55 protein-coding genes (2 of these 55 running past the window's edge) are annotated in these 53,778 nt (G+C 73.8%); 24 read left to right on the top strand and 31 right to left on the bottom strand.

Annotated elements, in window-relative coordinates; genetic code table 11:
• Window positions 1-175 carry the 3' end of a MarR family winged helix-turn-helix transcriptional regulator gene (locus tag Q8W71_RS03905; RefSeq protein WP_370875335.1) on the top strand. The gene continues 344 nt to the left of window position 1, outside the view, so 175 of the gene's 519 nt are visible here — the last part of the coding sequence; the start codon falls outside the window, past its left edge; its stop codon occupies window positions 173-175.
• Window positions 175-879 (top strand): response regulator, encoded by a 705-nt coding sequence (locus Q8W71_RS03910; RefSeq protein ID WP_305524013.1) that lies wholly within the window; start codon window positions 175-177, stop codon window positions 877-879. Before Q8W71_RS03905 ends, Q8W71_RS03910 begins: the two co-directional genes overlap by 1 nt.
• A gap of 61 nt (window positions 880-940) precedes the next feature.
• On the opposite strand, the gene Q8W71_RS03915 is transcribed toward Q8W71_RS03910, so the two are convergent.
• Window positions 941-1,357 carry a hypothetical protein gene (locus Q8W71_RS03915; RefSeq protein WP_305524014.1) on the bottom strand — a complete coding sequence of 139 codons (417 nt, stop codon included), beginning with the start codon at window positions 1,355-1,357 and terminating at the stop codon, window positions 941-943.
• A 535-nt stretch (window positions 1,358-1,892) separates the two neighbouring features.
• On the opposite strand from Q8W71_RS03915, the gene Q8W71_RS03920 reads away from it, so the two are divergent.
• Window positions 1,893-3,017, top strand: a complete 1,125-nt coding sequence (locus Q8W71_RS03920; RefSeq protein ID WP_305524015.1) for a hypothetical protein — start codon at window positions 1,893-1,895, stop codon at window positions 3,015-3,017.
• 75 nt (window positions 3,018-3,092) lie between these two features.
• On the opposite strand, the gene Q8W71_RS03925 is transcribed toward Q8W71_RS03920, so the two are convergent.
• Window positions 3,093-3,401 carry a hypothetical protein gene (locus tag Q8W71_RS03925; RefSeq protein ID WP_305524016.1) on the bottom strand — a complete coding sequence of 103 codons (309 nt, stop codon included), beginning with the start codon at window positions 3,399-3,401 and terminating at the stop codon, window positions 3,093-3,095.
• Window positions 3,402-3,685: 284 nt separating this feature from the next.
• Between Q8W71_RS03925 and Q8W71_RS03930 the strand changes: the two genes are divergently transcribed.
• From Q8W71_RS03930 to Q8W71_RS03950, 5 genes are all read left to right on the top strand, one after another.
• Window positions 3,686-5,596, top strand: coding sequence for a sensor histidine kinase (locus Q8W71_RS03930; RefSeq protein WP_305524018.1), 1,911 nt, complete (start codon window positions 3,686-3,688; stop codon window positions 5,594-5,596).
• A gap of 39 nt (window positions 5,597-5,635) precedes the next feature.
• Window positions 5,636-6,328 (top strand): peptidoglycan-binding domain-containing protein, encoded by a 693-nt coding sequence (locus Q8W71_RS03935; protein ID WP_305524019.1) that lies wholly within the window; start codon window positions 5,636-5,638, stop codon window positions 6,326-6,328.
• A gap of 27 nt (window positions 6,329-6,355) precedes the next feature.
• A complete protein-coding gene (locus Q8W71_RS03940) occupies window positions 6,356-6,697 on the top strand; it encodes a DUF1491 family protein (protein WP_305524020.1) in 342 nt (113 codons plus the stop codon).
• Window positions 6,698-6,745: 48 nt separating this feature from the next.
• Window positions 6,746-8,167, top strand: coding sequence for a M20 family metallopeptidase (locus Q8W71_RS03945; RefSeq protein WP_305524084.1), 1,422 nt, complete (start codon window positions 6,746-6,748; stop codon window positions 8,165-8,167).
• 377 nt (window positions 8,168-8,544) lie between these two features.
• Entirely contained in the window at window positions 8,545-9,570 is a 1,026-nt protein-coding gene (locus tag Q8W71_RS03950) for a DUF6414 family protein (protein ID WP_305524021.1), read from the top strand.
• Here the strand turns inward: Q8W71_RS03950 and Q8W71_RS03955 are convergent.
• Genes Q8W71_RS03955 through Q8W71_RS03970 form a run of 4 tightly spaced genes read right to left on the bottom strand, consistent with a single transcriptional unit; the run spans window position 9,567 to window position 14,576 of the window.
• Window positions 9,567-10,715 carry a glycosyltransferase family 4 protein gene (locus Q8W71_RS03955; protein ID WP_305524022.1) on the bottom strand — a complete coding sequence of 383 codons (1,149 nt, stop codon included), beginning with the start codon at window positions 10,713-10,715 and terminating at the stop codon, window positions 9,567-9,569. The two genes, Q8W71_RS03950 and Q8W71_RS03955, sit on opposite strands and share 4 nt — an antisense overlap.
• Window positions 10,716-10,768: 53 nt before the next feature.
• Window positions 10,769-12,151 (bottom strand): right-handed parallel beta-helix repeat-containing protein, encoded by a 1,383-nt coding sequence (locus Q8W71_RS03960; protein WP_305524023.1) that lies wholly within the window; start codon window positions 12,149-12,151, stop codon window positions 10,769-10,771.
• Between the two features lie 11 nt (window positions 12,152-12,162).
• Window positions 12,163-13,104 carry a glycosyltransferase family 2 protein gene (locus Q8W71_RS03965; RefSeq protein WP_305524024.1) on the bottom strand — a complete coding sequence of 314 codons (942 nt, stop codon included), beginning with the start codon at window positions 13,102-13,104 and terminating at the stop codon, window positions 12,163-12,165.
• Entirely contained in the window at window positions 13,101-14,576 is a 1,476-nt protein-coding gene (locus tag Q8W71_RS03970) for a lipopolysaccharide biosynthesis protein (RefSeq protein WP_305524025.1), read from the bottom strand. Before Q8W71_RS03970 ends, Q8W71_RS03965 begins: the two co-directional genes overlap by 4 nt.
• Window positions 14,577-14,703: 127 nt before the next feature.
• Between Q8W71_RS03970 and Q8W71_RS03975 the strand changes: the two genes are divergently transcribed.
• Window positions 14,704-15,309 carry a serine acetyltransferase gene (locus Q8W71_RS03975; protein ID WP_305524026.1) on the top strand — a complete coding sequence of 202 codons (606 nt, stop codon included), beginning with the start codon at window positions 14,704-14,706 and terminating at the stop codon, window positions 15,307-15,309.
• Entirely contained in the window at window positions 15,306-15,938 is a 633-nt protein-coding gene (locus Q8W71_RS03980; RefSeq protein ID WP_305524027.1) for a serine acetyltransferase, read from the top strand. The genes Q8W71_RS03975 and Q8W71_RS03980 overlap by 4 nt, the downstream gene beginning before the upstream one ends.
• A gap of 127 nt (window positions 15,939-16,065) precedes the next feature.
• Here the strand turns inward: Q8W71_RS03980 and Q8W71_RS03985 are convergent, their stop codons facing one another.
• Complete coding sequence (locus Q8W71_RS03985) at window positions 16,066-17,184, bottom strand: DUF1972 domain-containing protein (RefSeq protein ID WP_305524028.1); 1,119 nt, start codon at window positions 17,182-17,184, stop codon at window positions 16,066-16,068.
• A gap of 114 nt (window positions 17,185-17,298) precedes the next feature.
• Between Q8W71_RS03985 and Q8W71_RS03990 the strand changes: the two genes are divergently transcribed.
• Window positions 17,299-18,036 carry a class I SAM-dependent methyltransferase gene (locus tag Q8W71_RS03990; RefSeq protein ID WP_305524029.1) on the top strand — a complete coding sequence of 246 codons (738 nt, stop codon included), beginning with the start codon at window positions 17,299-17,301 and terminating at the stop codon, window positions 18,034-18,036.
• Between the two features lie 16 nt (window positions 18,037-18,052).
• Here Q8W71_RS03990 and Q8W71_RS03995 read toward each other — a convergent pair whose 3' ends face one another.
• The 6 genes from Q8W71_RS03995 to Q8W71_RS04020 all read right to left on the bottom strand — a co-directional run bounded on the left by Q8W71_RS03995 (window position 18,053) and on the right by Q8W71_RS04020 (window position 25,397).
• Window positions 18,053-19,009 (bottom strand): glycosyltransferase family 2 protein, encoded by a 957-nt coding sequence (locus tag Q8W71_RS03995; protein WP_305524030.1) that lies wholly within the window; start codon window positions 19,007-19,009, stop codon window positions 18,053-18,055.
• A complete protein-coding gene (locus tag Q8W71_RS04000; protein WP_305524031.1) occupies window positions 19,006-20,634 on the bottom strand; it encodes an O-antigen ligase family protein in 1,629 nt (542 codons plus the stop codon). The genes Q8W71_RS03995 and Q8W71_RS04000 overlap by 4 nt, the downstream gene beginning before the upstream one ends.
• Entirely contained in the window at window positions 20,631-21,281 is a 651-nt protein-coding gene (locus Q8W71_RS04005) for a P-loop NTPase family protein (RefSeq protein WP_305524032.1), read from the bottom strand. The genes Q8W71_RS04000 and Q8W71_RS04005 overlap by 4 nt, the downstream gene beginning before the upstream one ends.
• A complete protein-coding gene (locus Q8W71_RS04010) occupies window positions 21,278-22,849 on the bottom strand; it encodes a GumC family protein (RefSeq protein WP_305524033.1) in 1,572 nt (523 codons plus the stop codon). Before Q8W71_RS04010 ends, Q8W71_RS04005 begins: the two co-directional genes overlap by 4 nt.
• Window positions 22,846-24,027, bottom strand: a complete 1,182-nt coding sequence (locus tag Q8W71_RS04015; RefSeq protein WP_305524034.1) for a polysaccharide biosynthesis/export family protein — start codon at window positions 24,025-24,027, stop codon at window positions 22,846-22,848. The genes Q8W71_RS04010 and Q8W71_RS04015 overlap by 4 nt, the downstream gene beginning before the upstream one ends.
• Before the next feature lie 218 nt (window positions 24,028-24,245).
• On the bottom strand, window positions 24,246-25,397 hold the full coding sequence (locus Q8W71_RS04020; RefSeq protein ID WP_305524035.1) for a glycosyltransferase family 4 protein: 1,152 nt from the start codon (window positions 25,395-25,397) through the stop codon (window positions 24,246-24,248).
• Between the two features lie 532 nt (window positions 25,398-25,929).
• Here Q8W71_RS04020 and Q8W71_RS04025 point away from each other — a divergent pair.
• Window positions 25,930-27,051, top strand: a complete 1,122-nt coding sequence (locus Q8W71_RS04025; RefSeq protein WP_305524036.1) for a glycosyltransferase family 4 protein — start codon at window positions 25,930-25,932, stop codon at window positions 27,049-27,051.
• On the opposite strand, the gene Q8W71_RS04030 is transcribed toward Q8W71_RS04025, so the two are convergent.
• From Q8W71_RS04030 to Q8W71_RS04055, 6 genes are all read right to left on the bottom strand, one after another.
• Complete coding sequence (locus Q8W71_RS04030) at window positions 26,988-28,496, bottom strand: hypothetical protein (RefSeq protein ID WP_305524037.1); 1,509 nt, start codon at window positions 28,494-28,496, stop codon at window positions 26,988-26,990. The two genes, Q8W71_RS04025 and Q8W71_RS04030, sit on opposite strands and share 64 nt — an antisense overlap.
• The gene (locus Q8W71_RS04035; RefSeq protein WP_305524038.1) at window positions 28,493-29,737 is read right to left on the bottom strand and encodes a glycosyltransferase family 4 protein; all 1,245 of its coding nucleotides are present in this window, start codon (window positions 29,735-29,737) and stop codon (window positions 28,493-28,495) included. Before Q8W71_RS04035 ends, Q8W71_RS04030 begins: the two co-directional genes overlap by 4 nt.
• Before the next feature lie 46 nt (window positions 29,738-29,783).
• Complete coding sequence (locus Q8W71_RS04040; protein WP_305524039.1) at window positions 29,784-30,932, bottom strand: acyltransferase family protein; 1,149 nt, start codon at window positions 30,930-30,932, stop codon at window positions 29,784-29,786.
• A complete protein-coding gene (locus Q8W71_RS04045) occupies window positions 30,929-32,269 on the bottom strand; it encodes a hypothetical protein (protein WP_305524040.1) in 1,341 nt (446 codons plus the stop codon). Before Q8W71_RS04045 ends, Q8W71_RS04040 begins: the two co-directional genes overlap by 4 nt.
• Window positions 32,266-33,471, bottom strand: coding sequence for an acyltransferase family protein (locus tag Q8W71_RS04050; protein ID WP_305524041.1), 1,206 nt, complete (start codon window positions 33,469-33,471; stop codon window positions 32,266-32,268). The genes Q8W71_RS04045 and Q8W71_RS04050 overlap by 4 nt, the downstream gene beginning before the upstream one ends.
• 178 nt (window positions 33,472-33,649) lie before the next feature.
• Entirely contained in the window at window positions 33,650-35,092 is a 1,443-nt protein-coding gene (locus Q8W71_RS04055) for a GumC family protein (protein WP_305524042.1), read from the bottom strand.
• A 196-nt stretch (window positions 35,093-35,288) separates the two neighbouring features.
• On the opposite strand from Q8W71_RS04055, the gene Q8W71_RS04060 reads away from it, so the two are divergent.
• The 4 genes from Q8W71_RS04060 to Q8W71_RS04075 all read left to right on the top strand — a co-directional run bounded on the left by Q8W71_RS04060 (window position 35,289) and on the right by Q8W71_RS04075 (window position 37,428).
• Entirely contained in the window at window positions 35,289-35,480 is a 192-nt protein-coding gene (locus Q8W71_RS04060; RefSeq protein ID WP_305524043.1) for a hypothetical protein, read from the top strand.
• Window positions 35,481-35,711: 231 nt separating this feature from the next.
• A complete protein-coding gene (locus tag Q8W71_RS04065; protein ID WP_305524044.1) occupies window positions 35,712-35,921 on the top strand; it encodes a hypothetical protein in 210 nt (69 codons plus the stop codon).
• Window positions 35,922-36,047: 126 nt separating this feature from the next.
• The gene (locus Q8W71_RS04070; RefSeq protein WP_305524045.1) at window positions 36,048-36,578 is read left to right on the top strand and encodes a GNAT family N-acetyltransferase; all 531 of its coding nucleotides are present in this window, start codon (window positions 36,048-36,050) and stop codon (window positions 36,576-36,578) included.
• Between the two features lie 244 nt (window positions 36,579-36,822).
• Complete coding sequence (locus tag Q8W71_RS04075) at window positions 36,823-37,428, top strand: DUF2147 domain-containing protein (protein ID WP_305524046.1); 606 nt, start codon at window positions 36,823-36,825, stop codon at window positions 37,426-37,428.
• An 81-nt stretch (window positions 37,429-37,509) separates the two neighbouring features.
• On the opposite strand, the gene Q8W71_RS04080 is transcribed toward Q8W71_RS04075, so the two are convergent.
• The gene (locus Q8W71_RS04080) at window positions 37,510-38,097 is read right to left on the bottom strand and encodes a histidine phosphatase family protein (protein ID WP_305524047.1); all 588 of its coding nucleotides are present in this window, start codon (window positions 38,095-38,097) and stop codon (window positions 37,510-37,512) included.
• Between the two features lie 93 nt (window positions 38,098-38,190).
• Here Q8W71_RS04080 and Q8W71_RS04085 point away from each other — a divergent pair, with 93 nt between their 5' ends.
• Window positions 38,191-39,183: a polyphosphate kinase 2 family protein gene (locus Q8W71_RS04085; protein WP_305524048.1), complete on the top strand. Its 993-nt coding sequence runs from the start codon at window positions 38,191-38,193 to the stop codon at window positions 39,181-39,183.
• Window positions 39,184-39,190: 7 nt separating this feature from the next.
• A complete protein-coding gene (locus tag Q8W71_RS04090) occupies window positions 39,191-40,342 on the top strand; it encodes an AAA family ATPase (RefSeq protein ID WP_305524049.1) in 1,152 nt (383 codons plus the stop codon).
• A 17-nt stretch (window positions 40,343-40,359) separates the two neighbouring features.
• On the opposite strand, the gene fabI is transcribed toward Q8W71_RS04090, so the two are convergent.
• The gene (fabI, locus tag Q8W71_RS04095; protein WP_305524050.1) at window positions 40,360-41,184 is read right to left on the bottom strand and encodes an enoyl-ACP reductase FabI; all 825 of its coding nucleotides are present in this window, start codon (window positions 41,182-41,184) and stop codon (window positions 40,360-40,362) included.
• Window positions 41,185-41,273: 89 nt separating this feature from the next.
• Entirely contained in the window at window positions 41,274-42,191 is a 918-nt protein-coding gene (locus Q8W71_RS04100; protein WP_305524051.1) for a DnaJ C-terminal domain-containing protein, read from the bottom strand.
• 201 nt (window positions 42,192-42,392) lie between these two features.
• Between Q8W71_RS04100 and Q8W71_RS04105 the strand changes: the two genes are divergently transcribed.
• Window positions 42,393-42,776 carry a VOC family protein gene (locus Q8W71_RS04105; protein ID WP_305524052.1) on the top strand — a complete coding sequence of 128 codons (384 nt, stop codon included), beginning with the start codon at window positions 42,393-42,395 and terminating at the stop codon, window positions 42,774-42,776.
• Between the two features lie 39 nt (window positions 42,777-42,815).
• Complete coding sequence (locus tag Q8W71_RS04110; protein WP_305524053.1) at window positions 42,816-43,004, top strand: hypothetical protein; 189 nt, start codon at window positions 42,816-42,818, stop codon at window positions 43,002-43,004.
• 41 nt (window positions 43,005-43,045) lie between these two features.
• On the opposite strand, the gene Q8W71_RS04115 is transcribed toward Q8W71_RS04110, so the two are convergent.
• Both Q8W71_RS04115 and Q8W71_RS04120 read right to left on the bottom strand, forming a co-directional pair.
• The gene (locus Q8W71_RS04115; protein ID WP_305524054.1) at window positions 43,046-43,855 is read right to left on the bottom strand and encodes a Crp/Fnr family transcriptional regulator; all 810 of its coding nucleotides are present in this window, start codon (window positions 43,853-43,855) and stop codon (window positions 43,046-43,048) included.
• Between the two features lie 151 nt (window positions 43,856-44,006).
• Complete coding sequence (locus tag Q8W71_RS04120) at window positions 44,007-44,864, bottom strand: glycoside hydrolase family 25 protein (RefSeq protein ID WP_305524055.1); 858 nt, start codon at window positions 44,862-44,864, stop codon at window positions 44,007-44,009.
• A gap of 200 nt (window positions 44,865-45,064) precedes the next feature.
• Between Q8W71_RS04120 and Q8W71_RS04125 the strand changes: the two genes are divergently transcribed.
• Window positions 45,065-45,508, top strand: coding sequence for a DUF488 domain-containing protein (locus tag Q8W71_RS04125; RefSeq protein WP_305524057.1), 444 nt, complete (start codon window positions 45,065-45,067; stop codon window positions 45,506-45,508).
• Window positions 45,509-45,516: 8 nt separating this feature from the next.
• Here Q8W71_RS04125 and Q8W71_RS04130 read toward each other — a convergent pair whose 3' ends face one another.
• Both Q8W71_RS04130 and Q8W71_RS04135 read right to left on the bottom strand, forming a co-directional pair.
• A complete protein-coding gene (locus Q8W71_RS04130) occupies window positions 45,517-45,906 on the bottom strand; it encodes a DUF6894 family protein (RefSeq protein ID WP_305524058.1) in 390 nt (129 codons plus the stop codon).
• Window positions 45,907-45,929: 23 nt separating this feature from the next.
• Window positions 45,930-46,142 carry a hypothetical protein gene (locus Q8W71_RS04135; protein WP_370875330.1) on the bottom strand — a complete coding sequence of 71 codons (213 nt, stop codon included), beginning with the start codon at window positions 46,140-46,142 and terminating at the stop codon, window positions 45,930-45,932.
• 198 nt (window positions 46,143-46,340) lie between these two features.
• Here Q8W71_RS04135 and Q8W71_RS04140 point away from each other — a divergent pair, with 198 nt between their 5' ends.
• Both Q8W71_RS04140 and Q8W71_RS04145 read left to right on the top strand, forming a co-directional pair.
• The gene (locus tag Q8W71_RS04140) at window positions 46,341-46,550 is read left to right on the top strand and encodes a hypothetical protein (RefSeq protein WP_305524059.1); all 210 of its coding nucleotides are present in this window, start codon (window positions 46,341-46,343) and stop codon (window positions 46,548-46,550) included.
• 8 nt (window positions 46,551-46,558) lie between these two features.
• On the top strand, window positions 46,559-47,125 hold the full coding sequence (locus Q8W71_RS04145; protein ID WP_305524060.1) for a Clp protease/crotonase-like domain-containing protein: 567 nt from the start codon (window positions 46,559-46,561) through the stop codon (window positions 47,123-47,125).
• Here Q8W71_RS04145 and Q8W71_RS04150 read toward each other — a convergent pair whose 3' ends face one another.
• The 4 genes from Q8W71_RS04150 to Q8W71_RS04165 all read right to left on the bottom strand — a co-directional run bounded on the left by Q8W71_RS04150 (window position 47,126) and on the right by Q8W71_RS04165 (window position 51,484).
• Entirely contained in the window at window positions 47,126-47,971 is an 846-nt protein-coding gene (locus Q8W71_RS04150) for an oxidoreductase (RefSeq protein WP_305524061.1), read from the bottom strand.
• A 52-nt stretch (window positions 47,972-48,023) separates the two neighbouring features.
• Window positions 48,024-50,120 (bottom strand): cytochrome C oxidase Cbb3, encoded by a 2,097-nt coding sequence (locus tag Q8W71_RS04155; RefSeq protein WP_305524062.1) that lies wholly within the window; start codon window positions 50,118-50,120, stop codon window positions 48,024-48,026.
• 94 nt (window positions 50,121-50,214) lie between these two features.
• Window positions 50,215-51,156, bottom strand: coding sequence for a 2-hydroxyacid dehydrogenase (locus Q8W71_RS04160; protein ID WP_305524063.1), 942 nt, complete (start codon window positions 51,154-51,156; stop codon window positions 50,215-50,217).
• Between the two features lie 58 nt (window positions 51,157-51,214).
• On the bottom strand, window positions 51,215-51,484 hold the full coding sequence (locus Q8W71_RS04165; protein ID WP_305524064.1) for a hypothetical protein: 270 nt from the start codon (window positions 51,482-51,484) through the stop codon (window positions 51,215-51,217).
• A gap of 158 nt (window positions 51,485-51,642) precedes the next feature.
• On the opposite strand from Q8W71_RS04165, the gene Q8W71_RS04170 reads away from it, so the two are divergent.
• On the top strand, window positions 51,643-53,115 hold the full coding sequence (locus Q8W71_RS04170; RefSeq protein WP_305524065.1) for an MFS transporter: 1,473 nt from the start codon (window positions 51,643-51,645) through the stop codon (window positions 53,113-53,115).
• A 16-nt stretch (window positions 53,116-53,131) separates the two neighbouring features.
• On the opposite strand, the gene Q8W71_RS04175 is transcribed toward Q8W71_RS04170, so the two are convergent.
• Window positions 53,132-53,778: the 3' portion of a glucokinase gene (locus Q8W71_RS04175; protein WP_305524066.1), read on the bottom strand. It continues 361 nt past the right edge of the window; only the last 647 of its 1,008 coding nucleotides appear in the window; its start codon lies beyond the right edge, outside the window; it ends in the stop codon at window positions 53,132-53,134.

Genomic DNA, 53,778 nt, shown 5'->3' on the forward strand with positions numbered 1-53,778 from the left:
CTCGGGCGCCGCGCTCGCCGCCGACCTCACCCGCGTCCAGGCCCGGCGGCTCGCCCGGGCGCTCGCGACGCCCTCGGTCGCCGGCACCCCGAAGGACTTCCTGATGGCGATGATCGAGCCGGAGGACCGCGCGGCGGTGCGCCGGCTGATGGCGCGCCGGGGGGGCGGGGCCTGATGGCGCCCCCCGCCGAGCTGCCCGACGAGGCGCCCCACGTCCTCGTCGTCGACGACGACCGCCGCCTGCGCGAACTGCTCGCCCGCTACCTCGCCGACCAGGGGTTTCGCGTCACCGCCGCGGCGAGCGCCGCGGAGGCCCGGGCCAAGTCCCAGAGCCTCGTCTTCGACGCCCTGGTGCTCGACGTGATGATGCCGGGCGAGAACGGCTTCGACTACGCCCGCAGCGTGCGCGAGACCTCGCGGGTGCCGATCCTGATGCTCACCGCCCGCTCGAACCCGAACGACCGGGTGCTGGGCCTGGAGATCGGCGCCGACGACTACCTGCCCAAGCCGTTCGAGCCGCGGGAGCTGACCCTGCGGCTGACCAACATCATCAACCGCGGCGGCGGCCGGCGCCGCGAGGCCGGCCCCGAGGCCGTGACCTTCGGGCCGTTCACGTTCCGCATCGACCGCGGCGAGCTGCGCCGCGACGACGAGGTGATCCGCATCACCGAGCGCGAGCGCGAGATCCTGACGGTCCTGGCGAGCGCGGGCGGCGCCAACGTCGAGCGCGAGCAGCTCGCCGGCCCCGGCGGCGCGGCGGCCGAGCGCACCGTCGACGTCCAGATCAACCGCCTGCGCCGCAAGACCGAGGTCGATCCCGCCAACCCGCTCTTCCTCCAGACGGTGCGCGGCGTCGGCTACCGCCTCGCCGTCGATTGATCCCCCGGTCTCCTTCGGCCCGTGACCGAGAGCATGGAGGACCCTCGCCCTCTTGTCGGCGCTACATTCCGGAGATCATTCGCCATCGTTGGCCGTGGGGTGGATCGGAAAATACATTCTGCGTATCGTATTCTGATAAAGATATGACAATCTGATATCCTAATTCATTGATATCTGGATCTATATATACATGTCCTGGCTTATTATATTTAACAAGATTGACAATCTTTTCCATATATTCGTGTGACTGATATGACGAAAGACTGATCTCGACAATGCCATTGCGGAACGCAAGCGAGCTGTTCTGATCTTGGTCTAGAATTTTCACAGCGACGTTGTGCAGCAAAGTCTCCGCGTGCTCGCCGAAGTCGGTCGCCTCCCGCGATCCGATCTTATGGGCCAGCCACAGCAGATCCTTGTGTTTTCCGGCAAACAGAAGTGTCGGATCGGCGAATTCCGCGAAGCCAATATGGAGCATGTTCGACCTCGGATCATGGCTTGACCGGTGGCAGGCCCCCGGCCGGTATGTTCACCCAGGGCGAGTTCGGGCCGTCATGGGCATTGTGGTCCCAATGCGGATTGTGCCACCGGTCACCGGGGTGCCATCGCCACTCACCGCCTTTCGGATCCCAGAGGCTTTGGCCGCCCTTCGCGCGCTCCGACGGCCTGCTCGCCGGCCCCGGACGGCAAGCCCCGGCGGCGGGTGGGCTGGTGCCTGAGGGCGGCAATCCACGCAGCGACGTCTCTCCTGTGAGCCGCTATCGGGGGCGCTCATCATCGGGAAACCCATTTTTCGCGAGCGAGCTTATGGTGCGCGCGCGGAGAACGGAAGTGTTCGGCTCGGCGGTCGTGACGTGCTCCAGGGGCTCCCGAAGTCCCGACAGGACGCGATCCGCATCGGCGCGTCCCGGCTTGGCGCAGGACGGCACGGCCGCAACCCGGGCGGCTTAAAGGTCGATTCACGCAGTCCCGGTTAGGTTCGGCTAACGGTACTCCCGCGTAAACCGATCCGCATGCCCCCTTCCGTCGACGCTCCGCCGGACTTGTCCGGGCTCATCGAACTGTCGCGCATCGAGCATCTCGATCTCAAGCCCGTGATCCTGCGGGTGCAGACCGACCTGTTCCTGCGGGCCGCGAGCCGCGACCGGGCCGAGAGCGAGATCTTCGAGTCGCTGGCCTGCGGCCTGATCCCCACCGTGGACGACGACACCGCCCGCATCGTCGCCGAGAAGCTGGCGCCGTTCCCCGAGACGCCCCCCGCCGTGCTGGAGGCGCTGGCCGCCCGCGGCGGGCAGGCGCGCGCGGCGGTGGTCGCCGGGGCGCCCAACCTCGGCCCGGCCCTGATCGAGGCGGCGCTCGCTGCCGGGGACGGTCTCGCCGCCCGGCTCGCCGCGCGCCCCGGCCTCCACCGCGAGGCCGTGGAGGAGCTGGCCCGGGACGGACTGCCGGAGGTCGACCGGGCGCTCGCCGGCAACCTCGGCATCACCCTGCGCGGGACGGCGCTCGCCCAGCTCGTCGGCCGCGGGCGCGGGGCGGTCGACCTCGCCCGCGCGCTGCTGGTCCGGCCCGATCTCTCGGCCGCCGACCTCGCGCCCCTCTACCTCCACGCCGATCCGATCCGCCGCGAGGCGATCGGCCGGACGGTGGAGGCCACCGCCGCCCTGCGGCCCTGCCCGCCGCCGCCCCGGGGCCTCGGCGAGGCCCTGACCGCCCTGTCGTCCGCCCACGACGTGCCCGGCTTCGTCGCGGCGCTCGCCGACGGGCTCGGGCTGCCCCACGAGTTCCTCGCGGCGATGCCCGACCCCGGCGCCCGCTACGACCTGCTGACGCTCGGCCTGCGCGCCGCCGGCCTGCACGAGGAGGAGGCGGTCTACATCTTCCTCACCCTCAACCAGGGCGTGGCGCGCTCCGCCGAGCGGGTCGCCGGCCTCGTGCGGCTGTTCCGCACCGTGAGCCGGCCCGCCGCCCGGGATCTCGTCGCCGCGATCCTGGACCGGCCCCTCGCCGAGCGGGCGGTCGACGGACACCAGCCCTACCACGGCCCCGAGGCCCGGCTGCGGCAGGGTGCCGAGCGGGCGCTGCCGCAGCGCCCCGCCCAGCCCGTCCGCCCCCGCCGCACCGGCGGTGACGCCGTCTGACCCGTTCCGGCCTCCGCGCCCCGGACGCACCCGCGATCACGCCGCCTCGACCGGGTCGCGGGTCGGCGTCCCGCCTCAGCGCGCCTCCACGCCGCGCCACGCCGGCTGGCGATCGGCCGCGTCCAGGGTGTCGGCGGAGGCGGGCTCGGCCTCGCCGGCCCGGCGGCTCAGCTCGGCCATCAGCCCGCGGGCGAGGACATCGCGCACCACCCGTTCGCGGGTCTCCGGCGGGACCGCCTTCGCCACCGCCGGGATCGCGGCGGCCGGCCCGGGCAGCGCTTCGGCGAGCCGCTTCGCCTCGGCCGCCGGATCGGCGCCGCCCCGCAGCAGCGCGAGGTAGGAGAGGGCGCCGATCACCAGCGCGGCGCGCAGCAGGAACGTCATCGGCGGCTCTCGGTCTGACGGATCACGGTCGGGAGAATCCGGCGGAGTCCGTGAAGCGCGCGTCAACCGCGCCGGGCTTTCGGTCGCGATGGTGAACGCCCGCCCGGGCGATGCGCCGGACGGCGCGGCGGCCCCGGCGGTTACCTTGCGGAAAGCATCCCGGCCGGTCGGCGAAGTCCCGCAACACTCGTTTAAGCGCGCTCTGCGACCGTCCGGAAGTCGTTCGAAGTCGAGCCGAGGGCGCGACGGAGCCTGACAAGCATCCTTCGCGGCGCGTGTGAGTCTTGCGTATTAAGAATATCTTGACCGCTCTGCTCGACGACCGCCTCGCCGGACTCGTTCACGAATCCGTGGCCGACGACGCGGCGGTCCGGTTCCGCCACGAGCGCTTCCTGGTGTCACGGCTCGCCACCGGCGCGGTAATGATGGCGGTCCTGCCGCCCTACCTGCTGTGGCGCGGCGTACCCTCGACGATCGAGGCGCTGGCGATCGCGAGCCTCCTGCTGCCGATCCTCGCGGCGGTGCTGCTGGCGCGCACCGGCTCGCTGTGGGTCGCGCACGCGGTCTCGTCGGCCGGGCTCACCGGCCTCGTCGTCTGCCTCGCCGGGCTCACCGGCGGCGCCTCCTCGCCCGCGGCGGTCTGGCTGGTGGCGATCCCCCTGGAGGCGCTGGTCTCGGGCTCGTGGCGGGCCACCGCCGCCGCCTCGGCGCTGGCCGTGCTCGGCGTACTCGCGGTGATCCTGGGCGGGACCTGGGGCGGGGCCGGGCCGGTCATCGACCTCTCGCACTCGGTCGCGCTGCCCGTCTTCGCGCTCACCGCCATCGGCCACGTCGCCGCCCAGGCCCTGGAGCACATGCGCAACGAGGGCGCGTGGCGCGAGCGGCTGCGCGACAACGAGGCCCGCGACCGCCTCCTGCTCTCGGCGATCGACGACCTCGTGACGTGGCACGACCGCAACGGCCGGGTGCTGGAAGCGTCCGCCTCCGCGGTCAAGCTCGTCGGCGCCGAGGCGCCGGCCCTGCGCGGCCACGGCCTGCTGGAGCGGGTCCACGTCGCCGACCGGCCGGCCTTCCTCAAGGCGGTGAGCGATGTCGCCGCCTCCGGCAAGCCCGCGACCCTGCCGCTGCGGCTCCACGTCGAGCCCGCCGCCGGCCGGGCGGATGGGGCGCGGCTGATCCACGCCGAGATGCGCGCCCACCGCATCGAGCGCGGCCCCAGCGACGCCGGGATGACCGTGGTCGCCGTGACCCGCGACATGACCGAGCACCACCGCCACGCCCAGGAGCTCGAGGCCGCCCGCGCGGAGGCCGAGCGCGCCGACGCGATCAAGGGCCGGTTCCTCGCCAACGTCACGCACGAGCTGCGCACGCCGCTCAACGCGATCATCGGCTTCTCCGAGGTGCTGGCCGGGGAGGGGGCGATCGCCCTCGGGCCGGAGCGGGCCCGGGAATACGCCGTCATCATCGGCCAGTCGGGCCACCACCTGCTCGGCGTCGTGAACACCCTGCTCGACATGAGCCGGATCCAGAGCGGTAACTTCGACTACGAGCCGGAATCCCTCGACGCCGCCGCGCTGGTGCGCACCTGCTGCGACCTGATGACCCTGAAGGCTCAGGCCGCCGGGATCGCCCTGTCCGCGGACGTCCGCGGCCCTGTCGAGATCACCGCCGACCCGCGCGCCTGCCGGCAGGTGCTGATCAACCTGATCTCGAACGCCGTGAAGTTCACCCCCGCGGGCGGCCGGGTCGAGGTCTCCCTGCGCCGCGGCCTCGACGACCTGGAGATCACCGTCGCCGATACCGGGTCGGGCGTCGCCGAGGCCGACCTGCCGCGGCTCGGCACCCCGTTCTTCCAGGCCGGGCTCGGCGGCTACAAGCGGGCCCACGAGGGCACCGGGCTCGGGCTCTCGGTGGTGCAGGGCCTCGTCGGGCTGCACGGCGGCGCGATCCGGATCGAGAGCGCGCCGGGGGCCGGCACCGCGGTGTCCGTGACCCTGCCCCTCGACGGCCGGGCCGGCGCCGCTGCCGATCCCGCGCCCCGCCCCGCCCCGATCCGCACGGCCGTGCGCCACGCGGTGCCGCCGCGCTCCACGGTGGTGCGCCTGCCGCTCGGCCTGTTCGACCCCGAGCCCACCGGGACCGCGCTGGCCGCCTCCGAGCTGGCGGACGCGTCGAGCCTGCGCCGGGCCGGCTGACCCCGCGCATCGAGAACCGGATCCGGAGAAGGAGTGACGATGCCAGGCTACCGCGAGATCACCGTCGCGGGCGAGGGCCGCCCCCGCCGCGCCCGGGCGCAGCGCGGCGCGGCGCCGCGCGACTGGCGCGCGGCGCTCCGCGGCGCCCTGTCCGGCGCGGTGGGCCTGTGCCGCGAGAGCCCCGGGACCGCCGTCGGCGGCGTGGTCGCCGTCGCCGCGGCCGGGCTCGTCTGCGTCAACGCCCTCGGCTACCAGACCGGGCGCCACCCCGCGCCGATCCTGCCCAAGGTCCCGGCCAAGGAGATCGCCGCCCGGGAGCCCGGCAAGGAGGCCGCCGCGCGGGCGGCTCCGTCCGAGCCGGTCCGGGTGATCCCGCAGGCGGAAGCCGCGCCGAAGCCGGCGGCGCGCGACGCGATCGGCGACCTGATCCGCTCCGAGGAGACCACCGCCTCGGTCACCCCCAGGCAGCCGGCCAAACCGCCGGTCCGGGAGGCGGCCAAGCCCGATTCCAAGTCGGCCGCGAAGCCCGACGCCGCTGGGTCGGAGGCTTCGGTGCTGCGGGCGCAGCGGGCGCTGGCCAAGCTCGGCTACGCGGTGAAGGCGGACGGGGCGCTGGGGCCCGGAACCCGAGCGGCGCTCGAACGCTTCGAGCGCGACCGAAAGCTCCCGGTCACCGGCGAGGCCTCGGGCCGGACGCTGCGCGCGTTGATGGTCCGGGCCAGCCAGGGATAAGTAGGGTCTCTCCGGAAGCCCGAACAGATGCAGCGTCTGCGGTCCGATTTCTGGGTCTCGGCCCACCTGAGGCGGCTCGGCGTCGAGGGGATCCCCGCGGTGCTGCGGCGCCGGGGCGCGGCGGAGGCCGGCGCGGTGTTCGTCAAGGTCGACCGGCTCGACGGCACCGCCGACCTCTACGGGCCGGCGCCGCAGGCCCTGATCGAGGCCGAGGATGCGGGCGAGCGCCGGTTCTCGGTCCTGATCGCGGGCGGCACGCCGCTCGATGCCGAGGAGCGGCTGGCCAAGGAGATCCGCTTCGATTCCGACCTCTGGATCGTCGAGATCGACGACCGGCAGGGCCGGCACTACCTGGATCTGGCGGCGTAGCCGGCCGGCGCGCCCACCGGAGATCACGCCATGTCGCGAGATCACGCCATGTCGCGGGACGAGGCCATCGCGCGCGCCGAGGCCGCCTTCGATTCGGGTGCGTTCCTCGCCCTGCTGCGCGCGGCGGTTGCGATGCCGACCGAGAGCCAGGCGCCGGGGCAGGAGGCGGCCCTGCGCGGCTATCTCGACGGCTTCGTCGCACCGCTCCTGGCCCGCCTCGGCTTCGAGTCCCCGGCGATCCACGAGAACCCGGACGGCGTGCACGGCCCGTTCCTGATCGCCGCCCGCCGCGAGGCCGCCGACCTGCCGACCGTGCTGGTCTACGGCCACGGCGACACCGTGCGCGGCTATCCCGAGCAGTGGCGGGCGGGGCTCGGGCCGTGGGAGATCACCGTCGAGGGCGACCGCTGGTACGGGCGCGGCACCGCCGACAACAAGGGCCAGCACGTCCTCAACCTCGCCGCCCTGGAGCAGGTGATCGCCGCCCGCGGCGGCCGGCTCGGCTTCAACGTCAAACTCCTGATCGAGATGGGCGAGGAGGCCGGCTCCCCGGGCCTGCGGGCGCTGTGCCGGGCGCAGGCCGCGGCGCTCGCCGCGGACGTGCTGATCGCCTCGGACGGTCCCCGCCTCAGCGCCGAGCGCCCGACCCTGTTCCTGGGCTCGCGCGGAGCCTACAACTTCGAGCTGGACGTGGACCTGCGCGAGGGCGCCCACCATTCCGGCAACTGGGGCGGCCTGCTGCGCAACCCCGGCACGGTGCTGGCGAGCGCCATCGCCTCCCTCGTCGACGCCCGCGGCGCGATCCGGGCCGAGGCCCTGCGCCCGCCGCCGATCCCCGAGGGCGTGCGCGCGGCCCTGCGCGACATCCGCGTCGGCGCGGACCCGGACGGGCCGGGGATCGACGCGGAGTGGGGCGAGCCGGGGCTCAGCCCGGCCGAGCGGGTGTTCGCCTGGAACGCCCTGGAGGTGCTGGCCTTCACCACCGGCGACCCGGACGGGCCCCTCAACGCCGTGCCGCCCCGCGCCCGAGCGACGCTCCAGCTCCGGTTCGTGGTCGGCACCGACTGGCAGAACCTCGTCGCCAACGTCCGCGCCCATCTCGACGCGCACGGTTTCCCGATGGTGGCGGTGCGCCCGGCCCGCGGCGCGGAGGTCTTCCAGGCGACGCGGCTGCCGGTGGAGGATCCCTGGGTGGACTGGGCGATGGCCTCGATCGCGGCGAGCAGCGGCAAGGTGCCGGCGCTGCTGCCGAACCTCGGCGGCTCGCTGCCGAACGACGCCTTCTCCGAGATCCTCGGCCTGCCGACCCTCTGGGTGCCGCACTCCTATCCCGCCTGCCGCCAGCACGGGCCGGACGAGCACCTGCTCGCCTCCAGCACCCGCGAGGCGATGGCGATCATGGCCGGCCTGTTCTGGGACCTCGGCGCGGACGGCCCGGAGATCCTGCGGCGGCGTCGGGCGGCCGCGTGAGTGCCCCGTCGGCCGCCGATCGACGCGCACATCCGCCGTCCGTCGGCAGACTGTCCTGCCCAACGACCGCCGTCACGCTCGCCCGCCCTGGATGGATTGTCGCCGTTGCATCGGCAGGTCGAGTACCCTCGGAAGGCGAGACACAGTCGGTGCGCGCGCCTGCATCAGGGTGCGGCTCTTAAGGGGGCGTGACGGCGGGAGGCGCGACAAGTCGGGAGGCGGGCACGGCGGGAGCCGTCAGCCATACGAACCACTCGACAACCTTCGGACCATCGTTACCTTCGAGACCACGGCGTATGCCAAGGAGCCCACAATGGCCGACAAGGATAAGACCGGGCCTCCGGCAGATCGCGAGCCGTGGCTTCCGATCACATCCGATGACCTCAGACGAGAATTGGACGACGTTCGGCGCGCGGAAGAGGATGCCCGTAGATATGTCGACGAGAGACGAAAGAGTATCCGAAAGGGAGCAAGACGGGCTCCCCGGACGTTCCGTCTATGATTTTCTCTATAGCGACAACAAGAGAATCGGATCTTTCCTCTCCCAGTTTGATGACAACGGCCTTCTTGAGAAGTTGACGCAGATCGAGGGAGCTTCGAAGAACGTCACTCGAGGCTACAAGTTCAGCATCGGGGGCGGTGCAACGGTCGTAGGTACGGGCGGAACCGGAACGATCGGTATCGAGCGAGGCCCTGGCGAGCAAGGAACGGAAAGCCTTCAGAGGGTCTACGACCCGCTCTGGACCAATGCTCTGACGTTGCTCGATTTCCTGATGCTGGAAGACCTCATAAACAAAGACATAAAAGCTGCGCGAATCGGTCAATTCGTCCTGCTGAGGGGAAGATTGTCGATCTTCGACATGAACGCTTTGAAGGGACTGTGGAATATACCAACCGTAAAGGACAATCTCATAGCCGGGCAAGTTCAGCAACAGGAAGCAGCCCACATCGCGTCCGGTAGGCCCGTCTCCAACGCCGAGCGTCGCCAACTTGCCGCATCGTGGAAGGCGGAAGCGACAAAACAAATGAGCTTCAACCTCGATGTTCTGAATATACTTCCACATTCGATTTTGTGTAGCATCAATGACGACGGGCATTTTGCTTGGTGCAGTTTGATGTCTGACAGCTTGGTCACCACGTCGAGTGACTTGCTCATCAAGTATGGGGTCAATGTCGCCGGTGATTGGGCCATGTTGGCCGTGCTGGACGCCTTGCCCTCGAACGAAGCCGACGCCGCCGGAGACTTGGAAGCGTTGGCGACCGACGCGATGTCGCTCGGTGGGCTGGGAGCGGGCGTCGCCGCGATGGCACCCGTCGTGAGGGCCGTTCTCGGCAGACCGGCGGGTGCGTTCGGCGTGACCCCTCTGATGATTTTCCGACAGGTCGCCAGTCAGGATTCCTAGCCCGACCCCGGGACCTGCGTGCGGACGTTGGCGCGGGACGGCGCATCCTCGCGGGCGGGCGCCGGGTCGCGGGCCGGGACGATCCGGCGCATCAGCGCGACGAAGGCGGCGGCCGGGCCGTCCCAGTCGTGGCGGGCGGCGTGGGCGCGGGCGGCGGCCGCGTCGAAGGGCAGCGTGCCGTCGATCGCCGCGCGCATCAGCGCCGCCAGCCGCTCCACCCGGTCCGGCGCCTCGGGGTCGAAGTAGTGCGCCGCCGGGCCGCCCGCCTCGGGGATCGCCGTGCGGTTCGAGGCGATCACCGGCGTGCCGCGGGCGAGGCTGTCGAGGACCGGGATGCCCCAGCCCTCGCCGCGGCTCGGGAAGACCAGGGCGGCGGCCCCGGCATAGAGGCCGGACAGACCGCGATCGTCGATCGCCGCGACGTGGATCGCGTCCGGCGTGCGGGCGAGCCGGTCGAGGGTCCCGGGCCGCTCGCCGTCGCCCTTGCCGACGACGATCAGCCGGGCGGCCCCCGCGGGCAGCCGCGCGAAGGCGTCGAGGACGAGGCCGAGGTTCTTGCGCGGCTCCAGGCGGCCGACCATCAGCAGGTAGGGCCGCCCGTCCGCGAGCGGCGGCGTCCCGGCGTCCGGCGGCGGCTCGGTGCCGCAGCGGATCTGGGCGATGCGGGCCGGGGGGACCCGGTAGATCTCGGCGATGCGGTCGCGGCTGTAGTCGGAGATGGTCAGCACCAGCCGGGCGCGCTGGGCCGAGAGCCGGGTGAGGATCCGGTTGCGCCAGCGCATCCGCCACGGGAAGAATTCGGGGTGGGTCTCGAACAGGATGTCGTGGACCACCACCACCTGCCGGTGCCCGGGCACCAGCGGCGGGGCGATGTAATTGGTGAGCAGGGTGTCCAGCCGGTCGCGCAGGACGAGCCAGGGCCAGACGGCGAGCAGCCGCACGGCCGCCGGGACCCGCGGCAGGCGGCGGTGCTCGATGTTCGGGCCGGAGATCGTCCGGGCGCAGACCTCCGGATCGCCGGAATAGACCACGTAGGTCGCCTCCGGGTGCCGGGCGGCGGCGCGGCCGACGATGTTGATCAGCCACGTGCGGCTGCCCTGCGGCTTGCCGGTGACGACGTGGGCGTCGATGCCGATGCGGGGCATGTCCCTACGCGCTCCTCATGGTCTTGGCGCTCCCCATGGTTCGGGCACTCCTCTCACGGGCCCCTGTAGGCGCCGAAGGTCGGGGCCTCGCCGGGCCCGTAGGGCCGGCCGGCGATGTCGCGGGTGGCGCCGAGCGGCACGCCGGCCCGGGCGGGGGCGGCGGTGAGGGCGAGCCCGCCGGCCATCGGCCGGGCGGGATCGAGGAAGGCCGGGGCGCCGGTCAGGTCGGGGCCGCGGCCCCCGAGCGGCAGGCTCGCGCCGTCGTCGGTCGCCTTCGCCCCCCACCGGTAGAGCGGGGCGCCGGTGCGCGTCCCGAGGAAGTTCGGGCCGATGGCGTTGCGGTTGTCGACGGTGGTGGCCTCGACGACGATCGCCGACACCCCCGGCCGGGTGGCGTAGGCGATGTTGTTGAGCACCCGGTTCTCCGAGGTGCGGTCGACCCGCTTGGTGTAGTCGGAGGCCAGCACGATCTCGCCGCGGTAGACGTGGCGGCCGCCGGAATCGCGCATGTTGCCGGTCACCGTGTTGTTGACCACGGTGTTGGCGCCCGCGTCGAACAGGTTGATCCCGGCGCCGTCGTTGTCGGCGGCGACGTTGAAGGCCACCGTGTTCCCGTCGCACCACTGGTCGATCTGGATGCCGTTGCCGTCCTGGCCGGTGGTCTCGCGCTGGTCGGTGACGATGTTGTAGCGGATGGTGTTGCGGTCGCCCGCGTCCTGGGCGGCGTCCTTCGCGTAGACGTGGATGCCGGAGGTGCCCGACATCGCCACCCCGTTGCCGGACACCCGGTTGCCCTCGACCACGTAGCCCGAGCCGTTGATCTCCATCCCGTGGATGCCGTTGCCGGTCACGGTGTTGGCGAGGATGTAGCTCGGGTCCTCGGGCGGCGCGTTGATCACGTCGATCGCCACCCCGTGGGTCTTGTTGCGCTCCAGGGTGTTGCCGGTGATCTTGTGCCCGGGCCCGGCCCCGTCGCCGATCCAGATGCCGAGGCCGGAATCCTGCACGGTCGATGCCGTGACGCTGACGTGGTGCGAGCCGCGGCGGATGATGAAGCCGGAATTGACGGCCCCCCGCACGGTGAGGCCGCTCACGGTGACGTAGGCCGCGCCCTCGAACACCACGGAGTTCGACAGGACCGGCGCGGTGCCGGACACCGCCCCGACCTTGACCGGCGCCTGGGCGGTGCCGCGGGCGGCGACGAAGACCGGGTCGGCGTGCGACCCGCCGCGGATCAGCACGCTCGACCCGGGGCCGAGGGCCGCGAACGGCACGTCGGAGAGCCGCGCCACCGTGCGGTAGCCGGGCATCGCGCCCCCGGCGGCGTCCACGAGGATGTTCTGCGGCTCGACGGCGCCCGCCGCGTCGCAGGCGGCGAGCGCCGGCAGCAGCAGCAGGGCCAGCAGGTCGGGGAGGCGGGGCAGGACGTCGCGCATGGGGATCCCTCTCAGGCGGCCAGGGCGCGGGCGATGGCGAGGCGCTTGCGGCGCTGGAACAGCCGCCGCCACACCCGGCGCCCGGCCTCCGGATTGAGCCGCGTGAGCGCCCGGGCCGCAGCCTGCCAGCCGGGCAGCAGCGCGGTCGGCATGGCGAGGTCGGCGAGGCGGTGGCGCACGGCGGTGCCGAGCGGCGGCGGCCCGACGAGGCCGAGGCGGGCGAGTTCGGCGGCGAGGTCGGGCCGTTTGCGATACCAGAGCACCAGGGCCGCGCCCTCGCGCTCGGCGATCCGCAGGTAGGCCGCCTCGTCGAGCAGGTGGTGGTGGTAGCCGAGCGCCCCGGGCTCGTAGAACAGGCGCATGCCCCGGCGGGCGAGGCGCTCGCCGAGCTCGATGTCCTCGTGCCACGTCAGCCTCGGATCGAAGCCGCCGGCCTCCAGCAGGAAGGCGCGGTCGACGCTGACGTTGCAGGTCAGGAAGGCGTCCCAGCCGACCTCCTCCCGCCCGGCCAGCGCGTCGTAGGAGGCGTCGTGGTGGAGGGCGGAGAACGGCGAGAACGGCAGGGCCGGGTCGATCGTCATGCGCCCGAGGATCGCCGTGTGCCGGCCGCCGCGCCGGGCGTGGGCGGCGAGGTGGGCCGCCACGAGGTTCGGCGCCGGGATGGTGTCGTCGTTGACGATCAGCAGGCGCTCCCCCCGCGCCGCGTCGATGGCGCGGTTGCGGGCGACGTTGGCGCCGCTGTTCACCTGGTGCAGGTGCACCACCGGCATCCGCCCGGTGGCGGCGGCCCGGGCGATCACCGCGCCGGTGTGGTCGGCGGAGCCGTCGTCGCAGACCACGATCTCGAACGGGGCGTCGGTCTCCTGCCGGTCGAAGGCGCGCAGGGTCAGGCGCAGCGTGTCGGCGCGGCCGTGGGTGGGGATGATGACGGAGAGGGCGGGGGCGTCGCTCATGACGAGGCTTCCGGGACGGGGAGGGAGAGGACGGGCAGCGGCCGGCGCAGCCGGAGCGCCGCGGCTGCGGCCGCGGCGAGGACGGCGGCGGCGGGCACCGCGACCGGCACGGCCGCGGCCGGGCCGAGGGCCCAGACGGCGGCGGCGAGGAGGCCGGGACCCAGCGCGGGGCCGAGGTCTGCCGCCGCCAGCGGCGGTCCGGCGGCGCGGTGGAAGGCGTGGGCGACCACCGCGAGCATCGCGCACTCGGCGGCCAGCGCGGCGAGCGCCGCCCCGGTCACCGGATCCCACGGGATCAGGAGGGCGCAGCCGGCGGCGTTGACGAGGCAGGCGGCCGCGCCGCCGCGCACCGCGAAGCCGGTGCGGCCGAGCGGCACCAGCCCGGCGAACAGCACGGTGGCGGCGATCAGCACGACGCTCATCGCGGCGGCCACCCGCACCACCGGGACGCTGCCGGCGAAGTCGGGCCCGAACAGCAGCCGCACCAGGGGCTCGGCCAGCGCGCAGGCGGCGACCGCGCCCGCGCCGGAGACGGCGAGGCTCAGGGTGAGGGCGGTGGACACCCGCGCGCGCAGCGGGCCGGTCCCCGCCGCCGGGCGCCCGTCGACGAGCGGACCCGCCGCCCGCCCGAAGACCGGCACCAGCGGGGCGCACAGGGTGATCGCCGCGGCGGCGCCCAGCTCGAACACCCGGAAGCCCGCGGTGAAGCGCCCGAGTTCCGCGGCGGTGGCGGCACCCGCGAGCATCAGCAGGCTGATGCGGCCGTTGAGCGTGCCCAGCGCGTTCGCGACGCCGACCCCGGCCGCGGCGCGCAGCAGCGCCCACCCCTCCCGCGCGGGGGCCGGGCCGAGGGGGACGAGCCGCCCGGCCAGGGCCAGGCCGACGGCGCCGTAGGCGATTCCCGCGGCCACCGCGATAGCGGACAGGACCGCCTCCGGGGCCCCCAGCCGCAGCGCGAGGGCGGTGCCGCCGAGCAGGACGATCGCGTTGGCCAGCGCAGGACCGCTCGACCAAGCCGGCCGCCCGGATACCTGGAACAGGGCGTCGAGGAAGCGCGCGGCGGCCAGCGGCATGAGCAGCGCGGCGAGCAGCAGCGCCGGGCGGATCTCGGCGGGCAGCAGCGGCAGGGCGGCGAGGAGGCCGAGGCCGGCGAGCCCGCCGAGGATCAGCCGGGCGGTGAGCATCCGCGCGACCTCGCCCGGCCGCTCCTCCGGCCGACAGGCCCCGAGCCGGGCGCCGAAGGTGAGGGTGGTGCCGAAATCCGCGGCGATCACCGCCACCGCCAGCACCGCCAGGGCGAGGCCGTAGCGCCCGAGCGCCGCCGGGCCGGCGCCCTGGCCGACCATCACGAACGCCGCGAACCCGGCCCCGAGATAGATCCCGCGCCCCGCCGCCTGGCCGAGCAGGTTGGCCCCGTAGCGGCCCCCGCCCCGGCGCGTCCGGCCCGGCGATCGGTTTACCAAGTCTCGCATCTTCCGGTGATGCCTGTCTGCAAAACACGACCTGCAATTGCATCGTGGCAGGATGCGTATGGCTTGCAACCGAGACTTCAATTTATGGTTGCATACCCGTCTCGATATCGAAACCGGAGGACTGCGTATGCCCGACACGGCCCGCGCGACGGCGGAACCTCGGATCGACCGGGCGCCGATGCCCGGCGCCCGCGAGCGACCCTGGGCGCGCACCCGCGCGGCCCTGCGGGACGACCGGGCGCACTGGCGGCGGCGCGGCTGGCCCCGCGCCCGGTTCGCCCGCGGCTACCACGCGGTCTGGTTGTATCGCCTGTCGCGCTACGCGCACGAGCGCGGCTGGCGGGTGACCGCGTGGCTGCTCTGGCTCGTCAACGGCTGGTGGACGGGGGCGGACATCCCGCCGTCGAGCCGGATCGCCGGCGGCCTGTTCCTGCCCTACCCCTACGGCGCGGTCATCGCCGGGGCGGTCGGCCGCGACGCCGCCTTCGGGGTCCAGGCCTCGATCGGCGGCCTGCTGAAGGAGCCGGACAGCGACGTCGGCGGCGGTCCCGGCCTGCCGGTGCTGGGCGACGGCGTCGTGCTGGAGGCCGGGGCGCTGGTGCTCGGCGCCGTGCGGGTCGGCGACGGCGCCCGCCTGGGGCCACGGGTTGTGGTGCTGAAGGACGTCGCCCGCGCGGAGACGGTGATGCCGCAGCCCTGGCGCGCCCTGCCGGGCCGGGGAGGTGCGGCGTGAGCCCCGTGACGCCCGCGCCGCGCGAGCTCGACCATCACAGCCTCGCCGACCATCACAGTCTCGCCGGCTTGCGCAGTCTGCTGGCGGCGGACTTCGCCCGCGTCCTGCGCCAGACGACGGGCGGGCGGCCGGTGGCGGGCCTGCGGCGGCTGATGCACCTGTCGCTGCCGGCGATGCAGGTCGCCGCCCTGCACCGGGTCGCGCACCTGCTGCACGGCCGCGGGCACCGCCGCGCGGCGGCGCTGGTCGCGGGCGTTTGCCGGACCCTGACCGGCGCGAGCTTCCATCCCGGGGCGCGGATCGGCCCCGGCCTGTTCGTGCCGCACCCGGCGCGCGTCGCGTTCTGCGCCGGCGCCGGGCGCGGGCTGACGGTCCTGCCGAGCGCCCTGGTCGGGCCGGAGGTCTGGCCGGCGCCGGGGCAGCCCTTCCCCGCCGACGCGCCCCGCCTCGGGGACGACGCCGTGGTCGGCGCCCACGCCGCGGTGTGGGGCGACGTCTCGGTCGGCGACGGGGCCTGGATCGGGATCGGCGTCTGCACGCGGCGCGACGTGCCGGCGGGCACGGTGACGATGCTGCCGCAGCGGCTCACGCGGACGCCGCCCGCGGCGGAGGCCGGCGATGGCGCTTAAGCAGGTTTCGCCGAAGTGGTCGCCGGTTCGGCGTCGAAAGCCTGCGATCCGTCAAGGATCTAAGCGGGTGAAGCGTTGGCGTGCCGACGCGAACCTGCTTAGGATGCGCCGGGCCGGACGGCCCGCGTCACGGGGCCGCCCGCACCCGCGCGGCCTGGGCGGCTGGGACGTGGCGGGCCAGCACCGCCTCGTAGGCGTCGAAGATGCCGGTCCAGCCGAAATCCTCGGCGTGGCGCCGCCGGGAGGCCTCGGCCATCGCGTCGAGGCGGGACGGCGCGGCGCGCACCAGCGCGAGGATGCCCCGGCGCAGCTCCGACTCGTCCCCGAAGTACACGGCCCCGTCGCCCGCCACCCAGCGGTTGAACGGGTTGTCGTGGGCGAGGATCGGGCAGCCGGCCCCCAGCGCCTCGACCAGCGACGGGTTGGTGCCGCCCACCGTGTGGCCGTGGATGTGGAACCGGGCGTGGCGGCGCAGGGCGGCGACCCGGCCCGCGTCGTAGATCGCCCCGGCCAGGACCACGTCGGGCCCGGCCGCCGCCCGCACGGCCCGGTGGTAGGGATCGTCCGGATCGACCTTGCCGAGCAGCACCAGCGGCAGGCCCGGGCGGGTCTCGCTCCAGGCGCGCACGATCTGAAGGACGAGGTTCTCCGGCACCACCCGGGCGATGACCAGCCCGTAGCCCCCGGGCTTCACCCCGTACTCGGCGAGCGGGGCGGCCGGCGCGTCGGCGATCGGGTCGGCCCCGTAGGCGATGGTGGTGATCCGCGCGGGGTCGGTGCGCCGGGCGAGGTGGCGGGCGATCTCGGGGTGGTCCGCCACGAGGTGGGTGGAGAACACGCTGCCCAGCCACTCGTTCAGCCAGAACCACGCCTTGGCCGGGCGCGACCAGCGCTCGCGCTTCCACTCGATGCCGTCCATGTTCATCACGCTGCGCTTGCCGCGCAGGCGGTAGAGCAGCGAGAAGGCGGCCGTGTTGTAGCCGAGCACCAGCGGCAGCGCCGGCCGGCCGGCCGCGCGCAGGGTGCATTTCAGGTCGAACACGATCGTCGACAGCGCCCCGTCGCCCCGGGCGGCCACCGGGATCAGCGCGATCCCGCGCCAGGTCGAGGGCGGGGTCGGGGTGCTCACCTGGCAGTAGACCTCGACCCGCCAGCCGCGGGCGACCAGCTCGATCGCGAGGCGCTCGGCCAGGGTCTCGAACCCCCCGTGCGCCGCCGGCACCCCGCGGGTGCCGAGGATCGCCACCGCCGGGCGCGGATCCCCCCCGCCCCGGCGCGCCGCCCCCGTCCGTTTCAACCCGCTCCGCGCGGCCGGCCCGGTGCCCGGTCCGACGACGAGCGTTCCAGAGGAGCCTGAGGGATGATCACCGTCGAGCAGCGCCTGTTCCGGGAAATGGGCGCCGGGGGCTACTCCCGGAACGACCACCGGATGGCCTACATCGTGCGCGTCAACGCGCTCCTGCGCCCCGACATGCGGGTGCTGGAGTTCGGGGCCGGCCGCGGCAAGTGGAGCGACGACCCGGTCCCGCTGCGCCGCCGCCTGGGCGACTTCCGCGGGCGCTGCGCCCACGTCACCGCCTGCGACGTGGACGAAGCGGTCCTCGGGAACAAGTCGGCGGACGCGGTGAAGCTCCTCGGCCACGACGGCCTGCTGCCGTTCCCCGACGCCAGCTTCGACCTGATCTCGGCCTTCTCGGTGCTGGAGCACATCGAGACCCCGGAGGTCACCGCCGCCGAGCTCGGGCGCGTCCTCGCCCCAGGGGGCTGGCTCTGCGCCTGGACGCCCAACCGCTGGGGCTATGTCGGGGTCGGGGCGCGGCTGATCCCCAAGCGCCTGCACGCCCGGGTGCTGCGCCTCGTCGAGCCGCGCCGGGTCGAGATCGACTCCTTCGTCCCACTCTACACGATGAACACGGAGGCGGCGCGGAAGCGGCTTTTCCCAACTGACCGCTTCGAACACTTCACCTACAGTTTCGATGGGCAGCCGTTCTACCATGGCGAAAACATCGTCCTGGGCAAGTTCTGGGACCTGTTGTTCCGGCTGACGCCGGGGCCGTTCAAGGGGTATCACATGGTCTTCATCCGCAAGCGGGCGTGATGTAGTGCGAGTTTACTCATCGAAGACTGCGGAGGTGGCCGGCGAAGCGGCGCATGTCGCCGGCCTTCGCAGTCAGGTCCGGGCGCCGCCGCAGGCGCCCGGCGATCCCGTAGGCGAGCGCGCGCAGGGCGAAGCCGACCCGGAGCGGCGCGGAGAAGAACGCCGGCGATGCGAGCCTGCGGCCGGAATTGCGCAGGCGGTAGACGGCGGCGAGCCCGTCGAGCCAGCGCGCCGAGCGGGTGCTGCCCGAGCCCGCTTGCGAGCCGCCCTGGAGATGGACCACGGCGATCCCCGGCAGGTAGGCGACCCGCCAGCCGGCGTCGCGCAGGCGGCAGCCCCAGTCCACGTCCTCGCCGTAGAGGAACATCGGGCTCGACAGACCGCCGATCGAGTCCACCGCCTCCCGCCGGAGCAGCAGGAACGCGCCGCACAGCCAGTCCACGTCGAGAGGCGCGCCGCCGGCCCTGAGGGCGGCCCGCGCCTGCCGGCCGGAGAGGTAGAGGCCGCGCAGGCCGAAGCGGCCCGACAGGCCGGCGGCGTGGACGAGGACCGTGAGCGGGCGCGGCTCGTAGCCCGCATCCCCCACCTGGTGGGCGCCGTCGGGGAACGTCAGCCGCGGGCCCACGGCGCCGACCTCCGGATGGGCGTCGAGATGGGCGAGCGCCGTCGCCACCGCGTCGGGGTCGCGCAGGAACGCGTCGGGATTGAGCAGCAGGATCGCCGCGCCGCGCGCCAGACCGAGCGCCAGCGCGTTGCCGCCCGCGAAGCCGTGGTTCTCGGCCTCGGCGACGAGGCGCACCCACGGGAACTCCCGCGCCACCCGCTCGGGCGTGCCGTCCCCGGAGGCGTTGTCGACGAGGATCACCTCGTAGGGGCGGTCGATCCGGCTGGCGCGCAGCAGGCGCAGGCAGGTGTCGATGTCGGCACCCGCGTTGTAGGTGACGATCAGGACGCTGAGGCCGATCCCGCTCATCGGGGGCTCGCTCTGCCGGGGAGGGGGGCGTCGTCCCAGGCGCGGGACGGGCGCGGCGGTGCGGGGCGTGGCGGCGCGGCGCTGAGCGGTGTGGGGCTCGGCGGCGCGGGCCGGGGCGCGTGGCGGCGCGCGTCCCGCGCCTGCGCGGCCCTGAGCCGTGCCGCCCGGACCTGCACCGCCCGCACCGCCGCGATCAGCCCGAGGCCGGTGTAGAGCAGCTCGGCGATGCCGAGGTTCAGGCGGAAGCCCGGGTCGACGAGGCCGTGCAGCAGGTGCGCGGTCAGGCCGATCGCGCAGGAAGCGGCGATCGCCGCGAGCGGGTCGCCCACCGGCGCCCGCAGCGCCGCGCGCAGGCCGCGCGCGATCCCGACACCGAATACGGCGGCGAAGGCGGCGTAGCCCACCACCCCGACCTCGGTGAGCACGAGGATGTGGAGGTTGTGCACGACGTGGTTCGAGCGGTCGAACAGGCCCGCGAGCCGCGACAGGCCGGTCCGGTCGAGCACCGCGAACTGGTTGCCGAAGTTGTTCAGGCCAACCCCGAGGACCGGGTGCAGCTCGAACATCGCCAGGGCGGCGGCGTTGAGGGGGCCGCGCTGGGCGGCCGAGCCGCCGTCGTCGGCGGTGAGCCGCTCCCAGATCAGCGGCCCGGCGTAGATCGCCGCGACGCCGCCCGCCACCGCCAGCAGCCCCGCCGCGACCAGGCTCGGGCGGGACATGAGCCGGTCCCGGTAGACCAGGAGCAGCACCAGGGTCGCCGAGAGCGGGAAGGTCAGCCACGCGGCGCGCGAGAGCGTCAGCACCACACCGACCAGGGCCGAGAGCGCGCCGGCCGCGCCGACGAGGCGCAGGAGCGCCGGCCCGCGCGACAGGGCGAGCGCCAGCGCCAGCGGCCAGACGAACTCGTAATAGTAGCCCAGGATGTTCGGGTGGACCTTCAGGCCGCCGGCCCGGCGCTGGGCGGAGAAGTTGATGTTCTCCTCGACGATCTGCTCCTCGCCGAGGATCGACAGGCCGAGTTCGGAGCCCGAGACGTATTGCAGGCCCGCGACCAGGGTCTGGACGAGGCACAGGGCGCAGATCGCCAGCGCCAGGACCCGGATGTCGCTCCCCGACAGGTTCGAGACGGCGACCGAGACGAGCAGCAGCCCGAGGAAGCGCCACGCGTCGAAGCCGAGCAGCGCGGTGTCGGTGGCGTTGGCGAGCGACGCCAAGCCCGCGGCGAGGAAGGCGAGTTGGGTGAGCACCAGCGGCCGGTCGATCCGCAGGACGCGGGTCCGCTCGCCGATCCCGGCCAGCTTGAAGGCGATCAGGCACAGCGCCACGAGCAGCGCCACGCTGATCGTCAGGCCCGCGCCGCCGCCGATGCTCGGCAGGTACTGGCCGACCGCCTCGAAGTGCTGGAAGAAGCTGACGTCGAGCTTGACCGTGAGGCCCACCGCCAGAGCGACGAGGAGGAAGGGCGTCAGGCGCACCCGCTGCCCGAGGATCAGCGCGCCGACCGCCCCGCAGGCGGCCGCGAGCCCGACCGCCGCGAATTTCGGCGGCGCCGCGGCGAGCGCGATCGCCGCGGCGGCGGCGGCGAGCCCGAGGCCGGCGAGCGGCAGCGCGCGGGCGGCGCTCATCCGAGCCACCGGTAGAGCCAGCGCGGGATCGGTCGGCGGGTGCGGTTGAGGACCACGCCGAGCGGCGCGCCCCCCGCCGCCTTGAGGTCGGCGAGCGCCCGCCGCGCCACGGCGCGCCGGGTGCGCTCGGCGCCGATCACCACCACGAACCCGTCGACGAACGGCGCCAGGGCCGCCGCGTCGCCGATCTCGGTGATCGGCTCGCAATCGAGAATCGCGAGGTCGAAGCGCGCATCGACCAGGGCCAGGAAATCCTCGACGCGGCCATCGTCGAGGGTCGCCCGCCGGATCGCCCCGGGGCTGCCCGCCGGCACGACGCTGAGCCGTTCGGCGACCCGGTGGACGCCCCGGCCCGGGGCCACGTCGCCCGCGACGATGTCGGCGAAGCCCGGCCGCTCGCGCAGGCCGTAGGCGGCAGCAAGGGCTGGCCGCGACCAGTTCGCCTCGATCAGGACGACCGCGCGGCCGCGGCGGGCGTAGGCGCCGGCGATCTCGCGGCTGAAGGTGGTCACCCCCTCGCCGGCCTGGACCGCGGTGACGCCGACGCGGCGCAGGCGGCTCTCGTGCCGGGCGAGCTGGACCAGCGCCGGCTCGATCACGCCGGGGTCGATCGCCGGGGTGGCGGGGGCGGCCGGAAATGCGGTCATGCGGCGGCTCGGCGGAGCGGCGCGGCCCGGCCGGGGCCGGGCTCGCGGGGGGCGGGCTGGAGGGGCACGGCGGCGAGCACGGGCACGCGCAGCGAGCGCGCGACCTCGGAGGCGCTGCGGTAGGTCTGCGCCAGGATCTCGGCGAGCGCGGCGTAGGCCAGGGCAGCCAGCAACCCGAGGCCCGCGGCGAGCCCGAGGATCAGCGGCCGGTTCGGCCCGGACGGCATCCGCGGCGGCACCGCGCGGGCGACGAGGGCGGAGGAGGTGACGGTCTGCGCGTCGAGGCCCGAGCCGGTCTTCAGCGCGTCGATGCGCTTGCGCGTCTCGGCGATCTCGTCGGTGAGCAGGCCCTTCTGCTGCACCAGCCTTCCGTAGGCCAAAGCCGCGTCGCTCTGGCCGATCGCGGCCGTGCGGCGGCTCGCCTCGACCGCCGAGATCGCGCGGATCTTCTCGGCGAGCACCGCGAGGCGGGCGGTGTCGGCGGCGATCAGCGCCCCGTACTTCTGGCGCGCGAGCGCCGCGAGGTCGTGCTCCAGCCGCGCGAGTTCGGGGGCGGCCGGGCGGAAGCGGGTGGCGAGCTCCGCGCGCTTGGTGCGCAGCTCGGCCCAGCGCTGGTCGAAGGCCGAGACCGTCGGGTCGGCGTCCGCGGGCGTCGGCTGCCAGCGGTCGGGCCCGAGTTCGCGGGTGCGCCGGAGCCGGGTCTCGATGCCCTCCCGCTCGATCTGCGCCGCCGACTTCTGCCGGGCGAGGTCGGAGAGCGTGCTCAGGTCGTTGCGCTGCTCGATCTCGAAGCTCGCGGTGTTGCTGCCCTTCAGGTAGGTCGCGAGCTGCGCGTCGATCGTCGCGAGGTCGGCGCGGGCCCGGTCCAGCTTCTCCTGGTAGAACGAGGCGGGCGTCTCGTCGGCGTAGACCTCGACGTGGCGGCGCTTGTAGGCGTCGAGCAGGCGGTTGAGGGCCTGGGCCGCGAAGGTCGGGTCGGTCCACGTGAAGCCCGTGAGGATCACGTCCGTCTCCTTGACGAACACGACCTTGAAGGCGGCGCGGTAGGCCTCATAGAGCTTCTCGTCGGGGCTGAGGTGGCGCAGCAGGCCCACCGCCTCGAAGGGCACCCGCACCGTGTCCACCACCCAGGTCTTGACCGCCTTGGCCGCCCGCAGGGCCTGCCGGCCCTGGTAGACCAGCCAGTCGTACCAGTCGGCGGGCGGGGGGCCGAGGTCGCCGGTCGGGGTGATCGCCTTGAGCGCCGCGAACTCGTCGCGCACGATGCTCGGGTCGCGCAGGATCTCGATCTCGTTGTTCACGTTCTGCGCGCGCTCGGAGAACATGTAGTTCTGGTTGGCCCCGCCCACGGCCTGCGCGCCGGACTTCTCGCGCCCGAGACGGACGATCAGCTTGGCGTCGGCGGTGTACTCGGCCGGCGTCACCAGCAGGTAGCCGGCCGCGCCGAGCAGGGCGGCGAGGACGATCAGCAGCATCGCCCGGAGGTGCCGGAACAGGGCCGCGAGCAGATCGCGCAGGTCGAAGGCGGGGGCCGCTTCCGCCTCCTCGGGGGCGTCGGCGGCGGTCACGTGCCGGACCTCACGGTGGCGCTGGTCGGGGTGCTGGCCGAGGGCCCGGTGATGTAGTTCACACCGAAGCCGGTGCCGTTGAACAGCAGGATCTGGCGGACCACGAGGTCGACGGCGCGCGCGGTCTTGGCCAGGAACGAGGGCGGCACGTAGACCGTGGCGTTCGGCGGCACGATGATCGCGTCGGCGAGCCCCGGCCGGCCGATATCGACGGTCTGCACCGTGCCCGCGGCCCCGGTGTCGAAGCGGATGATGCGCACCGCCTCGCCCGCCGCGGTCGGCAGCGTGCCGCCGGCCGAGCCGAGAACCTGCGCCAGGGTGCGCGGCCCGGTGAGGGTGACGGGGCCCGGGGCGCGGACCTCGCCAAACACCATCGTGTTGGCGGGCACGAGGCTCGCGAGCCGGACGCTCGTCGAGACCGCCGCGAGATTGTGCCGGTAGGCGGCGTTCAGCGAGGCCGCGATCTCGCCGACGGTGCGGCCGGCCGCCTGCACCGCGGGGACCATCGGCAGGTTGATCTTGCCGTCCGGCTCGATGGCGAGCGTCCGGATCCGGCCGCCGTCGGCCCGCTGGGTCAGGTCGCGGAAGTCGTCGGTCGCGGTGTGGAACCGGCGCAGCATCACCGTGACGACGGGGTCGATCAGCACGTCGTCGTAGGTGGCCCGGATCAGCGCGGCGGCCGCCTCCGGGGTCAGGCCGGCGACCCGGATGCCGTTCTTGCCGGGCAGGGAGATGCGGCCGTCGGGCCGCACGATCACCGTGCGGTTGTATTCGGGGTGGGTGCGGAAATCGACCTCGAACTCGTCGCTTGGATTCAATCTGTAGTTGGGTTGAACCGTGCTGGAATTGATCAGGAACGAGACTTCGAGGGTGTCGCCGACATTGGCCCGGTAATGGGCGAGGCCGAGGCGCATGGTGCGGCCGACCTCCTCCTCGGCGGCGGCGGCGAGGCCCGGAGGCAGCTCCGCTTGGATCGACCCGGTCCGGGTCACGTCCGGGACGCCCGCGCGCGCATCCTGGCGGGGGCGCGCCGTCACGCAGCCCGCGAGCAGCGGCGCGCAGGCCGCCAGCATCAGGAGGGCGGCGCGGCGCCGGGCGGGCCCGGCTCGATCCGGTCCGGCGCCTGCGGGCGCGCGCAGGGAGGCCGCACCGGGGATGACAGACAGGGAACGCGTCATCGACCTCAGCCGCATCAAGCTCGAAGCACCGGCGCGACTACAACCCTTGGTCGAACCGTTCGGGTTGGTACAATCGTCGAGCTTGGTTAACGAGGCTTAAATCCAGGCCGGGTATCTTCTATCATAAGTTGCGGATGTCGATCCGGTGCAGAGTGCCGAGCGGCCGCGCGCCGCGGCGCGGACCGGCGGCTCCGTGCGGCGTCACTTGGCTTGCGGCATCACTTGGCCTGCGGCGTCGCCACGGCGAAGGCCGGCCGCCGCGCGCCGCGCCGGGCGAGGGCGGTGCGGTAGGCGGCCACGAGGCCGCCATGGGTGCGCTCGACCGCAAACACCTCGCGGAACCGGTGCGCCCCGCGACGGCCCATCCGCGGCAGGTCCAGGGTCGCGGCGCGGCGCAGGGCCGCCACCAGCCCCGGCGTGTCCGACGAGGCGCACAGGATGCCGGTCTCGCCGTCGACGACGATCTCCTCCAGCGCTCCCGTGCGGAAGGCGAGGACCGGGCGGCCCGCCCGCATGGCTTCGAGCGCCACGAGCCCGAATCCCTCCCAGCGCGAGGGCATCACCACGATGTCGGCCCAGGCGTACTCCTCCTCGATCCGCTCCCGCGACATCCAGCCGAGGACCGCGACGTTGCCCGGCAGGCCTCCGGGCTCCTCGCGCCCGACCACCTGCGCGCCGACCAGCCGGACCGTGACCGCCTCCGCCAGTTCCGCGGCCGCCGCGACGAGGAGGTCGTAGCCCTTCTGCCGGTCGAGCCGGCCGACGAACAGGACGCGCAGGCCGGCTTTCGCGCGCGGCTCGGCGGATCGGCCAGGGCGCGACGGCCCGCGCGCCGCGGAGAGCCCGTTGCGCACCAGGGCGAGCCGGCCGGCATCGACCCGGGAGGCGCGCGCCGCGTCGTGCTCGCTCTCGGAGATGCACACGACCTGGTCGGACAGCCCGGCGAGCAGCCGCTCGACGAGGCGGGTGAGGGCCCGGCTCGGCCGGGAGACCTCCCGGGAGAAGGCCCAGCCGTGCGGGCAGTAGACCACGGCCGGGCGGCCCGGCATCAGCGCCAGCAGCGGCCGCAGCACCGCGCCCGCGAAGGTCGAGTGCAGGTGCACCACGTCCGGACGGTGGCGCACGACCTCGCGCAGGCCCGCGAAGGCCATGGCCGCGAAGCCCTGCGCGGTCCGGCCGCGGCCGCCGAACGTCACGACGGCCGCGTCGGGGATGTCGCGGAGGTCGGCGCGATGGTGGGCGGGGACGACGTAGACGACGTTCCGCGCTCCGAACTCGGCCGCTTGCAGCGGGTGCAACTCGGTGAGGTACGTCGCGATGCCGCCGCGGACGGTCTCGGCGATGTGCAGGACGCGTAAGGTGCTCACCATCCCGATACTAAACTCACAGTTGTAAAACGCGACTTTCCAGGGCCGCGCTCCGCCCGGGCTGTACGGAGCATGACCGGACTTTTAGGGATTTTTAACTTGCATCGACCGGGCCGCTGCACCACCGGGTAGAACTACCCAGGTCGTGGCGCGTACACACCGGCGCATAGTCCGGGCGCCAGGGCTCTTCATCGTCCGGGCCGCGGCGTTGTACAGACGGGCGTCCTATTGCGGTGGTCGAGGGGGCTATTTCCCCGCGCCGGTCCGTCAGGGGGGCGGGGCCCGGCGTCCGGCGCCTGCCCGCCTCAGCCGGTAACCTGCTCGGCGGAGGCGCAACGTAGAATGAAGGCCGGCGTCGCGGCGCACCCGCATCCGCCGAACCGGTCTCCCGCCCGGCGTCGAGCGCCCTAACCGGATCGCAAGGCCGGCCGGCTAGACAGCGCTCCGCTCCGCCGCGCGGACAGTCCCCACGGGCCGCCCCCGCGGGCCGCGCTTCCCGGTCGCGCCTTCCCCGGCGCCCCATCGCAGGTGCCCCATGCTCGCGCGCGACGGGACGACCGTGTTCCTCAACGGCCGCTTCCTCACCCAGTCCCTCACCGGCGTCCAGCGCTACGCGGCCGAGATCGTGGGCGCCCTCGACCGCCGGATCGCGGCCGGGGCGGTGCCCGCGCCGCTGGCGGGGGCGCGGTGGGTGCTGCTGACGCCGGACAGCGCCCGGCACGCCCTGCCGCTCGCCGCCGTGACGACGCGCCGCGTCGGTCGTCTGCGCGGCCACGCCTGGGACCAGGTCGAGCTGGCCTGGGCGGCGCGGAGCGGGCAACTCGTCAGCCTCGCGAATTCCGGCCCGGTGGCGCACCGGCGCCACACGGTGGTGCTGCACGACGCGCAGGTGTTCCGGCACCCGGAATTCTTCGGCCGCGCCTACCGGCTGGCCCATGGCGGGCTCGGGCATGCTTTGGCGCGCACGGCCCGGCTCGCCACGGTCTCCGCCTTCTCCCGCGGCGAACTCGCGCAGGTGCTGCGGGTGCCGCCGGAGCGGATCGCGGTGGTGCCTAACAGCGCCGAGCACTTCGCCCGCGTGGCGCCGGAGCCCGCGATCCTCGGCGAGCTGGATCTCGCCGGTCGGCGGTTCTTCCTGGTGCTCGGCAACCTGCGCGCGAACAAGAATCTCGCCGTCGCCCTCGCGGCCCTGCGGCACGTGCCGGATCCGGACCTGCGCCTCGTGGTCGTCGGCGAGGGCAATGCCCGGGTGTTCGGCGGCTACCTCGCCGGCCTCGATCTCGCCCGCGATCCCCGGGTGATCCTGGCGGGCCGGCGCAGCGATGGCGAGGTCGCCGTACTGTTCGGCGCCGCCCAGGCCCTGGTCTTTCCGAGCCTGTACGAGGGGTTCGGCGTGCCGCCCCTTGAGGCGATGACCTGCGGCTGCCCGGTGATCGCCTCCACCGCCTCGGCCGTGCGCGAGGTGTGCGGCGACGCGGCGGCCTACTTCGACCCGCACGACGCGGCGGCCCTGGCCGGGCTGATGCGGGCGCGCCTCGATGCGGGCCCCCCCGACGCGGCCCTGCGCGCGCGCCAGGACGCCCGGGTCGCCGCCTATGCCTGGGACCGCTCGGCCCGCAGCCTGCTCGCGCTCCTGGCCGAGCCCCGGGCAGGCTGACGCGGGCGTCGCGGCCGCAGCGGCTGCGGCGCAGGCGGATTCGGACGCCGCAGGTGCAGGAAATCGCCGGCCCAGGCGATCCCGGCGACGATTCCGGCGGACAGGGCGATCCGCAATCCGAGCCAGAGCGGACCCGCCGCCCCGGGCAGGGCCGTGGCGGCGATCAGACCCGCGCCCGCGACCGCAGCGGCCACCAGTGCGCCGCGCGGCCGGGCGCCGAAGGCCAGCGTCGGCCGCACCGCGTAGAGCGCGACGGCGGCGGTGGCGAAGCAGGCCAGCAGCAGGGCGTCGCGCGGGGCCGCGCCGAGGCCGACGCCGGCCCAGACCAGCCCGGCGACGGTCGCGAGCTGCGCCGCCGCCACCCCGACCAGCCGCGCCGTCGCCTCCCGCAATTGCGGGACGATCGCCAGGGTCGTCTGGATCTGGACGTGCAGGAAGTAGAACGCGGTGGCGGCCGCGCCGACGCCCACGAAATCCGCCCGAAGTTCGGGCCGCACCAGCAGCGCGGCGGCCTCCGGCAGGAACGCCACCAGCCCGCCGAGCATGATCGTCGTGGCGCAGAGCATGAATTCCAGCAGGCGCGCGGCCGCCGCCCGGGCCGCGTCCGGGCCGCCGCGGTCGTGGGCCGCCACCACCTCCGGGTAGCTGACGATGTGGATCGCCGCGATCAGGACCGAGAACGGCCGCTGGAGCAGGTCGAGGGCGAGCGAGGCGGCCGCGGCGACGGCGGGGTTGGCCGCGTAGAGGCCCACGATCAGGTAGCGGATCGCGATCGGGACCGTGAGGTGGGTGACGGAGGCCGCCGCCGCCGGCACGCCGAACCGGGCGAAGCGCGCGAGGTCGGCGCGGTCGAGCCGCGGGGAGGCGCCGCGGAACAGGCCGGAGCCCCACGCCGTCGCGAGCGCCGCAGCGAGGCCGACCGCGTGCCCGGCGAGGTTGCCGGCCAGCGCCCCCCGGGCGGAGCCGTCGAGCCACGCCCCGGCCACCGTACCGGTCACCAGGGCGCTCGCCCGCAGCACCATCAGGGCCGCGGCGCGGCCGAGGCGGCCGTCGACCCGGACCATCGTCAGGGCGAGGTCGGTGAGCCCTTGGCCCGCGGCGATGCCGAGCCCGAGCAGCACGAGGGTCCGGTCGGGCGCCAGGGCCGGCGCCGCGAGCAGCAGCGTGCCGGCCGCGGCGGCGAGGGCCAGCGCCCCGCCGCCGTCGGCCGCCAGCAGCGCGACCCGCAGCCGCGGGCCGGTCGCGGGGGTGGCCGAGGAGAGGTAGCGGGTGCCCGCGATCTGCACCCACTCGAAGGCCAGGACCCCCGCGAACTGTGCGCTGGCCAGCGTCAGCGAGAAGGCGGTGTAGGTCGCGGGCGCCACGAGGTGGCTGACGCAGACGATCAGCACGATCGCCGCGGCGCTCTGGTAGACGTAGCTGGCGAAGGCGAAGGCGCGGGTCATGCAGCGGGTCGTTGCGCGGGTGTCGCCGCGACCGCCCCTGCCGGGACGGCGGTGGCGCTGACCCGTCCGTAGAGGTCGCGATAGGCGCGGACGACGTCGTCGAAGCCGTAGGCCCGGCCGGCCCGCAGGGCCGCGTCCTGCATCGCCGAAAGTGCCTCGGGCCGGTCGGCGATGCCCGCGAGCGCGGCGCGCAGCGCCCCGGTCTCGGGCGTGACGATCCAGCCGTTCTCGCCGTCGCGGACCAGCTCGGGGGTGCCGCCGTAGGGGCTGCCGAGGACCGGGCGGCCGGCGGCCAGCGCCTCGACCACCACGAGGGCGGCCGGCTCCTCCCAGAGCGAGGGCAGCGCCACGAGATCGACCCGGCCGTAGAAGGCGGCCGGCGGCACGAAGCCGAGGAAGGCCAGATCCGCCCCCGGCGCCAGCGCGCGCAGCCGGGCCTGCTCCGGGGGGGACACCCGCCCGGCGACGACGAGGCGCACCCGGTCGGGCGGCAGCCCGGCCATCGCCGCGGCGAGGCGGTCGAGGCCCTTCTCCGGGGTGGCGCGGCCGATGAACCCGACCGTGACGGGGCCGCCCGCGTAGCGCGGCCCGGGGACGAGATCGGCGACCGAGCAGGCGTTGCGCACCACCGTTCGGGTCGCGGCCCCGGCGAACAGGCCCTCGGCGAGGTGGATGTCGAGGATCCGCCGGCTCACCCCTACCACCGCGTCGACCAGCGCCGTCGCCCGCCGCCGCCGCCGGGTCAGCAGCCGGCAGCCGCCGCAGGTGCCCGCGCAGCGCGCGCCGCCGGAGAAGCGCGAGCAGCGCGGGCAGGTGAGGTAGTAGTCGTGCAGGGTGTGCACCACCGGCACCCCGGCCGCCCGCGCCGCCCGCCACAGGGCCGTGGTCAGGCCGGAGAGGGTGTTGGTGTGGACCACGTCCGGCCGGAACGATGCGATGGCGTGGCCGAGCCGGCCCGCGTCTCCGGCCCAGTCGTCGAGGGCGTGCCAGAGCAGGCGCCGGACCGGGTCCCGCCGCGCCTCGAAGGGCGGGTGGAGGTTGCGCGCCGGGATCGCCCGCACGGCCACGCCCCCGGCGGTCTCCTCCGCCGGAATGCCGGCGCCGCCGGTGCGCAGGGCGGCCACGGCGGTGCCGGCCGCGGCCAGACGCTCCGCGAGGTCGCGGGCGAAGATCTCGGCCCCGCCGAGCGTGCGCGGGGCGAGGGGGGTCGGGTAGAGGGCCGAGCCGATGAGGACGCGCATCGCGACGGGGTTCCGATCGGGGCTGTCGGGTTCGTGCGGGCCGGCCTCACGTCTTCGGCAGCGGGTGCTCCTTCCGGAAGACCGGGCTCCACGCCTCGGCCTCGCGCGGGTGGGGCGGGGGCGCGGGCCGCCCGGCTGCTGCCGGCCGGACGGCGCAGAGGCGCTCGAGCCATCCGCGCAGGCGCCGCTCGACGAGTTCGTAGGTGATCCCGGCGGCGAGCGCGCTGGCCCGCGCGCCGACCCCGAACACGAGGGGCGCCGCGGCCCAGAGCGGCCGGGCTGCGAGGCCGAGGCGCGTCCCGACCGCCAGCAGCCCGAACAGCACGAACGGGTGCACGAGGTAGAGGCTGTAGCTCACCCGCCCGAGATATTGCAGCACCCGCCCGCGCAGCAGGCCCGCGAAGCCGCTGCCGGGATCGAGCACCAGCGCGAACAGGATCGCGGCGAACGGCAGCCCGGCGAAGACCGAGACGTACTCGCACAGGCCGTACATCGCCGCGAGGCTCGCCAGCCCGAGGGCGAGGCCCGCGACGCGCCCGCCGCCGCGCGGGCTGCCGAGGCGGGAGAAGGCGAGGCCGAGGCCGAAATAGCTCGCGGCGGGGAAATGCCATGCCACGAGCACCGCGCCGGCCACCAGGATCGCCATCGCGAGGTGGCGACTCCGGTCGCCGCCCCAGGCCAGGGCGGCCAGCGCCGTCCAGGCATAGAACAGCCACTCGTAGGTGAGCGACCACGCGTTCTGCTGCGCGAGCGGCATGTCAACGAGCGGCGCGACGAAGGTGAGGTTGGCCAGGAACGCCTGGGCGTAGGCGAGCGGCCCGATCCCGGCGAGGAACTTGTAGCCGATCCAGGGGCCCACCGCGAAGACGACGAGGTGCAGGATGACGAACAGCGGCAGGATGCGCAGCGCCCGCTCGTAGAAGAACCGCCCTACGGAGCCGTGCCGCCGCAGGCTCGCGGGGATGAGGTAGCCGCTGATCACGAAGAACAGCTCGACCCCGCGCCCTCCCGTGCCCAGCACCCCCAGGAGACCGTCCGGGAAGCGCCCGGACCAGAGGCCGACCGACAGCGGCATCAGGTAGAGGTGCACGAGCAGGACGCTCAGCGCCGCGAGACCGCGCAGGCCCTGGATCGCGGGGAGATAGGTCCGGGGCGCGGGCTCTGCGCCGCGGGGAGGGGTCGGAGGCTCACTCATGATGCGCCTCGTGCGGGCTCGGCCGCGTCCGGGCCGGGCGGCCCGCGCTCGTCGGTCAGGGGATGCGGCTTGCGGCTGAAGACGTCGCTGAACACGACGCCGAGGGCCAGCAGCGCGCTGGCCGGGCCGTAGCTGAGCACCGTGATGGTGAACAGGTTCAGCAGGAAGGCGAGGGTGTAGCGGTAGCCGTCGCGGCTGCGGGCGAGGCTCCTGACCGCGCAGGCCACGAAGATCAGGCTCGGAACCCCGAACATCAGGTACGTGCCGAGGTAGAAGTTGTCGACCGGGACGTTGTAGTTCGCGAGCTTCGGCGCGAACAGTTCCTGCGGATAGTTGAAGCACCCGAGCCCGCAACCGATCAGGTAGCCGGTCGGGGCCATGCGGAGCATGTAGACGAACGGCAACTGCCAGGAGTTGTTGATGCGGTCCTGCATGCTGAACAGGATCGGGTTGATGCCTTCGAGGTCGATGCCCGAGCAGACGATGACCAGGATCGCCGGGATGAAGATCGCCAGGAACGAGCCGAGGCCGAGGCGGCGCAGGACCGGGAAGCGCGCCTCCCGCGGCAGGGCGCGGACGACGAGCAGGGCGGCGAGGTAGACGACGAGGACGGCGAGGCTCGTCTTGCTGGTGGTCAGGACCAGCGCGTAGATCGCCAGCGGGGCGGCGGCGAGGCACCAGAGCGTGCTGCGGCGCGGGGCCGCCAGCCCGAAGGTGATCAGCACGAAGAAGCCGGCCATGGTGCTGTCGGCCGCGAGCCCGCTCAGGCGCACGCCCTCGTCCCCGGCCCACCACAGCCGCCCGGCCTCGCGGACGGCGCCGAACGCCTCGTACTTGAACCCGACCCAGGGCATCTCCTGCAACGACGACAGGATGACGCCGAAGGTCGCCACGTAGAACATCGCGTGGATGCTCGCGAGCAGCCGCCGGTAGTCGCCGAGGGCGCGGTCGCAGAAGCAGAACCCGACGAAGACGGGCAGGATCATCTTGAAGGCTGAGGCCATCGCGGCGACGTTGCCGAGGACGATCAGGCCGATCCCGAGGGAGAAGGCGGTGTAGAGGACGGTCAGCAGCGCGACCGCGCTGCCCTCGCGGATCACGTGGCGGCCGATGAAGGCCGCGAGGCAGGCCGCCGCCAGGATGTCCGGGATGAACCACAGCGGGCCCAGCCCGAAGATCGTGAGGTAGTAGCGCAGCGCCCCGGCCGTGAGGTCGCGGGTGAAGTAGCAGAACAGGGCCGCCGCTTCGAGATTCCACAGCGCGCCCGCGAGGGCGGCGGGCCGGCCGAGGGCGAGGGGCGCGCGCGGCGCGTCGTATCCGGCCAGGGCGCCGCTCATGGCCGCTCCTGCAGGTCGAGGGCGGGCGCCCGCCGCGCGAACCGCGAGCGGTCGAACAGCGCCAGGATGGCCCGGGAGCCTGGCTTCTCGACATGCTTGCGGGTGAAGTCGGCGATGATCAATACCGACCCGACGACCGCCAGTATTAATGCTAAACCGAGATAGCCGCCGAAGGCCGCGTCGAGCGCCCTGATCCGGTCGAGCCCGACGGCGCGCAGGCCGTACTCGGCCAGCACCACCACCGTCGCGTGGACCATGTAGATCGAGTACGACCGCGCCCCGAGCCAGATCAGCGGCCGCGCCGACAGCAGCCGGCCGAGGCCGCTCCCGCCGTTCACGAGCAGGCCGCCGAGGAACAGCGCGAAGACGGGCGGCGCGAGGAAGCTCAGCGCGCCGTGGGCGCCCACGGCCGCCACGAGGGCGAGAGCGGCCAGCGCGGCGAGCCCCTGCACCCGGCCGTCGCCGGCCCAGGCGAGGTGCTTGCCCAGGGCCTCGACCAGTTTGAACGTCACCACCCCGATGGCGAAGCTGTACAGGCAGCGCAGGATGCCGAAGTCGAAGTGGAATTCCAGGCTGTCCGCGCGCAGGACGAACAGGATCGCGAGCAGCGCCGCGACCGAGAGCAGCGCGAAGACTGGGCCGGTCAGTGCCAGCGCGCGGTGGGCGGCGAGCGCCGCGATCAGCCCGGCGAAGATCAGGTAGGTGTAGAACTCCGCGCTGATGCTCCAGCTCGGGCCGTTCCAGTTCAGGCTGTCGACCGTCCCGAGCGCGTTGAGCAGGAAGAGCTGCATCACGAAGGCGTAGGGCGTGTTCACGTCCTGGGTCAGGCCGGAGGCCACCGGCAGGCCGGCGGCGGTGGTGGCGAGGCGCACGCCCCGCAGCGGCAGCAGCACGAGCAGCATCGCGAGGTGGAGCGGGTAGATCCGCGCGAGGCGCCGGACCATGAACTCCCGGATCGAGAACGGGCCGCGCGGGGCGGCGTAGTTCATCGCGATCACGATCCCCGACAGGACGAAGAACAGGTCCACGAAGATCCACGCGTTCCAGAAGAAGCCCGCCAGCGGCCCGCCGAGATCGAACACCCGGCCGAAGGTCTGGGAGATGACGCAGTGGTGGACGACGATGCACAGGGCCGCGATGCCGCGCACGCTGTCGAGCGGCAGGTTGTGCGCCTTGACGGTGGGCTGCGCGGCCAGTGTCATCTCCCTCGTGCCGGGGGCGGGCGGCGATCGTCCGCCTCGGGGCGGCGCGACCGTCCCACGCTGGTTCCATACCCCTGCACCGGCCAGCAATCCGCGCAGAACACCGGGATGTTCAGTCGTCCGGCCTGAAAGGGGGCTCCGGAGGCGGCGATACTTGCCCGTCCCGTGCGACCTCCGGTCATGCGCCCATCGGCCCCGGCGTGGCGGCGTGCCGCCGGTCCCGCCGGACCCCCAGCCACAGGGCGAGGACGCTGCCGAGGACGATCCCGAGCCCGAAGGCCTGGGGCAGCACCAGCCGCGGCGGGGGCGGCCAGCTCGGCCGGCTCGCGGGCATCGCGGGGGAGATGACGCGGATCCGGGAGGTGTCGATCTGCGCCTGCTCGCCGAGTTCGCGCGCCCGGCGCAGGGACGCCTCGTAGACCTCCCTGCGCGCGGCGCGCTCGCGGTACAGCTCGCGCAGCCCGACCTCCGCCCGGTCGTTGCCGGTGACCTCCGCCTTCGCCGCGTCCAGGCGCGCGCGGATCGCCGCCTCGCTGGCGGCGGCGCGGTCGAGTTCCTGCTGGAGGCTGTCGACGATCCGCTCCTTCTCGCGCTGCATCTGCCGGCGCAGGTCCGCTTCCTGCGCCGCCTGCGCCGCCAGGGCCGGGTGGCGCTGGCCGAGGCGCGCGGCGATCTCGGCGGCGGTGCGGGAGAGCGCCGCGTATTGCTGCCGCAGGTTCTGCAACTCGCGCGAGGCCAGCATCTCGGGCAGCGCCGAGCCGGCATCCTCGGGCCGCGCCCGCCGGGCCTGGTCGAGCCGCGCCCGCGCCTCGGCGGTGCGGATCCCGGCGGCGACGATCTCCTGGTTGAGGGCGCCGAGCCGCTGGTCCCCGAGGGTGACGCCGTCGGCGGTGGCGAGGTCGTGCTCCTGCCGATAGCGCGCGATCCGGGCCTCGACATCCTCGACCGCCGCCTTCTGGCCGTCGAGCCCGCCCCCGAGGGACCCGGACAGGCGCCGGGCGAGGCCCGAGCGGTTGGCCGCCTCCTCGTCGAGGAACGCGTCGACCACCGCGTTGGCCACGCGCGCCGATTCCTCCGGGTCCCGGGTCTCCACAAAGATCTCGACGATCAGGGTCCGGTCCGACCGGCGCACCACGACCTTGCGCGCGAGCGCGGTGAGCGCGGTCTCGTCGCGCTCCTCCGCGCTCGACGGCGCGAAGCCGAGGTCGACGTCGAGCAGCGCCGACAGGCGCTCACCCCAGCCCGGGGGCGCGAAGTCCGGGTCGTCGCCGAGCCGCAGCCGGCGCACCACGCGGCGCAGGACGCTGTCGGAGCGCAGGACGCGGGCCTGGCTCTCCACCAGCGAGATGCCGCTGTCGTACTGGGGTCGCCGGTCGACCATGTCGCGGTCGAGCACGTGCAGCCCGGCCGGATCGACGAGGAGCTCGACGGTCGAGGTGTAGGCCGGGGGCACGGCGCCGAGCGCACCGAAGGCCGCGGCCGCCGCGGCGAGGCCGCACAGCAGGATCAGCCCGGCGCCCGCGCGCAGGTGGCGCAGGACGCCCCGCGCATCGAGGACGGGCGCGTCCGGTCCGATCGGGACGGCCGCGCCGTCGCGGATCCTGTGGGTAGCGTCGAGCATCGCCATCCTGCTTCCGTCGCCCGATCCCGGGGACGGTCCCGTTCAGGGGCGGGGGCGTCCCGCCGCGGCACGCGATCCGTCCGGGAGGCCTCCCGCGCCGCGACCGGTGCAGCGGCCGTGCCGGCCCGCCGCGGATCGCGCGGAACGCGGTCGGCGTCGCGCCCGTTCTGGATCACAACACACAGGAGGTCACCCGATGAAGATTGCGATCCTGTTCGCGTCCGCCCTCATGCTCGGCACGCTGGCGGGTGCGCCCGCGCAGGCGAAGGGCTGCCTGAAGGGCGCCGTCGTCGGCGGCGTGGCCGGCCACATGGCCGGGCACGGCAAGATGGGCGCGGCCGCCGGCTGCGCGATCGGCCACCACAAGGCCAACAAGAAGCAGGGCTGAGCCCGGCGCCGCCCTCTTCGCGGGGCGGTCCGGCATCACGATCCCGAGAGGAGCCGGGGGCCGCATTCGGCCTCCGGCTTCGTCGTTTCGGGAGCCTTCGAGCGGGAGCGAGGAACCGGCCACAGGAATCGCCGTTGACTGCTCATTGGAGCTGTTCTAATTAAGAACTGCGGGCGGGGCGCATCCCGGTGCCGACCCCGCCGACCAGACCACGCGACACGGAGAGACCCGATGACCGGTAACGCGAACGCCGCCTGCGAGAGCTGCCGCTTCTTCGACGACCACAAGCTCAACGGCGCCCAGGCGAAGGGCGACGAGGGCCTGTGCCGCTTCAACCCGCCGATCAACCAGCCGGGTCCGGAGTCGAAGGGCCTGTGGCCGGTGGTGGCCTCGAAGGACTGGTGCGGCCACTTCACCGCCGAGATGACCGCCGCCGAGTGAGCCGACGCGTGAGCGTCGCGCGTTGATCGCCCTGGGGCTCCCGGGATCCGCGATCACCGTTCCAGGGGCCGGCGCCGACGCGCCGGCCCCTTTTCGTGCGGCGAGCGGTTCCGCTATCCTGCCCCGGTGAGCATCCTCGTCCGCCCGGCGACCGGGGCCGACATCCCGGGCATCGCCGCCATCTACGCCGACGTCGTCGAGACCGGCACGGCCACGTTCGAGACCGTGGCGCCGACGCCCGACGAGATGGGCCGGCGCTTCGCGGCCCTGACCGGCGGCGGATTCCCCTACCGCGTCGCGGAGCGGGACGGCGCGGTCGTCGGCTACGCCTATGCCGGCCCCTACAAGGAGCGCGCGGCCTACCGCTCGACCGTCGAGGATTCGATCTACGTGGCGCGGGACGCGCGGGGCGGCGGCATCGGGCGGGCGCTGCTGGCCGCGCTGATCGCGGACTGCGAGCGGATCGATTGCCGGCTGATGGTCGCGGTCATCGCCGACAGCGGCTCGCCGGCCTCCGTCGCCCTGCACGCCCGCCACGGCTTCGTCCCCGTCGGCACGCTGGCGGGGGTCGGCCACAAGCACGGGCGCTGGCTCGACACGGTCCTGATGCAGCGCCCCCTCGGGGCCGGCCGGGACGCCCCGCCGACGCGGGTCTGAGCGCCGATCCCGGACGCCGGCGGGCCGGTACGGGGACGGCGGTTCGTCCGGCCAGATGGCCGCGGGTGCCGCCGCCGTCATGATGCGGTCAATTTCGCGCGGGAGACGGCGGGCAGGACGCGCGATCCGACGGGACATCCCGGCGCGACGGTGCGCGCTCACGCGGGGAGGGCGGCTCCCGCCGCCGGTGCGGCCTCGCGCTGGCCGCGGAGCAGGATTGTCCGCGACGCATGGGAGTTCAGGCATGAAGTTTCGCACGATCGGCCTCCGCGCCGCGCCGCTGGCGCTGCTGGCGGTCGCCGCGCTGGCGGGCCAAGCGGGCGCGGCCACGCCGACCGACCCGAGCGGCACCTACCTCACGGAGGACGGCCGCGCCCGGATCCGCCTCGAGAAGTGCGGTGCGGCGGCGGACCGCCTCTGCGGCTACGTGGTGTGGCTCAAGGTTCCGCTGAACGACAAGGGCGAGCCGCGGGTCGACTTCCGCAATCCCGATCCGAAGAAGCAGGCCCGGCCCTCGCTCGGCCACCAGCTCATCATGGGCCTGAAGCCCAACGCCGACGCCCAGTACGAGGGCAAGATCTACAACTCGGAGGACGGCAAGTCCTACGACGTGAAGGTCTGGACCGAGACCGCGGGCGAGCTGACGGTGAAGGGCTGCCTGATCGCCTTCCTGTGCAAGTCGCAGACCTGGACGAAGGTCGTCGACGTGCTGCCCGGCCAGCTCAGCGGCCCGACCAACAGCCCCGGCGGGCCCCGCACCGACCCGGAGTACATGGGACCGAAGGCGGCCGCACCGAAGCCCTCCGCCAAGGCGGCGCCGAAGGCCGGCGAGACGGCCCCGGCCCAGTGACGGCCCGGGGCGCGCCGCCGTCCCCGTGACGGCCGCTCCCCGGCGACCGAGGGCCGCCGGCTCCCGGCCGACCCCGCGCGATCAGGCCCAGCGCCAGCCGCCGGGCTCCATCACCAGCACCTCGCCCTGGCGGATGCCGAGCCGCGGCGCCGCGTAGACGTCGAGGTGGCCGAGCGCCACCAGCACCGCCCGGGCGACGCCGCCGTGGGCGACGATCACCGTCGTCCGGTCGAGGTCGGCCAGCATCGGCGCGACCCGGTCGGTGAGTTCCGCGTAGCTCTCCGCGCCGAGGCCCGGCGGCCGGTGCTGCCAGCGGCTCCGGTCGCGCGCGGCGGCGCCCGCCGGGTCGCGCCGCCGGATCTCGGCCCAGGTCGAACCCTCCCAGGCGCCGAAGCCGATCTCGCGCAGCCGCGGATCGGTGCGATAGGTCTCCGGCGGCAGGCCCAGCGTCGCCCGCAGGATCTCCATGGTGCGGCGGGTCCGCAGGAGCGGGCTCGCCACGAAGTCGGCCGCCGCCAGCGCGTCGCCCGCGACCGCGCCGAGGCGCGCGGCGACCGCCTCCGCCTGGGCCTCGCCGATTGCGTTGAGGTCGGTGTCGCGGGAGCCCTGAAGGCGTCCCTCCGCGTTCCAGCCGGTTTGGCCGTGGCGGATGAAGTAGATGGTCTGCAAACCCCTCGCGCCCCATCACGACGGCGATGCGGGGAACGGGCGCGCGGCGTGGCCGTTCCGTTCCCGCGCAGCACCGTCCCCAGGCCCCGCCCGATGTCCAAGAAGCACGGCAAGCACAAGAGCGGCCAGTCCGGCGACGGGGCGGGTGTGACAGAGCCGAGCGGACTTTCCCACGGTCAAGTTCGTCCGCCCTCGACCTCCCTGTGGGTTCATGCCGCGGACGAGATCGCCGGCGTGGCGCCGGGATCGGTCGAGGCGCACGGAAGCGGCGCCGTCGCCGCGGCGCCCGGGATCGCCGTGGTCGCGCCCGGCACGCCCTTCGACCTCGCGGGCGTCGACACGGCGGCCGACGGCGGCCTCGACAAGGACTGGACGAAGGAGGCGCTGCGCGAGGAGCGGGCCCGGATCGACGCCCTTCAGGAGCGGCTCTACGCCGAGCGGCGGCGCAGCCTGCTGCTCGTCTTCCAGGCGATCGACACCGGCGGCAAGGACGGCACCATCCGCGCCGTGCTCAAGGGCGTGAACCCCCAGGGCTGCACGGTGGCCTCGTTCAAGGTGCCCTCGGCGGAGGAACTCGATCACGACTTCCTGTGGCGCTACCACGCCCGGACGCCGGGCCGCGGCATGATCGGCGTGTTCAACCGCAGCCACTACGAGGACGTGCTGGTGGTGCGGGTGAAGGGGCTGGTGCCGGACGCGGTCTGGCGGGCGCGCTACGGCCTGATCAACGATTTCGAGCGGCTGCTCGCCGAATCCGGCACGACGATCCTCAAGTTCTTCCTGCACATCTCGAAGGACGAGCAGCGCCGCCGCCTGGAGGCGCGGATCGCGAACCCGGAGAAGCACTGGAAGTTCGATCCCGCCGACCTCGTCGAGCGCAAATCCTGGGACTCGTACCAGGAAGCCTTCGCCGACGCGCTCACCCGCTGCTCGACCCCGCACGCGCCCTGGCTGGTGGTGCCGGCCGACAAGAAGTGGTTCCGCAACTACGTGATCGCCAAGACGGTGGCCGACACGCTGGCGGCGATGGACCCGCACTTCCCGGACGCCGCCAAGGACATCGCGGATCTGGTCGTGCCCGACTGAGTGCGCGATGCCGGCGCTGCGGGAGGTCACGGTCTCGGGCTACCGCTCGCTGCGGCGGATCACCCTGCCGGTCGAGGGCCTGTCCGTGTTCGTCGGCGGCAACGGCGTCGGCAAGACCAACCTCTACCGCGCCCTCGAACTGCTCCAGGCCGCCGCGGCGGGCACGCTCACGCGCGCGCTCGCGGCCGAGGGCGGCATGGATTCCGCCCTGTGGGCCGGGCGCCGCCGCCAGGGCGAGCCCGCCCGGATCCGTCTCTCGGCGACGCTCGCCGACGACGTGACGGGGCAGGACTTCACCTACGCGGTCGAGATCGGTCTCGTGCCGCAGGCGGGCGAGGAGGTCTACGGCGCGGCCTTCCCGCGGGAGCCCCAGGTCAAGACCGAGCAGCTCGCGGTGCGGGCCGGCGCGCGGCCCGTCGTGATGCTGAACCGGGACGGGCCGACCGGCTTCGTGCGCGACGAGGCCGGCCGCAAGCGCCCCCTCGGCACGGACATCCTCGCCACCGAGACGGCGCTCGGCACCCTCCAGGATGCGGTGCGCTACCCCGAGATCGAACGGGTCCGGCGGGCCATGCTGGCGTGGCGCTTCCACCACGCGGTGCGCACCGATGCCGGCTCGCCCCTGCGCCGCCCCTGCCTCGCGGTGACGACGCCGACGCTGGCCTCCGACGGCGCGGACCTCGCGGCCGTGCTGGCCACCCTGGTCCACATTCGCGGGGACGCCGCCGAAATGGATGCGGCGGTGGCCGAAGCCTTCCCGGGGGCCCGGCTCGTGGTGCCGCGGCCCGGCCAGGAGGTGGAGTTCGGGCTGATCTTCCCCGACCACCCGCGGCGGGTGTTCTCGGCGGCGGAATTGTCGGACGGGACCCTGCGCTACCTCGCCCTGCTCGGCGCCCTCGGCTCCTACCGGCTGCCGCCGTTCCTGGCGCTGAACGAGCCGGAATCGAGCCTGCACCCGGACCTGATGGAGCCGCTCGCGCGGATGATCGCCCGTGCGGCGGCGCGCACGCAGGTCTGGCTCGTCACCCACTCGGAGCGTCTGGCCGCCGCGGTCGCCGCGCGGGGCGGCGCGCGGCCGCGGACCGTGGTGAAGCGCGACGGGGGGACGTGGATCGAGGGCCTGCGCTTGGTCGGCACGTTCGACGAGGACGAGGACTGAGCCGCCGAGCCCGGCGCTCAGTCCTTGTCGAGGGTCAGGTCCGGTGCCTCGGGGTTCTTCATGCCGACCACGTGGTAGCCGGCATCCACGTGCAGGATCTCGCCCGTCATGCCCGCGGCCATGTCGGAGACGAGGTAGGCGGCGGTCTCGCCGACCTCGCCGATCGTCACCGTGCGGCGGAGCGGGGCGTTGTACTCGTTCCACTTGAGGATGTAGCGGAAGTCGCCGATGCCGGAGGCGGCGAGCGTCTTGATCGGGCCGGCCGAGATCGCGTTGACGCGGATGTTCTTCGGGCCGAGGTCGGCGGCGAGATAGCGCACCGACGCCTCCAGCGCCGCCTTGGCCACGCCCATCACGTTGTAGTGCGGCATCCATTTCTCGGCGCCGTAATAGGTCAGCGTCAGCAGCGAGCCGCCGGGGCGCAGGATCTTCTCCGCCCGCTGCGCCACCGCCGTGAACGAGTAGCACGACACCAGCAGCGACTTGGTGAAGTTGTCCACCGAGGTCTCGATGTAGCGCCCGGTCAGCTCGTCCTTGTCGGAGAAGGCGACGCAGTGGACCACGAAGTCGATGCCCTCGGGGAAGACCCGGGCGGTCTCGGCGAACACCGCGTCGATCGTGGCCGGGTCGGTCACGTCGCAGTGGCCGACGACGTGGGCGTCGAGTTCCTTGGCCAGCGGCTCGACGCGCTTCCTCAGGGCGTCGCCCTGGTAGGTGAAGGCCAGCTCCGCCCCGTGGGCGCGGGCGCTGCGGGCGATGCCCCAGGCGATCGAGCGGTTGTTGGCGACCCCGAGGACCACGCCCCGCTTGCCGGCCAGAATCCCGTGCCCGTGTTCCGCCATGACCCGTCCCGGAAGCCCTCGGCGCCTCGCGGCGCCGGGGTTCCTTAGCGGAGGCGCGGCGGGGACGGAAGTCCGGTCCCCCGCGGCGGCTACTCGGCCTTCGCCGCCCGGCGGGCGCGGGCGAACTCGGTCAGCGCCGGCTCGTCGCCCGCGGGCAGGGTGATCGCCGTGGTGGCGAACAGGTCGCCGCGGGTGCCGTCCTTCTTCGGCAGGCCCTTGCCGCGCAGGCGGAAGGTGCGGCCGGAGCTGGTCATGGCCGGGATCTTCATCTCGACGGCGCCGGTCAGGGTCGGCACGCGGATCGTGCCGCCGAGCACCGCGTCCTCCAGCGGCACCTCGACGCTCGCGCGCAGGTCCGGCCCCTCCGCGGTGAAGCGGGGATGGGGCAGGACCCGGATGGTCAGCAGCGCGTCGCCGGGCTCGGCCCGGAAACCGCCGGGCTGGCCCAAGCCGCGCAGGCGGATGGTCTGGCCGTCGACCACGCCCTTGGGGATCATCACGTCCACGTCGCGGCCGCCGGGCAGCGACAGGCGCAGCTTCTCCTCGCTGCCGACCTGCTCCAGGGTCACGCTGAGTTCGGCCGCCACGTCCTCGCCCTTGGCCGGCTGGCGCCCACCGCCGGGCCCCGCGCCGCCCGCGCGGAACGCCTCGCCGAAGATGTGCGAGAAGATGTCCTCGCCCATTCCGCCCGCGCCGCCGCGGCCGCGGGCCATGCCCTCGTAGTCGAAGCCGCCGCGCCCGCCGCCGAACCCGCCGGTGAAGCCCTCGAAGCCCGTGGCGCGCGGCTTGCCCTCCGCGTCGATCTCGCCGCGGTCGAACTGCTTGCGCTTCTCGGCGTCGCCCAGGATCTCGTAGGCCGTGTTCGCCTCGGCGAACCGGTCCTTGGCCTTGGCGTCGTTCTTGTTGCGGTCGGGGTGGAACTCCTTGGCGAGCTTGCGGAAGGCCTTCTTGATCTCGGCCTCGCTCGCCCCCTTGGCCACGCCCAGCACGTCGTAAGGGTTGCGCATCGATCGATTGAGCTTTCTGGCGGCGCGACCGCTCGGTGTGCGCCCCGCACGCATGTGGGGGGCGTGTTGCATCTCTGCAACGGTCGTCGCCGCAAAAGTCGGCGCAACCGCCGCGCACGTCAAGCGCCGGCCTCGCCGCGGACGGGCGGGCGGCCTACACTCGCGCGGCGGACCCGAGACCGCGGACAGACCGGACCTGCGATGACCTACCGTTGCGATCACGTCCACCTGCGCAGCCGCGACGCTGTGGCCGCCGCCGGCTTCTACGTGGCGATGTTCGAGGCCCGGGAGGTCGCGCGGGTCGGCGCGGACCCGGTGCAGCGCGTGGTGCTCGACCTCGGCGGCCTGACCGTGTTCATCGAGCAGGCGCCGCCGGAGACCAACCCGGCGGCGACGACGCCCTGCCTCGGCATCGAGCATATCGGCCTGCGGGTCGAGGACATCGAGGCCGCGCTCGGCGACCTCACCGGCCGCGGCGTGGTCGTGCGCACGCCGATCACCGAGCGGGGCCCGGGCCTGCGCATCGCCTTCGTCGAGGGACCGGACGGGGCGCTGATCGAGCTGCTGGAGCGCAAGGCGGCCTGACGCGATCGTGCGCCGGCCCCCAGGTGCGCCGGCCCCCAGGTGCGGCGGCCGGCGCGGGCCGCCATCGCGGTGATCCTGTCGACGCACGTCCCCGGCCACGCCCTGCTCTGCGCCCACCGGGTCGCGGCGCTCACGCCCGCGCTGCTGCGCACGCTCTACGGGATCGACGCGGTGGTCGCGCCCCTGCCGGGGACCGGGACGACGGTCTGCGCCCCGGTGCTGGCCTGACGACGATGGCCTGACGACACTGGCCTGACGACGCTTGGGCCTCAGCCCCGCACCGTGCCGTTCCGGCGCTCCGGCGCTCCGCCCGGGCCCTCGGCGGGGGGCGGTTCGAGCCGGTCCAGCCCGTCCGCGGCGTAGACGGCGCCGAGCACCATCTCGAAATGGTCGCGCACCCGGCCGTGGCATTCGCAGGCGGCGCCCTCCATCTGGCGCCGGTCCAGCACGGTGATGCGCCCGCGCCCGACCCGGATCAGCCCCTGCTCCTGAAGGGTCCGCAGGATCCGGGTCAGGTAGGTGCGCTGGACGCCCAGCATCGCCGCCAGCAGCTCGTGGGTGATCGGCAGGGTCTGGCCGCCGATCCGGTCCTGGAGGGTCAGGAGCCAGCGCAGGCAGCGCTGCTCGATCGGGTGCAGGGCGTTGCAGGCCGACGCCTGGAGGATCTGCGCCAGCAGGCAGTCCGAGTAGCGGGCGAGCAGGTTGTCGATCGCCGGCGAGCGCCGCTTCGCCTCCTGAAGGCGGCCGGCCTCGATCCGCAGGGTCAGGCCGCCGATCTGCGCCACCGCGTGGGTCGAGGCGGGAACCCGCCCCTGGCTGACCACCCCGCCGACCGCGCCCTCGTGGCCGATCGTCGCCGTCTCCGCGCTGCGCCCGTCGCGCGTGGTGATCAGGAGCGTGACGACCGTCTGCTCGACCGGGAATGTGATGTGGGTGACCTCGGACCCGGCCTCGAAGAGCGTGGCGCCCTTGGCGTAGACCGCCGGCTCCAGATGCGGAGCGAGCAGCGCCTGGTCGGAGGCACGCAGGGCCCTGAGGAGGAGGTTCCCTTCGATCAGGGAGGCGCTGGCGGACGGCATGCTTCGGCGTGCTCGGGGGACTGCGCGCTCCCTACAGAACGCCCGTGCCGCGGTCTGTCCGATTGTAGACGGAACGTGAACGAATCTCGCCCGTTCTCACCCTCCGCCTCAATCGGCCCTCGACATCCTGCGGGTGGCGCGGGCCTGGCACCTACTTGTCGGTGCAGAGCCCCTGCGCCGAGAGGCGCCTGTGGTCGCGCGGATCGCAGTCGGTGGAGAGGAACGACGCCCACTCGGACGGGGTCCCGTAGAAGGCGTTGCGGTCGACGTCGCCCTGCACGCCCGGGACGCGGCCGGTGGAGGTAAACTGCCACAGCATCCACTTCCGGTTCGAGAAGCGCTGTTCCGGCTCCGCGGCGGTGGAGCGCAGCCAGTGCGGGTAGTCCGGCAGCTCGCCCTCCAGCACGTCCTTGTGGAAGGTGATGTCGGTGTAGATGATCGGCCGCTTGCCGGTGTAGCGCTCCATCTCCTCCAGCATCTCGGTGACCATCGCCAGCGCCTGCGCCTTCGGCAGCTTCTTCGGGCAGGTCAGCGAGTGGCCGTTCCACTCCACGTCGAGCACCGGCGGCAGCGCGGAGGGGTCGTTGGGGACGTTCTTCTTGAACCACTCCATCTGCTCGCGGGCCGAGCGGCACCAGAACACGAAGTGGTAGGCGCCCCGGGGCACGCCGGCCCGGGCCGCGCCCTCCCAGTTGGTGCGGAAGCGCTCGTCGATGTGGTCGCCGCCCTCGGTCGCCTTGATGAAGGCGAACTGCGTGCCCGCCGCGCGCACCGACGCCCAGTCGACGTTGCCCTGCCACTTGGAGATGTCGATCCCCTGGATCGGGTGCTGCTTGGCCTTGGCGACGCCCGGGTGCGGCTTCACATCGCCCTTGGTCGGGTAGAAGTCGCTGTTGGAGGCGCAGGCGGCGAGGCCGGCGAGCGCCGCGGCCGCGGCGGCGCGACCCAGGAACCGGCCGGCGGCCCGCAGGCGACCGAGAGACGGACGAAGCTCGAGATCCCGCGACATCAGTGCTCAGCCCGCCACCGAAAGCGCCACAGACAGGCGTATTCGATGGCCCCTGCGCAGTTAACGGAGCTTTGCGATCATTGCGGCGGAATTCCGGGAGGCGTTGCAGATCCGCGACATAGGCCCCGCCGGGGCCGGTTGGCGGGGGATCGCTCCCGGCCTAAGTCCCGGTGATGCAACGCGAGTCCGGTCACGCCCCCGTGAGCAACACCCTGTTCACCATAGGTTACGAAGGGCTCGATGCCGAGCGCCTGACGGCCGCGCTCCGCTCGGCCGGGGTCGGGCTGCTCGCCGACGTGCGGGCGGTGGCGAACTCGCGCAAGCGCGGCTTCTCGAAGGGCGCGCTCAAGGCCGGCGTCGAGGAGGCGGGCCTCGGCTACGCCCACCTGCGGGCGCTCGGCACCCCGAAGGCCGGCCGCGAGGCGGCCCGGGCCCACGACGCCGCGCTGATGGAGCGGATCTTCTGCGAGGAGGTGCTCGACACCGCCGCCGGGGGCGCCGCCCTCGACGAGCTGGAGGCGCTGGCGCGGGCGCGGCCGACCTGCCTGCTGTGCTTCGAGCGCGACCCGGCCCGCTGCCACCGCCGTGTGGTCGCCGAGCGCCTGCGGGACCGCGGGTTCGCCGTGGTCGACCTGTTCGGCTGAAGCCGGGGTCAGGGCCGCAGCAGCGGCTGCACCCGGGTACCCACGGCCTCGGCGAGACGCCGCACCGGGCGTAAGGCGGCGCCGAACCGCGGATCCGCCATCAGCGAGCGGGCCGCTGACGCGGCGGGGCGCCGCCGGGCGGCCTCCGCGGGCGCCACAGGCTCGACCGGCTGGTACAGCGCCTCGAAGAACGACATCTCGACGAGGGTCGCGCCGTCGGCGTCGGTCACCATCACCGCGGCGTCGAGGAGCCGCGGCTCGCCCGCGTGCCGCTGCACCAGCCGGCGCACGACGGTGCGCGCCGCCGCCCGGGCGGCTTCGAGATCCTCGACGGGCTGGCCGACCCGGTCAGGCAGGACCGCCCCGTCGAGGCGGATGTTGAAGTGGGCGCGGATCATGGGCGTGCGCTCCGGATGCCGCGTCAGGCGGCCTCGGCATCCTCCTGCGGCTCGGCCGCCGGTGCCGCGGATTTGGGGTCGAAGGCGTCGGCGAGCAGCGCGAGGCGGCGGGCCATGTCGCGCACCTCGTTGAGGGCGATCGACTTCTGGCCCTCCTTCACCGCGCGGGTGATGTCGCTGACCTGCGTCGTCGCGATCCGCTTCAGTTCGCCGGCGAGCTGGTGGGTGGTCATCATGTCCGGGATGTCGCGTTGCGGTCGGGTGCGGAGCTTCGGGGACCCGCCTTACCAATGGGGTAACGCTGCGGTGCGGACCGGTGTGGAAACGGTGGATAACCCGCCCCCGGGCGGCCCGCGTCCGGCCTGCGGCGAGCGCCGGGAACCGGCGCCCGCCTCGCCGCCTTGTGCAGTGCGGGATATGGCGGGAGGCGCGGCGTGACGGGGGATTCGAAGCGGCCGGAGACGGATCCGGCGGAGGCGCCGACCGGTGGGCGCGCCTACGAGGACCGGCCGGTGCGCGGCGTCCCGCAGGGTGGCGATTCGCCGGGTGCCACCGAACCTGCCGACATCGGCGGATCCGACCGCGGGACCGAGCCGCCGCCGCGCGAACGGCCGCGCGACGACGGCCCCGGCTACCGCGGCTGAGGCGCCCGATGGCGACGCCGCTGTCCCCGAGCGCCTTCCGCGCGCCCGCCGTGCTGCTCTCCGGGCCGGTCGACTACGCGCTGTACAAGGAGTTCCGCCGACAGTTCGAGGCGGCGGAGGGCCGCGACCTCGTGGTGGTCGAGCTCTCCACTCTGGGCGGCGACCCGGAGGTCGCGCGGATGATGGGCGAGGACGTGCGCTTCCACGCGGAGATCAGCCCGAAGACCCGCATCGTCTTCCTGGGCAAGGCGGCGATCTACTCGGCCGGCGCGACCTTCATGAGCTTCTTCGACCGCTCGAACCGCTACCTGACCCGCGGGACGCGGCTGATGATCCACGAGCGCAAGATGGACAAGCATCTCCACGTCCAGGGGCCGCTCACCACCTGCGTCGCCGCGGTGACGGCGACGCTGCACGAGATCGAGGCGTCGATCGCCATTCAGAACGAGGGGTTTTCGAACCTGATCCGGGGCTCGGACGTGACCCTGGAGGAGGTTCTGATGAAGGCGCCCGCCAATTGGTACCTCGAGGCGGATGAGGCGCGCCGCCGCGGCCTGATCGAGGCGGTGCTCTGATCAGCCCTGCGGGTAGTCGGCGCCGAGACTCGTCTCCCGCCACGCCTCGATCTCGGCGAGCCGCGCCCGCAGCCGGTCGGTGACCGCCTCGTAGCCGAACGCGCCGAGCACGAGGTGGCGCGGCGGCGCGTCCATCTCCGTGATCCGGATCATCGCCTCGCCCGCCCGCACCGGGTCGCCGGCCTGGGTGCCGCTCTTCTCCGAGGTGGCCTTGAGGCGGGCGCCCGCCGTCTCGGCGTAGTCGGGGATGGCGTTCGGGGTCTGGATCAGCGAGCGCCCGGCCCAGTCGGTGCGGAACGGCCCCGGCTCGACGCAGGTGACGCGGATGCCGAGCGGCCCCGCCTCGGCGGCGAGCGCGTCGGAGAAGCCCTCCACCGCGTGCTTCGTCGCCGCATAGTAGCCCGAGCCCGGGAAGCCGACGAAGCCCGCCACCGAGGTGACGTTGAGGACGTGGCCCGCCCGCTGCGCCCGCATGGTCGGCAGCACGGCGCGTGTGAGCGCGAACAGCCCGAACACGTTGGCATCGAACTGCGCCCGGATCTTCTCGTCCTCGCCCTCTTCGACGGAGGATTGATAGCCGTAGCCGGCATTGTTCACGAGCACGTCGATCCGCCCGAACGTGTTCCGGACGCGTTCGACGGCCGCGGTGATCTGGGTCGGGTCGGTCACGTCGAGGGACAGGGCGAGGCCGCGATCCTCCGAGCCGACGAGGTCGGCGACCTTGGCCGCGTCGCGGGCCGTCACCGCCGCCCGCCAGCCGCGGGCGAGGACGAGCCGGGCGAGTTCCCGGCCGAAGCCGGTGGAGCAGCCGGTGATGAACCAGACGGGGGTTTCGTTCTGCGTCATGGCGCCGAAGATATCGCCGCACGCGTCCGCGGCGAGCCCCCGCGGCCGCCCGTCACGGCGTCGGCGCCGCCTCGGTGAGCCGGTCCACGGAGAGCAGGTAGGCGACGAGCGCCCCCTGATCGGCGGGCGAGAACCCGGCCCCCGCATCGGCCCAGTAGGCGTGGCCCTCGCCGGTCACGCGCGCCGTCCGCCCGGTCGCCGAGGCCCGGTTCGCCGCGATCACCCGCGCCCGCAGATCGCGGTCGACCAGGGCGCGCAGGCTGTTGGCGGGGTCGGGCGCCACGCCGCGGCCGAGGGTGCCCGGCACGCCGAGCTGGCGCTCCGCGTCCGGCCCGACCGCGACGCCGGCATCGTGCAGGTAGGGCGCGCTCCAGGCGAGGCCGACGAGGTTCGGGACCTTGTAGCCGCCTCGCGTGCCCGCCTGCCCCCAGGCGAGCTGCACCTGCGCGAGCCTGTCGCCCTCCAGCGGGATCGGCACGATCGTCGGGTTCGGCGGCAGCGGGAAGGGCGTGTCGGTGGCGAACATCGCCGGCTCGGAGAGGCGCGCGCCCATCTTCGCGCCGGCCACCGCCCGGGTCGGCTCGGTGCCGATCTCCTCTTCCGGGATCACGCGGTGGTTCGTGAGCGCCGGCCCGGAATGGCAGCCGGCGCAGCCCGCCTGCTCGAAGACGGCACGGCCGGCCTTCGCCGCGGCCGGATCGCCCCCGTCGGCGGGCGGGCGCAGCAGGTTCTGGAAGGCCGACATCGCGTTGTTGGCGTGGTTGGCCGGCTCGCCGGGCACCGAGGCGAACATGCCGTTGTCGGTCATGTAGTTCGTCGCCGGGTAGGTCGGCAGGGTCGCGTAGCTGTTGAGCCCCGGCGAGCCGGGCGTGGGATCGACGGAAGCCAGCACCTCCGAGGGTTTGCGGGCACCCGCCGGATCGTAGCGGAAGGCGGGCGTCGCCGCCCCGCGCAGCACGATTCCGAGATACCGCTCGGGGTCCATCCCGAACAGCCACGGGGCGGCCGCGGCGAGCTGCGTCGTGTCGGAATTGGCGGCGTGGACGTTGTTGTTGAGCGAGGACAGACCGCCGAACGGGCCCACCGCCTCGCGCCCGCTCCACGAGTAGGGCTCGCCGTGGGCCGAGAAGCTCGATGGGATCGAGGTCGGGTTGGTCACCCGGTCGGCGGAGGAATCGAAGCTGCCCGGCGGCCAGCTCGCCACATGCACCTTGGTCGCCGCCTCCACGGTTGCCGCGTCGGGCAGCGCCGGGCCGGTGCCGGTCGCGCCGGTGTGGTCGGGATCCCCGGACTTGGGGTTTCCGGACTTGGGGTTTCCGGACTTGGGGTCTCCGGACTTGGGGTCTCCGGACTTGGGGTCCCCGGACTTGGGGTCCCCGGACTTGGGGTCCCCGGACTTGGGGTCCCAGGACTTGGGGTCCCAGGACTTGGACGCGTCGGCCTCCGGCACGCTGGCGTGCATGAAGTAGGCGGAGGAGTTCTTGGCGAGCGCCAGCAGCAGGCCGGCGTTGAGGTCGGCGTTCGGCGCGCCCTCCACCACCTTGCCGGTGCCGGGATCGACCGCGGCGTGGCACAGGGCGCAGGTGATGCCCATGCGCAGGTGCCCGCGGTCGTAGAACGCCCGGATGCCGAGCACGAACGACCCGCCCCGCGGCACGTCGAGCCCGGTCGGGATCAGCTCGCCCGTCCGGTAGACCCGGTCGCCGACCCGGACGTCGCGCGCCATCGCCACCTGGAGGTTGTTGGTGCCGGCCCCCCGCAGCCGGGCCACCGCCAGCGCCACCTCCTTGGGCGTCAGCCCGCCGTCGAGCATGCCCATCACGTCCGTGAGGAACACCTCGTTGCCGAACGTCTCCCCGTAGAAGGCCTGCCGCCCGCGCTCGACCAGCGCCTCGTCGATCGCCACCGCCCCGGCCTCGGGCGAGAGCTGGCGGCGGCCCGCGTCGGTGGCCTTCAGACGCTCCGCCTCCGCGCGCGAGACCCGCCGCCCGAGCACGTCGTAGGCGGTCTGGAGCGGGTAGCGGTCCGGGTTCAGCAGGTCGGCGCGGTCGGGGACCGGCGCGTAGCTGAAGCGGCCGAAGGTCAGGACGGCGCCGCCCGCGAGGACGGCGACGCCGGCGGCGGCGAGGGTGCGGCGGGGCCAGCCCATGCGTGCGTCGTGGTCTCGAAGGGGACCGCCGCGGGAGCCGGCGGAGAGCCCGACCCCAACAGGTTGCGGCCGTGATGGTTCACCCGCTCCCGCCTCAGTAACCCCGCGCCGGATCGACGCCCGACGGCGGCTGCCCGGTCTCCCGGTAGGCGCGGATGTTGGCGGCGACCGTCGCCGCGGCCGAGACCATGTCGGTCGGCCCGGAGATGTGCGGCAGCACGGTCACGCCCGGGTGCGCCCACAGGGGCGACTCGGCCGGAAGCGGCTCGGCATCGAACACGTCGAGCACCGCGTGCGACAGGTGGCCGGCATCGAGGGCGGCGATCAGGTCGGCCGTGACCACCACCGGCCCGCGGGCGAAGTTGATCAGCGCCGCGCCCGGCCGCATCAGGGCGAGCCGCCCCGCGTCGAGCAGCCCGCGCGTCTCCGCCGTCAGCGGCACGAGGCAGACGAGGATGTCGCTGGCCCCGAGCAGCGCGGTCAGGCCGTCCGGCCCGTGGACCGTCCGGATCCCCGACACGTCGCGCGGGGCGCGCGTCCAGGCGGTCACCGGGAAGCCCGCCCCCGCGAGCCGCTCCGCCGCCGCCGTCCCGAGGGCGCCGAGCCCGAGCAGGCCGACGGCGACCGAGGACGGCCTGCGATAGCTGCGCGGCCGCCAGACGCCCGCCCGCTGCTGGCGGGCATAGGCCGGCATGTCGCGCTGGAGGTAGGAGGTCCAGGCGAGCACCGCCTCGGCCATGGTCCGCGCCAGCTCCGGATCGACGAGGCGGACGATCGGGATCGGCCGGTCGAAGGTGCCGACCAGGCGCTCGACCCCGGCCCACAGGCTCTGCACCCAGGCGAGCCCGGGGAGCGCCGCGACCTCGGCCGGATTGGGGTTGGCCACCACGGCGACCCGCGCGGCCGCGCGCTCCGCCGGGCTCAACTGGCGGAACGGCACCAGCCGCTCCTCCGGCATGGCGGCGGTCAGCGCGGCCAGCGCCTCCGCCTCCTCCGCCGCGTCGACGCGCGCCACGAACGCAAGGGGCTCGGCCATCACACCTCCGCACGCCTCTCTCCGCGGGCGACCGCGGCTGCAGTGCGTAGCAAAGAAATCAGCGCGCCTCGACCAGGGCCGGGTAGACGAGGCGGACGTTGCGGCGCTCCTCGGGGATGACCGTGGCGGTCCGCTTCCGCGGGGCGGCCGCGGCGGCCGGCACGATGGCGGCGACCTGCGTCGGCCGCAGGCGCCAGCGCTCGGCGCCGGTCATCGGCACCGGCGGCCTCGGCCGTTCGAGATGGACGTCGTCGCCCCGGGTCGGGACGGTGGCGAGACCGGCGAACGTGGTGGCCGCCAGGATGGCGAGCCGGAGCCAGGATTTCATGGTGGAACACCCCGAAGATCAGGGTTCCAGATCTCGCCCGGCGGCGGTGAAGACCGGATCGAACCGAATCGATTCCCGAGCCGTTCCCAACACCTGCGTTGAGTCGCGGTAAATGCCGGCTCAGAAGGCACGGTAAACAGCTTCGGGGGAGCGACGGAATGGCGACCAAGGTCGAGGGGGCAGCCGGCACGCCGGAGCGCGCGGAGGTCGGCAGCATCGTCGACACGGATATCGCCGGGCGGCTCGACCGGCTGCCGTGGGGCCGCTTCCACGTCCTCGTCATCGTCGCGCTCGGCATCACCTGGGTGCTCGACGGGCTGGAGGTGACGCTGGCCGGCTCCCTGGTCGGGGCGCTGCGCCAGCCGCCGATGGCCTTCTCCGAGTTCGACGTGGGGCTCGCCGCCTCGTCCTACCTCGTGGGCGCGGTGACCGGCGCGGTCGGCTTCGGCTGGCTCACCGACCGGATCGGGCGAAAGAAGCTGTTCTTCATCACGCTCGCCCTCTACCTGTGCGCCACCGCGGCCACCGGCCTGTCGTGGAATATCTACAGCTTCTGCCTGTTCCGCTTCCTCACCGGGGCGGGGATCGGCGGCGAGTACACGGCGATCAACTCCACCATCCAGGAACTCGTGCCGGCCAACGCCCGCGGTTGGACCAACCTCGTCATCAACGGCTCGTTCTGGATCGGCGCGGCGCTCGGCTCGTTCATGTCGATCGTGCTGCTGCGGCCCGAGGTGATCGACCCGGCCTGGGGCTGGCGGGTCGCCTTCTTCACCGGCGGCGCCATCGGCCTCGTGATCCTGCTGCTGCGGACCTGGATCCCGGAGAGCCCGCGCTGGCTCGCCACCCACGGCTACACCGCCGAGGCCGACCGGGTGGTCTCGGGCATCGAGAAGCGGTTCACCGACCAGGGCGTCACCCTGCCGCCGCCGGACCCGAAGAAGCACACCCGGATCCGGGTCCGCCACCACACCCCGCTCTCCGAGGTGGCCAAAGCGATGTTCGTCGACAGCCGCAAGCAGACGCTGGTCGGCCTGTGCCTGATGATCGGGCAGGCGTTCTTCTACAACGCGCTGTTCTTCACCTACGCGCTGGTGCTGGAGCGGTTCTACGACGTGCCGGGCGGCAATGTCGGCTGGTACCTGCTGCCGTTCGCGCTCGGCTCGTTCCTCGGCCCGGTGGTGCTGGGGCGCTTCTTCGACACGGTCGGGCGCCGGCCGATGATCGCCTTCACCTACGGCATCTCGGCTCTGCTCCTCGTCGGCGCCGGCTGGCTGTTCCAGATCGGCGTGTTCGGACCCGTGGGGCAGACGGTGGTGTGGATGGTGGTGTTCTTCTTCGCCAGCGCCGCGGCCTCCTCCGCCTACCTGACGGTGGCCGAGACCTTCCCGCTGGAGATCCGCGCGCTCGCCATCGCCGCCTTCTACGCGATCGGCACGGGGGTCGGCGGCGTCTCGGGCCCGCTGCTGTTCGGCACGCTCGTGGAGTCGGGCTCGCGGGAGTACGTGTTCGGGGGCTACCTGCTCGGCGCCGCCCTGATGGCGGTGGCGGCCGTGGTCGGCGGGGTCTGGGGCACCGCCGCCGAGGGGCGTTCGCTGGAGGACGTGTCGAAGCCGCTCGCCTCGGCGTGAGGCGGTGGCGGGAGCCCTACGCGGGCTTCCGCCACACCTGCCCGTGGTACACGAATTTCTCCCCCTCGCTCGCCAGCGCCGCGAGGCCGTTGAAGGCCGGGTCGTGGACGGTGATGACGCTCGTCGGGATGCCCTTCATCATCGCCGCGAACGGCGCCTTGCGCTCGAACGCCGCGCGGAAGCCGCTCTCCTCCAGGACCTTCACGATCCGCGGGGCGATGCCGCCGCCGATATAGACCCCGCTGGTGGCCAGGAAGGTCAGCGCGAGGTCGCCGCAGACCCGCCCGAGCAGCCGGGCGAACAGGGCGAGCGCCTCGGCGGCGTGCGGGTCGGAGGCGTTGAGGCCGGCCTCGGTGACGGCGGCCGGGTCGATCTTGTCGTGCGGCTGGCCGGTGCGGACATGGGCGACCGCCGCGTGCAGCCGCGCGAGTCCGGGTCCCGACAGCACCGCCTCGACGGTGATCCGGTCCGCGACCCGCTCCAGGGCATGCCAGACCTTCTCCTCGAAGGCGTCGACCGGCCCGAGCTCGGTGTGGCCGGCCTCGGTCGAGACGATGGCGAGGTGGGCGGAGTAGGGGATCAGCGCCGCCGCGCCGAAGCCGGTGCCGGGTCCGAGCACGACCCGGGCGCCCCCCGGGACGCGCGGGCAGTGCCCGACCGGCG

Source organism: Methylobacterium amylolyticum, from assembly GCF_030700245.1.
Classification (GTDB): Bacteria; Pseudomonadota; Alphaproteobacteria; order Rhizobiales; family Beijerinckiaceae; genus Methylobacterium.

Excerpts from the sequence above, each read along its gene's own strand:
- Q8W71_RS04025 (WP_305524036.1), top strand. The coding sequence starts at position 25,930 with ATGCTCGCGCGCGACGGGACGACCGTGTTCCTCAACGGCCGCTTCCTC.
- Q8W71_RS04015 (WP_305524034.1), bottom strand. The coding sequence starts at position 24,027 with ATGACGCGTTCCCTGTCTGTCATCCCCGGTGCGGCCTCCCTGCGCGCG.
- Q8W71_RS04020 (WP_305524035.1), bottom strand. The coding sequence starts at position 25,397 with ATGGTGAGCACCTTACGCGTCCTGCACATCGCCGAGACCGTCCGCGGC.
- Q8W71_RS04085 (WP_305524048.1), top strand. The coding sequence starts at position 38,191 with ATGTCCAAGAAGCACGGCAAGCACAAGAGCGGCCAGTCCGGCGACGGG.
- Q8W71_RS03990 (WP_305524029.1), top strand. The coding sequence starts at position 17,299 with ATGATCACCGTCGAGCAGCGCCTGTTCCGGGAAATGGGCGCCGGGGGC.
- Q8W71_RS04005 (WP_305524032.1), bottom strand. The coding sequence starts at position 21,281 with ATGACCGCATTTCCGGCCGCCCCCGCCACCCCGGCGATCGACCCCGGC.
- Q8W71_RS04030 (WP_305524037.1), bottom strand. The coding sequence starts at position 28,496 with ATGACCCGCGCCTTCGCCTTCGCCAGCTACGTCTACCAGAGCGCCGCG.
- Q8W71_RS04150 (WP_305524061.1), bottom strand. The coding sequence starts at position 47,971 with ATGACGCAGAACGAAACCCCCGTCTGGTTCATCACCGGCTGCTCCACC.
- Q8W71_RS03935 (WP_305524019.1), top strand. The coding sequence starts at position 5,636 with ATGCCAGGCTACCGCGAGATCACCGTCGCGGGCGAGGGCCGCCCCCGC.
- Q8W71_RS04155 (WP_305524062.1), bottom strand. The coding sequence starts at position 50,120 with ATGGGCTGGCCCCGCCGCACCCTCGCCGCCGCCGGCGTCGCCGTCCTC.
- Q8W71_RS04105 (WP_305524052.1), top strand. The coding sequence starts at position 42,393 with ATGACCTACCGTTGCGATCACGTCCACCTGCGCAGCCGCGACGCTGTG.
- Q8W71_RS04055 (WP_305524042.1), bottom strand. The coding sequence starts at position 35,092 with ATGCTCGACGCTACCCACAGGATCCGCGACGGCGCGGCCGTCCCGATC.
- Q8W71_RS04035 (WP_305524038.1), bottom strand. The coding sequence starts at position 29,737 with ATGCGCGTCCTCATCGGCTCGGCCCTCTACCCGACCCCCCTCGCCCCG.
- Q8W71_RS04000 (WP_305524031.1), bottom strand. The coding sequence starts at position 20,634 with ATGAGCGCCGCCCGCGCGCTGCCGCTCGCCGGCCTCGGGCTCGCCGCC.
- Q8W71_RS04170 (WP_305524065.1), top strand. The coding sequence starts at position 51,643 with ATGGCGACCAAGGTCGAGGGGGCAGCCGGCACGCCGGAGCGCGCGGAG.
- Q8W71_RS04090 (WP_305524049.1), top strand. The coding sequence starts at position 39,191 with ATGCCGGCGCTGCGGGAGGTCACGGTCTCGGGCTACCGCTCGCTGCGG.
- Q8W71_RS03940 (WP_305524020.1), top strand. The coding sequence starts at position 6,356 with ATGCAGCGTCTGCGGTCCGATTTCTGGGTCTCGGCCCACCTGAGGCGG.
- Q8W71_RS04115 (WP_305524054.1), bottom strand. The coding sequence starts at position 43,855 with ATGCCGTCCGCCAGCGCCTCCCTGATCGAAGGGAACCTCCTCCTCAGG.
- Q8W71_RS04040 (WP_305524039.1), bottom strand. The coding sequence starts at position 30,932 with ATGAGTGAGCCTCCGACCCCTCCCCGCGGCGCAGAGCCCGCGCCCCGG.
- Q8W71_RS03925 (WP_305524016.1), bottom strand. The coding sequence starts at position 3,401 with ATGACGTTCCTGCTGCGCGCCGCGCTGGTGATCGGCGCCCTCTCCTAC.
- Q8W71_RS04120 (WP_305524055.1), bottom strand. The coding sequence starts at position 44,864 with ATGTCGCGGGATCTCGAGCTTCGTCCGTCTCTCGGTCGCCTGCGGGCC.
- Q8W71_RS03970 (WP_305524025.1), bottom strand. The coding sequence starts at position 14,576 with ATGCGAGACTTGGTAAACCGATCGCCGGGCCGGACGCGCCGGGGCGGG.
- Q8W71_RS03965 (WP_305524024.1), bottom strand. The coding sequence starts at position 13,104 with ATGAGCGACGCCCCCGCCCTCTCCGTCATCATCCCCACCCACGGCCGC.
- Q8W71_RS04145 (WP_305524060.1), top strand. The coding sequence starts at position 46,559 with ATGGCGACGCCGCTGTCCCCGAGCGCCTTCCGCGCGCCCGCCGTGCTG.
- Q8W71_RS03975 (WP_305524026.1), top strand. The coding sequence starts at position 14,704 with ATGCCCGACACGGCCCGCGCGACGGCGGAACCTCGGATCGACCGGGCG.
- Q8W71_RS04100 (WP_305524051.1), bottom strand. The coding sequence starts at position 42,191 with ATGCGCAACCCTTACGACGTGCTGGGCGTGGCCAAGGGGGCGAGCGAG.
- Q8W71_RS04165 (WP_305524064.1), bottom strand. The coding sequence starts at position 51,484 with ATGAAATCCTGGCTCCGGCTCGCCATCCTGGCGGCCACCACGTTCGCC.
- Q8W71_RS03915 (WP_305524014.1), bottom strand. The coding sequence starts at position 1,357 with ATGCTCCATATTGGCTTCGCGGAATTCGCCGATCCGACACTTCTGTTT.
- Q8W71_RS04045 (WP_305524040.1), bottom strand. The coding sequence starts at position 32,269 with ATGAGCGGCGCCCTGGCCGGATACGACGCGCCGCGCGCGCCCCTCGCC.
- Q8W71_RS03945 (WP_305524084.1), top strand. The coding sequence starts at position 6,746 with ATGTCGCGGGACGAGGCCATCGCGCGCGCCGAGGCCGCCTTCGATTCG.
- Q8W71_RS04130 (WP_305524058.1), bottom strand. The coding sequence starts at position 45,906 with ATGATCCGCGCCCACTTCAACATCCGCCTCGACGGGGCGGTCCTGCCT.
- Q8W71_RS04050 (WP_305524041.1), bottom strand. The coding sequence starts at position 33,471 with ATGACACTGGCCGCGCAGCCCACCGTCAAGGCGCACAACCTGCCGCTC.
- Q8W71_RS03955 (WP_305524022.1), bottom strand. The coding sequence starts at position 10,715 with ATGCCCCGCATCGGCATCGACGCCCACGTCGTCACCGGCAAGCCGCAG.
- Q8W71_RS03950 (WP_305524021.1), top strand. The coding sequence starts at position 8,545 with ATGACCTCAGACGAGAATTGGACGACGTTCGGCGCGCGGAAGAGGATG.
- Q8W71_RS03960 (WP_305524023.1), bottom strand. The coding sequence starts at position 12,151 with ATGCGCGACGTCCTGCCCCGCCTCCCCGACCTGCTGGCCCTGCTGCTG.
- Q8W71_RS04135 (WP_370875330.1), bottom strand. The coding sequence starts at position 46,142 with ATGATGACCACCCACCAGCTCGCCGGCGAACTGAAGCGGATCGCGACG.
- Q8W71_RS03910 (WP_305524013.1), top strand. The coding sequence starts at position 175 with ATGGCGCCCCCCGCCGAGCTGCCCGACGAGGCGCCCCACGTCCTCGTC.
- Q8W71_RS04075 (WP_305524046.1), top strand. The coding sequence starts at position 36,823 with ATGAAGTTTCGCACGATCGGCCTCCGCGCCGCGCCGCTGGCGCTGCTG.
- Q8W71_RS04060 (WP_305524043.1), top strand. The coding sequence starts at position 35,289 with ATGAAGATTGCGATCCTGTTCGCGTCCGCCCTCATGCTCGGCACGCTG.
- Q8W71_RS04160 (WP_305524063.1), bottom strand. The coding sequence starts at position 51,156 with ATGGCCGAGCCCCTTGCGTTCGTGGCGCGCGTCGACGCGGCGGAGGAG.
- Q8W71_RS03920 (WP_305524015.1), top strand. The coding sequence starts at position 1,893 with ATGCCCCCTTCCGTCGACGCTCCGCCGGACTTGTCCGGGCTCATCGAA.
- Q8W71_RS03995 (WP_305524030.1), bottom strand. The coding sequence starts at position 19,009 with ATGAGCGGGATCGGCCTCAGCGTCCTGATCGTCACCTACAACGCGGGT.
- Q8W71_RS04065 (WP_305524044.1), top strand. The coding sequence starts at position 35,712 with ATGACCGGTAACGCGAACGCCGCCTGCGAGAGCTGCCGCTTCTTCGAC.
- fabI (WP_305524050.1), bottom strand. The coding sequence starts at position 41,184 with ATGGCGGAACACGGGCACGGGATTCTGGCCGGCAAGCGGGGCGTGGTC.